We start from the raw sequence: 55,900 nt of genomic DNA, 5'->3' as shown, positions 1-55,900 counted from the left end.
ACGATGGAACGTTCAGTCCTGAAACCCATAAAAAAGCCCCGGCTCTCGCGAGACGGGGCTTTTGCGTGTTGCGCTGACGTCAGACCAATGGGTCGCCGACGTGCAGGATCTTCATGCCGTTGGTGCCACCGATGGTGTGGTAGCTGTCGCCCTTGGTCAGGATGACCCAGTCGCCTTGCTCGACCAGACCGCGCTTGAGCAGCTCGTCAACCGCTGCCTGGCTGACCTGACCTGGTGGCAGGGCTGCCGGGTCGAACGGTACGGTGTAGACGCCACGGAACATCGCCGCGCGGGCCTGAGTGCCACGGTGCGGGGAGAACGCGTAGATCGGCACCGAGGAGCGAATGCGCGACATGATCAGCGGGGTGTAGCCGCTTTCGGTCAGTGCGATGATCGCTTTCACGCCCGGGAAGTGGTTGGCGGTGTACATGGCCGCCAGCGCGATGCTTTCGTCACAACGGGTGAACGAATGACCGATGCGGTGGCTGGAGGTTTTGCCGGTCGGGTGCTTTTCAGCGCCGACGCAGATGCGCGCCATGGCCTGAACGGCTTCGATCGGGTACGAGCCAGCAGCACTTTCAGCTGACAGCATGACCGCGTCGGTGTAGTCCAGTACGGCGTTGGCCACGTCGGACACTTCGGCGCGGGTCGGCATAGGGCTGGAGATCATCGACTCCATCATCTGAGTCGCTACGATCACCGCCTTGTTGTGGCGACGTGCGTGCAGAATGATGCGTTTTTGCACGCCAACCAGTTCGGCATCGCCGATTTCCACACCCAGGTCACCACGGGCAACCATGACCGCGTCACTGGCGCGAATCAGTTCGTCGAGCACTTCGTCGTTGGCAACGGCTTCGGCGCGTTCGATCTTGGCAACCAGCCAGGCTGTACCACCGGATTCGTCACGCAACTGGCGAGCGTATTCCATGTCGGCAGCGTCGCGCGGGAAGGAAACGGCCAGGTAATCCAGGTCCATTTCGGCAGCGAGCTTGATGTCCTGCTTGTCTTTTTCAGTCAGCGCAGGTGCTGTCAGGCCGCCGCCACGGCGGTTGATGCCTTTATGGTCCGACAGCGGACCACCGATCAACACGGTGCAATGTAGTTCGTCAGCGGTCTGAGTGTCGACGCGCATGACCACGCGACCGTCGTCGAGCAACAGCTCGTCGCCTACGCCGCAATCCTTGACCAGATCCGGGTAGTCGATACCCACGATCTGCTGGTTGCCACTGGTCAGCGGGTGAGCGGTGGAGAAGGTGAACTTGTCACCGACTTTCAGCTCAATCCGCTTGTCTGTGAACTTGGCGATACGGATCTTGGGACCTTGCAGGTCGCCCAGTAGAGCGACGAAGCGCCCGTGTCTGGCGGCGATATCACGGATCAGTTTGGCGCGAGCCTTGTGCTCATCCGGGGTGCCGTGGGAGAAGTTCAGACGAGCAACATCCAGACCCGAAAGGATCAGTTGTTCGATGACTTCCGGCGAGTTGCTGGCAGGGCCAAGTGTGGCGACGATTTTGGTGCGGCGAACGGTCATGCACAAACTCCTTAATTGAAGCGCAGCGAGAGGCTACTCCTGTCTGGGTCGTTAGTCATTGTTCCTTTGCACTACCGCGCTGGCGGCACGCAGGGCAATCGGCTGACAACCGGTACTGGATCGGCCTGTAGAAATTGGATGTCGGGCCGATAAAAGGCAGAGAACAGGAGACTCCCATGCGTATTGTAACGATTGTTGTATTACTGGCTGCGGTCAGCGGTTGCACCCGTTGGGCCATGAACTCCAACCTGGATCATGCCTATCGCGCCTATCAGGAAGGTGACTGTGATCGGGTGATGCTCGATCTGTCCAAGGTCGAACGGCAGAGTCGTGCGCGTCGTTATGTGCAGCCGGAGGTTTCGATGCTGCGCGGGCAGTGCCTTGAACGGCAGAAACTTTACGTCGATGCGGCACAAACCTACCAGTTCCTCATGGCGCAGTATCCGGCCAGTGAATATGCTTATCGTGCGCGTGCTCGGCTCGACACACTGGCGCAGTTGGGTCACTACCCACCCGCTCAACCTGCCAGGCCGATTCCTGCTTCAAGATAATTACACCCGATTGGGTGATTGGTGTCGTGTTCGGGTGGATGTTGTAAGAATTTGCGCTAGGCTCACTGTCGAAGGAACGAAAGGGCTGCAAAAGCCCAACGACAAAGGAGTTTGCGCGCCACGCTGTCACGGGTTGCGGCGAGCTCAGGGTGTTTACGTGACCATGCTCAATGGTCTCTGAAGGCGACCTGCCATGTTGAAAGAGCGAAAAATCGAGCGACACCAGTTGCAGGAATATCTTCAGGTTTTCAATCGGCACACCGACAGGCCGCTCGGTTGCCTGGGTAATGTCTCCGAAGAGGGATTGATGCTGATCAGCAGTATTCCTCTGCTGGTCGGTGCCCGATTTGATCTGCGTGTAAAAGTGCATCGTAAGGATGGACTCCAGCTCCAGACCATTGATGTCAGCGCGACCTGTATGTGGTGCCATGAGGATGAAACCCCCGGTTGCTATGACTCAGGTTTTGAACTGGCGGAGGTGTGCGAGGACTACCTTGATCTGATCAAGGCCTTGCGGCGTTACTTCTGCTTCTATCCAACGCTGGAGGCGTCCGCCTGAGGCAATGGCCTGCCATCGATGCGGGCTACAGCGTTCCTGCCTTTTTCCAGCCAAGATATTGCGAGACCAATTGCGCGCCCAGTTCACCTGGGCGTGCATCCATAACGTGAATGCCATGCGCGACGAGGCGTTCGTGCAAGGCTGCGCGGGCGTTTAGAAAATTCAGGGTGCCGCAGTAGCTCAACGCCTGATCATAGGTCTGCACGGGTGAGTGGCGAAGGCTGTCCAGTACCTCTTCTCTCAGGCTTACCACCAGCACCCGGTGTTGACGGCTCATGTGCTTGACGGCTGCCAGCAGTTCCTCATCGTCTTCGTCTCTTAAATTGGTGACCAATACCACCAGTGACCGACGTTTCTGCCGCACCAGCAGTTCGCGGGCGGCGGCGCTGTAGTCGGCTGGACGCTGGGTGGTCTGCAGGTCGTAGACGGTATTGAGCAGCAGGCTGAGTTGTCCTGGCCCCTTGACTGGCGACAGGTAGCGGTTCTGCGCGCCGGCAAAGGTCGTCAACCCCACCGCGTCCCCTTGGCGCAAGGCGATGTAGCCGAGCAACAGGCACGCATTGAGTGCATGATCGAAGTGCGAGAGATCGCCATCCTGACTGCGCATGCGTCGCCCGCAGTCGAGCATGAAGACAATCTGCTGATCGCGTTCGTCCTGATACTCGCGTGCAATGGGCGAACGCTGGCGGGCTGTGGCTTTCCAGTCGATCTGCTTCAGGCTGTCGCCTTCACGAAACTCCCGCAACTGGTTGAATTCCAGACCAAGGCCGCGCCGTTGAAGCTGGCGTACGCCGATCTGATTCAGCCAGTTATCCACCGCCAGCAGTTGCCCGCCGTATACACGCGCAAAGTCGGGGTAAACGCGAGTGGACCCCGGCAAGGCAATACGCCGACGCGAAGACCAGAGTCCGAGGCGGCTGTACAGGTGGATTTCGCAGTGCTCGCAGGTGAAATGGCCGCGTTGCAGTGGGCGAATCCGGTAGCCAAGCTGCGCTTTTTCGCGCGCTGCAAGAGTGATGGATTGCGGCAGGTTTTCGGACTCCAGCCCATGCGGCAGGTGGTCGAAGATTTTCAAGCTCAGGGTGGCCGCCCCATCATGCTCGACGTCCAGTCGGGCTTCGTTCCAGCGGCTCAACGCCAGGCTGCCCGGCAGGTGCCGTTGCAAGCGAGGTGATGCGCGACGCGCAAGCCCCAGCGCATCGAACATGCTCAGCCCTGCCAGAGCCAGTAAAGCGCCCCAATAAAGGGTATCGACCTGCGCAGGGTAGGTGATGCCCAGCGCATGAATCACCCCTGGCACTACGGCAATGGCTGCCAGCGTGCCAAGCCAGCCGAGCAGACGTGTCGAGGGCTTCAATACCTGTTTCACAGACGCGGCGCCGGAACCTGATCAAGGATCTGCCGCAGGACCTGATCCACCGAAAGGCCTTCGATATCCAGCTCTGGAGACAGCCTCACACGATGGCGCAGCACGGCCAGGGCGCAGCCCTTGATGTCGTCCGGGACCACGAATTCACCCCCGCGCAGCAATGCCCGCGCCCGGCCGCCTCGCACCAGGGCAATGGACGCACGCGGGCCGGCACCCAGGCTCAGGCCTGGCCATGTACGAGTACCACGGGCCAACCGCACAGCATAGTCCAGCACCTGATCGTCCAGCGGCAGCTCGCTGGCAATGCGTTGCAGTACCTGGACCTCGCGGGCCTGCATGATGACCCTCAGCGGTCTGACATCGAGCATGTCCGCCCGGGTCGAGCGAGTGACCTGGCGAACCATGTCCAGTTCTTCCTGGGCCTGCGGGTAGTCCATGTGCAGCTTGAGCATGAACCGGTCCAGCTCGGCCTCCGGTAGCGGATAGGTGCCTTCCTGTTCGATGGGGTTCTGCGTGGCCAGCACCATGAATGGCTGAGTGATGGGCAGTGCCCTGCCTTCCAGCGTGACCTGCCGCTCCTGCATGGCCTCAAGCAACGCTGCCTGGGTCTTGGCCGGTGCCCGGTTGATTTCGTCAGCCAGCAGCAGGTTGGTGAAAATAGGCCCCTTGCGCAGCTTGAACTGCTCGGTCTGCAGGTCGTACACGGCGTGACCGGTCACGTCGCTGGGCATCAGGTCAGGGGTGAACTGGATGCGCGCAAACTCGCAGCCCAGACAACTGGCCAGCGCGCGTACCAGCAGCGTCTTGCCCAGCCCCGGAACCCCTTCGAGCAGAACGTGACCGCCGCCGATCAAGGCGGTCAGCACATCGTCGATGACAGCATTCTGGCCGATCACCGCTTTTTGCAACTCGTTGCGCAAGGCCTGGGCCAGTTGGCTGGCACGCTGGCGCTGCTGTGCCTGAGTGCTGGCAGGAGGTTCGGCGTTCGCCGTCGTAATCGGCTCTATGCTGCCTGACTGTTCTGGCGCTTGATCGCTCATAGGGCATTCCTGAGGGTTTGCAGGTGGGCCACCTGACGGGTGAAGTCGCTGTGGGAAAGGCGCTGCTGCGGTCTTGGTCGCAGCGCGTCGCTGATGGCGCTGGTGGGTTGGCGAGTCAAGCGCGCGAGAACTTGCCATTGCTCGGCAACAGGCAGTCGCTCGAAACCTGGATGAAGGCGTCTGGCGCGTCGCAGGATGTCCACTTGCAGGCCCTTGAGCAGCTGTTGTTGCCCGCTGCGTCTGCGCAGAAACTCGGCGCTGGCGCGCAGGTGTTCGGTCAATTGTCGTCTGGCCCGTGTCGCAGGGAGTTGAACCGGTCCTTCACGCAGCCCGATGTGCCACAGCCCCAGGCCGATCAGTAGCGTCAGGGCGACCAGCGCCATTGAGAAATGGCGCAGTAAAAGGCTCAGCAGGTTGTCATGTTCGGATTGCAGCATCAGGGTCACGTCGCTGTCCTGAGTCAGGTACCACAGCAACCATGCGTTGTCGTACTTGCCGATCGACCGGGTCTTCCAGAGGTTGGCATCTGTGAGCACGGTAATCAGCCCCTGGCCGTAGCTCATCTGCAGCATGTGGGTGGCATCGGCGCTGTTGGCCCATGACTGGGCAAGGTCCTCGGGGTCTTCCAGGTGGAAGGCCGGGTCGAAGCTCATGTAGGCCGGAGCCTCCTCGTTTTCCAGATAAAGGCGGGTCAGCTCGGGCCATTTCACCTTCTGCTTTTTGGCGGGCGGAGCCATCAGAGGGATAGGGAGAGGGGGGCGCACGTTATCTGTCGGTTCATCCTGCACATTGAGGTCAGTGGTCAGGTATTGGCGAACCTTGACCTTGTCGAGTAGCAGGTCACCGCTGCGGCCTTTTTGCTCGTCCCATAACTGCTCGGCCACGAACAGCAGGTGCCCGCCGGATCTGGCCCAGGTCAGCAGCCGCTCGGCCTGGGCGGGCGTCATGTTTTCGCGATTGTCGAGCAGCAGCAGGGTCTGGGTGCGTTGGCGGGTATCAGGCAGATCGACCAGGGTGCTGGTGATGTTCACCGGCAGGGCGCGCTGACGCAGAAATTGCGCCGCAGCCAGATAGGGATTGGACCGCGCCTCGGGTGATGGGCCTTGGTCCACAGTGGTTTCGTAGCGTTCAAGATGGCTGCCGATGTAGAGGGTGATCAATACCAGCAGTGTCAGGATTGCGCCTGTGATCAATAGTCCGCGTTTGCTCATGGCGTATGACCTGCCTGGAACAAACGACGCCAGGCGTTGCACAGCTCCTGCTGCGCAGAGGGCGGCGGCAGGCGATGGCCGTAGGCGAGATTTTGCCAGTGGGTGGTCAGTGTGCGGCTGAACTCGCTCAAGTGTGGCTGGTTCAATTGCGCGACACGCTCCAGCACCTGCCCTTCGGTGTCGGACTTTTTAAGCACCAGGCGATGGTCGATCAGCAGGCGGCTGAGCAGTGCCCGATACAACAAGCCCAGCGCTTCGCGTGGCGCATCAGCCCAGAGTTTCTCTGCGCTGCCGGCTACGTCGTCGGGCAGGCTCGCCGCACTGACCTGCAAGCCGAACAACTGCTCGGGTGCCTCGCGAACCTGCCGGACCGGCGCAGGCGTGCGACTGACGAATGTGCTGAACCACGTGCGATAACGCCACACCAGCATACCGACCACTATCAGGGCCGCCCCCCAGAGCGCCGCTTCCAGAAAACCTGCGATGGCGTTTGCTGCCCGCAGCAATCGATTAAGCCAGTCCATAATCATCGTCTGATGATCGCCACTGCCGGGTTTTGCTGCCTTTTTGTCCGGCTCCGGGAAGCGCCAGCCAGAGAGGGTTTTCGGATTCTTGAACGGCGGCTGCTGCAGGATGCCCTGAATCTCGCTGCGTGCGGCTTCGCTGGTCAGGGGCTGGTGCGTCAGGCGTGGCGAATCGGGCGCAGCGAGCACGGTGGGCAGCTCTGGTATCGCCGCCTCGGGCAGCGGGCAGCTGTAGTCCCGGGGCTCGGCCATTGCCGGTTCTGGCGCTGCCGCGATAACAAGTCCGACGCCGAGCAGCAAGGCATACGCCGTGCCGATCAGGCGTTGGCGCAGTCGCCTGAAGGTGAGCTCGATATCCCATGCCTCAAGGGCTGTGCGGCGATTGAGGTAGAGGGTGAAGCCGCAGGCCACATAAACAGGCTCCCAGATGATCAGCGCCAGTGCGTAAAACAGGTTGGTCAGGTGCTCGAGCCAGTTCCAGTCGGCCTGCGTGTCGACAAGGCTCATCCACTGCCAGTCGATTTCGATCTGCTGCGGAATCAATAAATAGAACAGCACCAGCAGGCCGATCCATAGTGAGTACTCCAGATGCACGCCCACGATCGTCAGCAATTGGGCGGCCCGCAGGTCTTTCTGGCTGAGCAGATTGATGCGAAGCGCGCGTGCGTCGCCGGACAGGTTTTCCAGTTGCTGCACGGGGAGCTGAAAGCTACGGGTCAGGCTCAGGCGTCGCCACAACAGGCTGGGCAGCAGCTGGTTCTTGAGGGTTGCAGGCCAGGCCCGCAGTGCCTGTTTGAGGGTCGGCGTTTCCGAGAACAGTGCCCGCGAAAGAATCAGCAGCGGCAGACGATCGAAGGCTGGCTTGAGCCACCAGAACAGGAACAGCGCGATGGTCGGGTAATCCCAGAGCAACAGGGTGAGCAGGGTGAAGACCGGAAGGGTGACGATGGCCCAACTGCCGAACAGCACCGCACGATGCTCGCGCGCCATCAGCACGCCCAGGTCCACGGCTTCCCACGGTGAGCGAGGGCGGATAGCGACGCTCGATTCAGTCAGGCGCATGAGCGGTCCGTCCGGCCAGTGTCAGATAAGCGCCGACCAGCACCCAGAGGGCGGCGCCCACCAGGTACTTGATCAAAACACCGGGCCAGGTCATGGAGGACCAGAACGCTTCGATGAACGCAGCGATCAGCAGGAACAGGATCACGCCGCCTATCAACTGCACACTGCTCCGTGCCGCAACCCGCAGGGCCTCGCCGCGTGTGAGCCTGCCCGGAGCCAGCAGTGCCCAACCCAGTTTCAGGCCGGCGGCTCCAGCGAGTGCGATGGCGGTCAGCTCGAAGGCACCATGACCGATGACGAAAGACCAGAAGGTCCGGCCGTAGCCGATCTCGGTCAGGTGGCCTGCAACCGCACCGATCATCAAGCCGTTGAAGAACAGAAAGAACAGACTGCCCAGTCCGAATAGCAATCCGCTGGCGTAGGTCTGAAAGGCGATGCCTATGTTGTTCATGATGTAGTAACCGAACATCATCCAGTCATCGTCGGATCCTCTTTCCAGAGATTGGCCGATGCGGCTGGCAGCCGGGTCATACATGCTTTGCATGTCGCTGACCTGTTCAGGGCTGACGATGCTGTAGATCAGGTCGGGGAAACCGTAAACCAGCAGACCCATGCCCATCAGGCTTCCGAAGAACAGAACACAGGCGACAAGCACGAAAGGCCATTCGGTACGTACCCGTCGTGGAAAGTCGGCAAGGATGAAGGCCAGAAACTGAGCGCCCAGCGCGCTGCGATGACGGTACAACTGCTGATGGCCGCGCATGGCCAACTGATGCAGCGGATCGACAAGGTGGCTGCTGTAGGCGCGCTCCTTGGCCAATGCCAACTGGTGGCAAATGCGTCGATACTCTGCTGGAAACAGGGCACTCACATCAGGCCCGGCCTTGCCGCGTTCCAGGGCGTCCAGGCATTCGCCAAAACGCTGCCATTCAGCTTGGTGGCGTGCTTCGAACTGGCTCTGCTTCATGTCGGCCCCATCAGGCTGCGTGCAATGCCATTGACCTGGCTGACCGGGTTGTCAGCAGGCAGTTGCAGCGGCTCGACCAGAATCTGCGCCAGTTCATGGACACGTGCCGCAGACAGTTCGCCTTGTCGCTCGGCCAGACTCAGTACCGCTCGTTGTTCCTCAAGTTGCAGGGCAAACGCCACGACGACTGGCTCGGCGTGCGGCACGACGGGGCGATGAACCGGCACGTCCATGTGGATGACCAGTGTTCCGGCAGCCAGATCGCCAAGGCGCTTGAACTGTGGATGGTTCAGGCAACTGACGGCTCCAACGCTGTAGGCCAGGGGCAGCATGTCGACAAAGCGCAGCAGATTGCGCACCAGCGACGACGCCCAGCCGACAGGCGTACCGTCATCATTGACCACTCGTAGCTTCATGGCCCGTTTTCCAGGTGTACGGCCCTGATTCAGCACCTCGAACAGCACCATGTACCACCAATTGACCAGAAAAACCGCGATGGCAGCCAGCCCCATGCCGAACTTGTCGAATAGCTGAAGGACGACGAACAGCGCGCCCAGGGCCGCCGCACGAATGCTCAGGTCGATGCCGAATGCCAGCGCACGTGGAACGAGACCGGCCGGGCGCAGGACCATGTCGATGCCTTCCGGGGTCTCGATAGCGATGCGGGTATCGAGCTGCACACTGTGCGCTGCAATCCCTTGCGAAGCGGGAGGAGGTGACATGATCGGGAGGCATTACCTGAAGGCGAAAACTGATGCTAGCTACCAAGGCGATGCTAAGCAACCGACCTGTCAAAACAGATCCTGTAAGAAAACGTATCGTGGGCCTGGCGCGTCTTCCGATTAGCCAACGTCCTGCTCCACGCCCTACACTTCAAGGGTCTTTTGTTCAGGATCAGCCCGTGACCTCCAGCATCTTCTGGTACGACTACGAAACCACCGGGATCAACCCGCGCAATGATCGAGCGCTGCAGATGGCCGGTATTCGCACCGATGCCCAGCTCAACGAAATCGCGCCACCGGTCAATCTTTACTGCCAGCCCAGCGACGATATTCTGCCGCACCCTGCCGCTTGCGTGATCACCGGAATCACCCCGGCCACACTGGCTGAGAAAGGATTGTGCGAAGCCGATTTCATGACGCGGGTGCATGCCGAACTCTCGGCTCCCGGCACCTGTGGCGCTGGCTACAACACGTTGCGGTTCGACGATGAAGTGACGCGTTACAGTCTTTATCGCAACTTTTTCGACCCTTACGCCCGCGAGTGGCAGGGCGGAAACAGTCGGTGGGACCTGATCGACGTCGTGCGCGCAGCCTATGCGTTGCGGCCTGACGGGATCGTCTGGCCCGAGGAAGGCGGGCGCGTCACATTGAAGCTCGAACGTCTCACGGCGGCCAATGGCATCGATCACGGCCAGGCCCACGATGCGTTGTCCGATGTGCGTGCAACTATTGCGCTGGCGCGGCTGGTTCGTGAAAAACAACCCAGGCTGTATGACTATTTGTTCACACTGCGCAGTAAACATAAGGTTCTGGATCAGATTCGTCTGATGCAGCCGCTGGTGCATATCTCGGGACGTTTTTCTGCTGCCCGTAATTACCTCGGGGTGGTGTTGCCTCTGGCCTGGCATCCGCATAATCGCAATGCACTGATCGTGTGCGATTTATATCAAGACCCTTCTCCGTTACTCGAGCATGACGCTGAAACGCTGAAGCAACGCTTATATACCCGCCATGACGCGCTGGCCGAGGGCGAGCTACCGGTCCCGCTCAAACTATTGCATATAAATCGCTGCCCGGTGGTTGCTCCACTGGGTGTGCTGCGCTCCGAAGATCAAGAGCGTTTGCAACTGGACATGGCGAGCTATCAGGACCGCGCGTTGCGATTGAGAGAAGGTCAGGAAGTTTGGCAGGAAAAACTACACGTGCTTTACGGCAAGGATGATTTCGCTGCCAGTGAAGATCCCGAGCAGCAATTGTATGACGGATTTATCGGCGATCGGGATCGCCGGCTTTGTGAACAAGTTCGCAGTGCAGAGCCCGAGCAACTGGCGCGTGGTGCATGGCCATTTGACGATGCGCGCTTGCCCGAGTTGTTGTTTCGCTATCGGGCCCGCAACTTTCCAGAGACCCTGAGCGCTGAAGAGCAACAGCGGTGGCGTGATTTTTGTCAGACACGATTGCACAGCCCTGAAGCGGGTGCGCCGAATACTTTGCAGGGCTTCACCAAAGCGCTTGTGGAGTTGTCGCTTAATGCCAAGCCAGAGCAGTTGGAGGTGCTCAGGCAGTGGCAGGACTATGTCCAGCTGCTGCGCACCCGACTGGGTACCTGATGCCCGAGGACCAAATGATGGGCAATAAAAAACGCCAGCAAGCTGGCGTTTTCAAGTCGCGAATAAACGACTTCGTGATGCTTAGCCCAGCAGAGTAGCCCAGCTTTCTACCTCGTCACCGCCCCACTTGGCTTTCCACTCTTTCAGTGTTTTGTGGTTGCCACCTTTGGTTTCGATGACTTCGCCATTGTGCGGGTTCTTGTATTGCTTGACCTTACGGGCGCGCTTGGTACCGGTAGTTTTCACGGCGCCGCCACGAGGGGCTTTGTTGACCTTGGAGTCCGGATCCAGCAGGGCAATGATGTCACGCAGCGATTTTTGATATTCGCCCATCAGCGTGCGCAGTTTACCTTCGAATTCCAGCTCGGTTTGCAATTTGCCGTCTTGCGACAGGTTCTTCAAACGGGCTTGCAGTTCTTTGATGGCATCTTCTGTGGCGCGGTATTCGTTGATCAGGGACATGAGGGGACCTTATGTTGTGAAGGGTGGCAGGGAGACAGTGACGCAATAATAGTCAGAGGCACCGGGCAAGTAAACATTAAATAAAAGTTTTATTTGAATTATTTAGAAATATACACACGTCCTACAGACTGCCGAACTAGATCGGCGCGGTTTTCACTACTAACAGCCTTGCGATAAAACCCTTCTTAAGTACGGGGATTGTTTTTAGCATTGCGTGCGCAAAAAAGCCGTACTGGCACCATGCAATCTTCTACCCTCGTCGTGCCCGCGTGACCGCGTGGATTCAGGCAACACAGATACTGCAGTTTTCCCGCGCAGTCGCTAGAATGGCGGCTTTGCGAAGTTCTGGAGTTTCCCCTAATGCGCACTTTTCGTCTGGTGATTGCTTGCCCGGACCGTGTCGGCATCGTTGCCAAAGTCAGTAACTTTCTGGCTTCCCATAACGGCTGGATCACCGAAGCGAGCCATCATTCGGATAATCTCAGCGGCTGGTTTTTCATGCGTCACGAGATCCGGGCCGACACGCTGCCGTTCGACCTGGACGGTTTTCGCGAGGCGTTCACCCCGATCGCCGAAGAGTTCTCGATGGACTGGCGCATCACCGATTCTGCTCAGAAGAAGCGCGTGGTGCTCATGGCCAGTCGCGAATCACACTGTCTGGCGGACTTGCTGCACCGCTGGCACAGCGATGAACTCGATTGCGACATTGCCTGCGTGATCTCCAACCACCAGGACCTGCGCAGCATGGTCGAGTGGCATGACATTCCTTATTACCACGTGCCTGTCGATCCCAAGGACAAGGAACCGGCGTTTGCCGAAGTGTCGCGTCTGGTCGGTCATCATCAGGCCGATGTGGTTGTACTGGCGCGTTACATGCAAATTCTGCCGCCTCAGCTGTGCCGCGAATACGCGCATCAGGTGATCAACATTCACCACAGCTTCCTGCCCTCGTTCGTGGGTGCCAAGCCTTATCACCAGGCTTCCCTGCGTGGGGTGAAACTGATTGGTGCAACCTGCCACTACGTCACGGAAGAGCTGGACGCAGGTCCGATCATCGAGCAGGACGTGGTGCGCGTCAGCCATCGCGACAGCATCGAGAACATGGTGCGTTTCGGCCGTGACGTCGAAAAGATGGTGCTGGCGCGTGGTTTGCGTGCGCACCTTGAAGACCGTGTGCTGGTGCATGACAACAAGACAGTCGTTTTCGACTGATGCGTTGTGGCAGGATCGCCTGTACGGCGCTCCTGCCAGTCTCCCAGGCGGACATCCCCATGACCGACCCTCTCGATAAAGCCACTTCCACCGCTCCCGCCACGCTCGGCGAAGGCTGCCTGAGCCGTTACGACCCCGATGCCCTGACGCCTGAAAACGGTACCGACTTCGAAGGTGCAGCCGAGTTGTGGCACCAGTTGCAGCAATTGGCTGAAGATCACCCCAAGGGCAGTTGATGCGTGCGCACCCCACTGCGGGCGTGCGCATAGAACATCGTCATGTCCGCCATATGCACGGCACATTCCTCCGAACCGGGATCATTTTTTCTTGATCCTCCCAAAGAATAGATGCTCGTGGCGGGATGGACCGCCCGGCGGGCAGGCGGCAGACGCGAGCGCCTGTTTGGGGGGATGATGCACGGTGCAGGCGTTCGCGCCTGAGCGGGTCGATACCGTAACCGCTGCGCCCAAGGCCAGCACGTCTCATGGTTTGGAGAAGGTGAAACATGCACGATTCTCAGGAAATGATTCCAGGTGCTACCGCAGACGGGCAGCCCGTCTCTCAGTCCTTGCGTCTGGCCAATCGCCACGGGCTGATCGCAGGCGCGACGGGTACGGGCAAGACGGTCACGCTGCAGCGTCTGGCTGAACTCTTCAGTGATGCCGGGGTTGCAGTGTTTGCGGCCGATATCAAAGGTGATCTGTGTGGTCTGGGGGCCGCAGGCAATCCGCAAGGCAAGATCGCCGAGCGGATCGCCGGGATGCCCTGGCTTAACCATCAACCTCAGGCTTATCCAGTCACTTTGTGGGACATTGATGGCAAGTCGGGTCATCCTCTGCGCACGACGTTGAGCGAAATGGGACCTCTGTTGCTGGGCAACCTGCTGGAACTGACGGACAGCCAGCAATCAGCGCTGTACGCCGCGTTCAAGGTGGCTGATCGTGAGGGCCTGTTGCTGCTGGACATCAAGGACCTCAAGGCGCTGCTCAATCACCTGCGTGATAACCCGCACTTGCTGGGCGAGGACAGCGCACTGATGACCACTGGCTCAAGTCAGGCACTGCAACGGCGTCTGGCCGTGCTTGAGCAGCAGGGTGCCGAGGCGTTGTTCGGCGAGCCTGCTCTGCAACTGGAGGACATTCTGCAGCCGGACAGTGATGGACGAGGGCGCATCCATCTGTTGGACGCCAGCCGGCTGGTGCATGAAGCACCGAAAGTCTACGCGACATTCCTGTTGTGGCTACTGGCTGAGTTGTTCGAGCAACTGCCTGAGCGAGGCGACGCCGACAAGCCCTTGCTGGCCTTGTTCTTCGATGAAGCCCACCTGTTGTTTGCCGATACGCCCAAGGCGTTGCAGGAAAGGCTCGAGCAGGTGGTGCGCCTGATCCGCTCCAAAGGCGTGGGTGTGTATTTCGTGACCCAGTCACCCAGTGATCTGCCCGATGAGGTGCTTGCCCAGTTGGGGTTGCGGATTCAGCATGGTTTGCGCGCGTTCACGGCCAAGGAACAGAAGTCACTGCGCGCTGTGGCCGACGGATTCAGACCCAACCCCGCGTTCGACACGCTGAGCGTATTGACTGAACTGGGCACCGGCGAAGCGCTGGTCGGTACGCTGCAGGACAAGGGTACGCCCGCCATGGTGCAGCGTGTGCTCATTGCCCCGCCACAGTCTCGCATCGGACCTTTGACGACAGACGAGCGTGCGCGGCTGATCGCCCGTTCATCCCTCGGCATGCGTTATGACAAGCCAGTGGATCGGGAGTCCGCGTACGAGATGCTGGCGGCGCGCAAGGTGTCCGGGTCTGATGCGGCGGATGGTGTTGAAGCGCATGGCAAGCCCGAAGAAAGCTTCAGTGACAAGGCGGGAGATTTTCTGGGCGGGCTGGCCGGTCAGGCGATGAAGAATGCCATGCGTCAGGCAGCGAGTCAGTTGGGGCGGGAGTTGGTGCGCGGTTTGATGGGGTCGTTGTTGGGCACGAAGAAGCGCAGGTAAGGCCGGTTCACTCGGGCGGTGCGAAGGTCGCACTGCCCGAGTGGGTTCAGGTCAGGACAATGCCTTGGACGCCAGCCAGAACAGGCAGGCCGACAACGTAACCGTGGCGGGCAGGGTCAGTACCCAGGCCAGCAGGATGGTCCGCACGGTGCCGCCTTGCAGGCCGCTCTTGTTCGCGACCATGGTGCCAGCAACGCCCGAAGACAGAATGTGCGTGGTCGAAACCGGCAGGCTGAACACGTTGGCCATGCCGATGGCGCAGGCGGTGGTGATCTGCGCTGACATGCCTTGTGCGTAGGTCATGCCCTGCTTGCCGATCTTCTCGCCAATGGTCAGTACCACACGCTTCCAGCCGACCATGGTGCCGATACCCAGAGCCAATGCCACCGCCAGAATCACCCAGAACGGTGCATATTCGGTGGTGCCGGTCAGGTCTTTACGCAGCTTTTCAAGGTCGGATTTTTCACGCGCTTCAAGGCCTGGCAGTTTGCCGACCTTGCGGGCCGTGTCGTCCAGGCACAGCAGGTAACGACGGACTTCGATGCGGCTTTCGGACGGCATCGAATGGTAATCGGAAACACCTTTCAAACGATCAAGCAGTGCGTCGATGGTCGGCTCGGTCTGTTCCGGGTTGCACGCGGAGCTGGAAGGCAGGTCGCCTTTTTCCGCCTTGCCCATCGCCAGGTATTCGCCCAGCGTGCTGCTGTTGCGCTGGTAGAACTGGCTCAAATGCTGAGTGGCGTCGCGTGTACGTTCGATCTGGTAGGTCGTGCTGTTGAGGTCCAGTACGAACTGGCTCGGCACGATGCCGATCAGCACCAGCATGATCAGGCCGATGCCTTTCTGACCATCGTTGGAGCCGTGCACGAAGCTGACGGCCATGGCGGAAATCACCAGCACCAGTCGGTTCCAGAATGGAGGGTGCTTCTTGTCGTCCAGCTTGCGACGCTGTTCCGGTGTCTTGTGCATCTTGGACAGCGGACGCCACCATTTCAGTGCGATCAGTACCAGGCCTGCCACCAGGAAACCTGCCAGTGGCGAGAACACCAGAGAAGCACCGATATCGATTGCCTTCTGCCAGTTGACGCCATCGGCCAGCGGGATGTCGTTGATCAGGGCGTTGGCCAGGCCGACGCCCAGGATCGAACCGATCAGCGTGTGGGAGCTGGAGGCCGGAATGCCGAAGTACCAGGTGCCCAGGTTCCAGGTGATCGCTGCTGCCAGCAGCGAGAACACCATGGCCAGGCCGTGACCGGTATTGACGTTGATCAGCAGTTCGACCGGCAGCAGGTGAACGATGGCGTATGCCACGCCCACGCCGCCCAGCAACACGCCGAGAAAGTTGAACACACCGGAAAGGATGACAGCCAGGTGCGGCGGCATGGCTTTCGTGTAAATGACAGTTGCCACCGCGTTCGCGGTGTCATGAAAGCCATTGATGAACTCGAAGGCAAGGACGAAGGCCAGGGCAAGCAACAGGCTCACAAGCACCCAAGCATCTAGCCCGCTGAATAATTCGATCATGTAGATTTTCTGACCCGGTCTGAAGGGGGCGCGATTATGACAGAAAAAATACGGATCGACTTGTCGGCCTCGATCGGTGTCGCCTGAAACCAAAAAAAAGACGCATGAGCGCCGCCTCTCTGAAGATGCAGCGAGGCAGTGACACGGTAATTCCGGGCGACGATGACGCAGTTCAGACTGAAAGCGCCTTCAAGAATTGTCAGTTACGACTCTTGCTTGAGGTCTTCTTCCATTTTTTGCAGTTCCTGCTTGAACGCCTGGTCCCGAAGGCTGGCTCGTTTACGCCAGGGTTTGCGTTCAGGTTCCGGTTGCGCGGCATAGGTGGTGATTTCGCCGCCGTAGACATCCTTGAAACGTTGCTCCTGGCGCTCAAGTTCGGCGCGCAGTTCTTCTTTAGTCACTGTATTACCTGATCAAGTCAAATGAGTCTGGTGATAACGCAATGCACCCTGCAAACAGGTTCCATTCAGTGTCAGGTTGCAGTATCCATAAAGCCAGGTGGCCTTGTCGGATTCTCCTGAAAAGGAATGAACTTATGGCGGTGTCAGCGGCTACGGTCACCAGAGATAACAACTGTCGTAGCAACATACGGTTTTCGGGTTCAAGCGCAAGGCCTGCATTGACCGGCCTTTGCAGCAGCGTCATTGCGGCTGCGCGAAGGAGAAAGGCAGATTCAGCGCACCTGACTTCTGTGGATTCGCAGGTGGCGCGATCATACACAGAGGTTAGCCGGTCAATTGACGGATACTATCTCCAAGATGTTCGGAGACGTCAACTACAGCAGTTGGAATAATTGAAAAGATATACGGGTTTTGTACGATTGTTCTGAAGTATGAGTGGGTGATGTAAATGACGGAACTTTCATGATCGAAAAGTTGACGGGGGGCAGACGGAAAACCGGCGTCGTCATTCAGTGGAGCTGAAGGCTTGATGACGCGCGAGAGAAATGCGTGCGAGCGAAGAGTGTCAGCGGATGATCGGGTTCGAGGGTGGCGCAGGAGACGCTGTAATAAAAACGGCCTTGCTTAAAGGGCAAGGCCGCTGCCATGGACTTCTCAGTGGGTACCTGACCAGTAATTTCCAAGAAGTCACTTCGTGGCAGTCGTAAAGGTATAAGTATATTTACCATGGGTCAATTGCGATTATCGGCCATTGGTTCGATAATCGCACAAGCCGAGGTGGATCAATGCGCTGCATGGGTCTGAAACCGCCGGTTCACAAGGCCTGAAAGGGTGTTTAGAGGTTGCGGCAATGAACGACGAACTGCGTAATTCTTTTTCCTCGCTGGCTCCGCCAATCGTGGCATCGCCTGCCAAGCGTATCCAGGCGCTGACAGGCGACCCTGATTTCATGACCTCGCTGGCGCGCGGGTTGGCAGTGATTCATGCCTTTCAGGAGCGCAAACGGCACCTGACCATCGCGCAGATCAGTCACCGCACGGAAATCCCGAGGGCGGCGGTGCGCCGTTGTTTGCACACGTTGATCAAGCTGGGCTATGCCACCACCGATGGACGCACCTATTCGCTGCTGCCCAAGGTGCTGACGCTGGGCCATGCCTATTTGTCGTCGACACCGCTGGCGATTTCCTCGCAGCCTTATCTGGACCGCATGAGCGATCAGTTGCATGAGGCCTGCAACATGGCCACGCTTGAAGGTGACGACATCCTTTATATAGCCAGGTCGGCGACGACCCAGCGTTTGATATCGGTCGATCTTTCAGTTGGCGGTCGCCTGCCGGCGTACTGCACGTCGATGGGGCGTATTCTGTTGGCGGCGCTGGATGACGTGTCGTTGCATGAATACCTTGATCACGTGGACCTGCAACCCAAGACCAGCCGAACCATTCGCACGCCCGAAGCGCTGCTCGAATGCCTGCAGCAGGTACGTCAACAAGGCTGGTGTATTGTCGACCAGGAACTGGAGCAGGGGCTTCGCTCGATTGCCGTGCCGGTCTATGATGCATCGGGTCAAGTACTCGCCGCGCTCAATGTCAGCACCAGTGCCGGTCGGGTGGCTCGCAGCGAACTGGAGCAGCGCTTTCTGCCGATCATGCTCGATGCCAGCCGTGATCTGAGCACCCAGTTGTTTACCTGAATTTGTTCGATTACCGAACAGTTAGTCGATTATCGGATTGTTTGCAGCGATGCTCAGGCATAACCTCATTTTCATTCCGGCGCAGGTCTTCGCGCTGATCATTGAACGTGATGTTGGGTTCGGAGCACCTCATGGCAGATATTCTTTCTCTACGCGATGCGGTGAAGCAACTGGTCAACGATGGCGACACCGTTGCGCTGGAAGGCTTCACGCATTTGATCCCCACGGCCGCTGGTCATGAAATCATTCGTCAGGGCAAAAAAGACCTGACACTGGTGCGCATGACACCCGACCTGATCTATGACCAATTGATCGGTGCCGGCTGTGCGAAACGTCTGATCTTCTCGTGGGGTGGCAACCCTGGTGTTGGTTCACTGCATCGCCTGCGTGACGCGGTCGAAAAGCAGTGGCCGCGTGCCATGGAAATCGAAGAGCACAGCCACGCTGACCTGGCCAACGCCTACGTCGCAGGCGCTTCAGGTCTGCCGTTCGCGGTGCTGCGCGCCTACGCCGGTTCCGACCTGCCCAAGGTCAACCCGCTGATCAAGACCGTGACCTGTCCGTTTACCGGTGAAGTGCTGGCGGCCGTGCCTTCGGTGCGCCCTGACGTCACGGTCATTCATGCCCAGAAAGCCGACCGCAAGGGCAACGTGCTGCTTTGGGGCATTCTTGGCGCGCAAAAGGAAGCGGCGCTGGCTGCCAAGCGCTGCATCGTTACCGTCGAGGAAATTGTCGATGACCTCAAGGCTCCGATGAACTCCTGCGTGCTGCCGACCTGGGCCTTGAGCGCAGTGTGCCTGGTGCCCGGTGGCGCTCATCCTTCCTACGCGCACGGTTACTACGAGCGCGACAATCCTTTCTATCAGGCCTGGGACCCGATTGCCCGAGACCGCGAAACCTTCAAGGCCTGGATTGACGAATACATCCACGGTACCGCGGATTTCAGCGAATTCCAGAGCAAGCTGGCTCGCGCTTCGGAGGCAAAATAATGACTTACACCACCAGTGAAATGATGACTGTCGCTGCAGCCCGTCGTCTGCGCAATGGCGCGGTCTGCTTTGTCGGTATCGGCCTGCCGTCCAAGGCGGCGAACCTTGCACGCCTGACGTCTGCGCCTGATGTGGTCCTGATTTACGAATCCGGCCCGATTGGTGCCAAACCGACCGTGCTGCCGCTGTCCATTGGTGATGGCGAACTGGCCGAAACGGCGGACACAGTCGTCGCCACCAGTGAGATTTTTCGCTACTGGTTGCAGGGCGGACGTGTGGATGTCGGTTTTCTCGGTGCCGCACAGGTTGATCGTTTCGGCAACATCAATACCACGGTCGTCGGCGACTACCACAATCCTAAAGTGCGTCTGCCGGGTGCCGGTGGCGCGCCGGAAATTGCAGGCTCGGCCAAGTCGGTGCTGATCATTCTCAAGCAGTCGGCGCGCTCGTTCGTCGATAAGCTGGACTTCATTACCTCGGTGGGCCATGGCGAAGGTGGTGATTCGCGCAAGCGTTTGGGCCTGCCAGGCGCCGGCCCGGTGGGCATCATCACCGACCTGTGCATCATGGAGCCCGAAGAGGGCAGCAACGAATTTGTGGTGACTACGCTGCACCCGGGTGTCACCCGTGAGCAAGTCATTGCTGCGACCGGTTGGGCAGTGCGCTTTGCCGACAACGTGGTCTACTCAGAAGATCCTACCGATGTCGAACTGACTGCCCTGCGCGATCTGGAAGCCCGGACCGCTGCTGCCCACGGTCAGGTCGCAGGAGAAGCATGATGCGTGACGTATTTATCTGCGATGCGATTCGCACGCCCATCGGTCGCTTTGGTGGCGGTCTGTCCTCGGTACGTGCCGACGATCTGGCCGCGATCCCGATCAAGGCGCTGATGGAGCGCAACCCGACAGTTAACTGGAACGAAGTCGACGAGGTGTTTCTCGGCTGCGCCAACCAGGCCGGCGAAGACAATCGCAACGTAGCGCGCATGGCCGCGCTGCTGGCCGGTCTGCCAACGACTGTTCCGGGTGTGACCCTCAATCGTCTGTGCGCTTCGGGCATGGATGCGATCGGTACGGCGTTCCGCGCCATCGCCGCTGGCGAGATGGAGCTGGCGATTGCAGGCGGTGTGGAGTCGATGTCGCGCGCGCCCTTCGTCATGGGCAAGGCTGACGCGGCGTTCTCGCGCAACATGAAACTGGAAGACACCACCATCGGCTGGCGTTTCATCAACCCGGCAATGAAGGCGTCCTATGGCGTGGACTCCATGCCCGAAACGGGCGACAACGTGGCCACCGACTTCTCTATTTCTCGAGCCGATCAGGACGCTTTCGCCCTGCGCAGCCAGCAACGCACTGCCGTTGCCCAGGCTGCGGGCTTTTTCGAGGAAGAAATCGTGCCGGTCCGTGTGGCGCACAAGAAAGGCGAAACCATCGTCGACAAGGACGAGCACCCACGTGCCGACACCAGTCTGGAAACCCTGAGCAAGCTCAAGCCGGTCAACGGAGCGGACAAGACGGTCACTGCGGGCAACGCTTCCGGTGTCAACGACGGTGCTGCCGCGTTGATTCTCGCGTCCGCCGAGGCCGTGAAGAAACACGGTCTGACGCCTCGTGCCCGGATTCTCGGCATGGCCAGCGCCGCCGTCGAGCCTCGTGTGATGGGCATCGGCCCGGTGCCTGCCGTGCGCAAACTGGTCGAGCGTCTGGGGCTTGCGGTCTCCGACTTCGATGTCATCGAACTGAATGAGGCTTTTGCCAGCCAGGGCATTGCTGTGCTGCGCGAGCTGGGCCTTGCCGATGATGCCCCACAGGTCAATCCCAATGGCGGCGCAATTGCGCTGGGTCATCCGCTGGGCATGAGCGGCGCGCGTCTGGTGCTCACTGCATTGCACCAGCTGGAAAAGACCAATGGTCACAAAGGTCTGGCGACCATGTGTGTCGGCGTAGGACAGGGTCTGGCGCTGGCCATTGAGCGCTGATCGCAACCCATATCCTTGAGTTGTTCAGCAACCCGTGTCTCTGTTTTGCCTCCACGAAAAGGCAAGTCAGGGGCGCGGGTTGTTGTGCTTGGAGCAGCAGAGTGTTACAGGTTGTGTCTTATGGATAGTTCTGCTTGGGGATAACAATGACCACAACATCGAAAGCACCGCACTACACCGGCGAGGAGCGAAGCAAAAGAATCTTCGCGATTGTCGGCGCTTCTTCCGGGAACCTGGTCGAATGGTTCGACTTTTATATCTATGCCTTCTGTGCGATCTATTTCGCGCCCGCTTTCTTTCCTTCCGATGATCCGACCGTTCAGTTGCTCAACACCGCAGGCGTGTTCGCTGCAGGTTTCCTGATGCGGCCGATAGGTGGCTGGCTGTTCGGGCGGGTGGCCGACAAGCACGGTCGCAAGAATTCCATGCTGATCTCGGTGACCATGATGTGCGCCGGCTCGCTGATCATCGCCTGTCTGCCGACCTATGCTTCGATTGGTGCCTGGGCACCGGCGTTGCTGCTGATGGCGCGCCTGCTCCAGGGTTTGTCGGTGGGCGGGGAGTACGGCACCACGGCCACCTACATGAGCGAAGTAGCGTTGCATGGGCAGCGCGGTTTCTACGCCTCGTTCCAGTACGTGACCCTGATCGGCGGCCAATTGCTGGCGGTACTGACCGTGGTCATCCTTCAGCAGTTTCTCACCACTGAAGAACTGCGCGCCTACGGCTGGCGAATCCCGTTTGTCATTGGTGCAGCGGCTGCGGTCATCGCCTTGCTGCTGCGTCGCACGCTGAACGAAACCACCACAGCTGAAAGCCGTCAGGACAAGGACGCAGGCAGCGTCACGGCGCTGTTCAAGCACCACAAGGGCGCGTTCATTACCGTGCTGGGCTACACCGCCGGTGGTTCGTTGATTTTCTACACCTTTACCACGTACATGCAGAAATACCTGGTCAATACCGGCGGCATGGAAGCCAAGACCGCCAGTTACATCATGACCGGCGCGCTGTTCCTGTACATGTGCATGCAGCCGTTGTTCGGCATGCTGGCTGACCGTATCGGCCGACGTAACTCCATGCTGTGGTTCGGCGCGCTGGGTACGTTGTGCACGGTGCCGATTCTGATGACCCTGAAAACCACCACCAACCCGTTCATGGCGTTCGTGCTGATCACGCTGGCGTTGGCTATCGTCAGTTTCTACACCTCGATCAGCGGACTGGTGAAGGCCGAGATGTTCCCGCCTCAGGTGCGTGCTCTGGGCGTCGGTCTGGCTTATGCCGTGGCCAACGCGGCCTTTGGTGGCTCGGCTGAGTTCGTTGCCTTGAAGCTGAAAAGCGCGGGCATGGAAAACAGCTTCTACTGGTACGTGACGGTGATGATGGCGGTGGCGTTCCTGTTCAGCTTGCGTTTGCCCAAGCAGCCTGCCTACCTGCACCACGATCATTGATCGCAGCTATCCGGCACGCATAAAAAAACCCACCGGATCCGGTGGGTTTTTTATTGGGCGTCTGTCTGAGCTGTAACGTCAGAACAACTGGATCGACGGTTTTTCCTTGTCGATGGTTGCGGTCTGCCCGGTCTTCTCATACCAGCCGCCGCCGAGGGCCTTGTACAGGTTGACCTCGCTGGTCAGCTGCGCAAGGCGGTCGGTAATCAGCGTTTGTTGCGCACTGAACAACGAACGCTGGGCGTCGAGGAAGGTCAGGTTGCTGTCGATCCCGATGCGATAACGACGCTCGGCCAGACGGTAGTAGTCCTGGTTGGCGGTGACGAAGTCACGCTGGGCCTGGAGCTGCTCGTCGTAGGTCTTGCGCGAAGCCAGGCCGTCGGACACTTCCTGGAAGGCGGTCTGAATCGCCTTCTCGTAGTTGGCGACGCTGATTTCTTTCTGGATCTTGGAGTAATCCAGGCTGGCGCGCAGGCTGCCGGCGTTGAAGATCGGAATGTTGATGCTTGGCTGGAACAGCCAGGTACCCGAGCCGCCTTTGAACAGGCCGGACAGTTCGGTGCTGCTGGTGCCTGCGCTTGCGGTCAGGCTGATGCTTGGGAAGAACGCAGCACGTGCGGCGCCGATGTTGGCGTTGGCGGCCTTGAGCGTGTGTTCCGCTTGCAGAATGTCAGGGCGACGCTGCAGCAAGTCCGAGGGCAGACCTGCTGGCATTTCGGTCAGCACGTCGGAGGCGAGCAACTGGCTGGCAGGCAGGTTGTCAGGCAGCCCGGTGCCGAGCAGCAGCACCAGGTTGTTCTGATCCTGGGCGACCAGACGCTGGTACTGCGCCAGTCGGGCGCGCGCGCTTTCGACGGCGGTGCGCGACTGGCTCAGGTCCAGTGCCGAAGAAACACCGACTTCATTACTGCGCGAGGTCAGGCGATAGCTTTCTTCGTAGGTCTTGAGGGTGTCCTGCGTCAGCGTGAGCAGTTCCTTGTCGGCCTGCCAGGTCAGGTAGGCGTTGGCCACGCTGGCAACCAGACTGATCTGGGTGCTGCGACGCGCTTCCTCACTGGCGAAGTAGGTTTCCAGTGCCTGTTCGCTCAGGCTACGCACGCGGCCGAACAGATCCAGCTCATAGGCGCTGACGCCCAAAGTGGCCGAATAGCTGCTGTTGATACCCGATTGCCCGGTCTGCGACTGGTCGGCAGGAACACGCTGTCGGCTGCCGCTGCCGGTGGCAGAGACCGCCGGCAGCAGGTCTGCACGCTGGATGCGGTACTGCGCACGGTAGGCGTCGATGTTCAGGGCCGCAACACGCAGGTCGCGGTTATTGAGCAGCGCGGTCTGGATCAGGCGTTGCAACGCCGGATCCTTGAAGAACTCGCGCCAGCCCTGTTCGGCGGCGGCCATATTGGCCGCCTCGGCCGGCGAGTAGGCCGGACCTTGCGGGTACTGGGCGGCGACCGGAGCCTGTGGCTGCTTGTATTCGGGGATCAGAGAGCAGCCGCCGAGAATGAACGCGGTGACTGCCAGAGAGATCAGGGACTTGCTCATTGGCCAGCCTCGGTAGGTTTGACTTGTTGCTTGCTTGATTTGTCTTTGCCTTTGAACACCGACGACACTGCGACGTAGAACATTGGCACCCAGAAGATCGCCAGGACCGTTGCGGTAATCATACCGCCGATTACACCGGTACCGATGGCGTGTTGACTACCCGAACCTGCACCGCTGGAAATGGCCAGCGGAACCACACCCAGGATGAACGCCATCGAGGTCATGATGATCGGACGCAAGCGCATCCGGCAAGCTTCCATCGCCGAGTCGACGAGGGACTTGCCCTGCTCATGCAGTTCCTTGGCAAATTCGACGATCAGAATGGCGTTTTTCGCCGCCAGACCCACCGTCACCAGCAGGCCCACCTGGAAGAACACGTCGTTGGACAATCCGCGCAGGCTGGTTGCCATCAACGCACCAATGACGCCGAGCGGTACCACCAGCATGACCGCGATCGGAATCGACCAGCTCTCGTAAAGCGCCGCCAGACAGAGGAACACCACCAGCATGGACAGTGCGTACAACGCCGGAGCCTGAGAGCCGGAGAGGCGTTCTTCGAACGACAGACCGGTAAACGAGTAGCCGATGCCGGCAGGCAGTTTCTTGGCGATGGCTTCAACCTCAGCCATGGCCTGGCCGGAGCTGTAGCCCGGAGCCGGCGTACCCAGTACTTCCATGGCCGCTACGCCGTTATAGCGCGACAGTTTGGGCGAGCCGTATATCCACTCGCCGCTGGCGATGGCCGACAGAGGCACCATCGTGCCGCTGTCATTACGCACGTACCACTTTTGCAGGTCTTCAGGCGTCATTCGGCTGAAGGCCTCACCTTGCACGTACACTTTCTTCACTCGACCACGGTCGATGAAGTCGTTGACGTAACTGCCACCCAACGCGATGGACAGGGTCTGGTTGATGTTGGACAGGGTAATGCCCAGGGCGCTGGCTTTCTCGTCGTCCACGGTGAGCTGGTATTGCGGCTCGTCGTTCAGACCGTTAGGGCGCACGCCCGCGAGAATCTTGCTTTGCGCGGCCATGCCCAGGAACTGGTTACGTGCATCCAGCAGTTTCTGGTGGCCGACGCCGCCCTGATCCTGCAAGTAGACGTCGAAACCGGTGGCGTTACCCAGTTCCAGTACCGAAGGCGGTACTACAGCAAAGACCATGGCGTCACGGAAGCTGGCGAAATGCGCCTGAGCCCGTGCTGCGATCTTGAACACGGTGTTTTCATCATCACGTTCGTCCCATGGCTTGAGCATGACGAATGCCAGACCCGAGCTTTGGCCACGACCCGCGAAGTTAAAGCCGTTGACGCTGAACACCGAGTTCACGCCTTTGCCTTCACCTTTTTCCTTGTCGAGCAGGAAGTCGCGCATCTCGTCGATGACTTTCTGGGTGCGTTCCGCGGACGAGCCAGCCGGAGTCTGCACCTGGGCGAAAATGACGCCCTGGTCTTCTTCTGGCAGGAATGCCGCCGGAATGCGGGTGAACAGCCAGATCATGCCCGCGACGATGATCAGGTAGACAACGAAGGCGGGCAACTTGTGGGTCACCATGCGCTTCACGCCGTTTTCGTAGCTGACTACGCTGCGGTCGAAGGTCCGGTTGAACCAGCCGAAGAAGCCACGCTTGGGTTGGCCGTGCTTTTCCGGGTCGATGGGTTTGAGCATGGTGGCGCACAGCGCCGGGGTGAAGATCAGAGCCACCAGAACCGACAGGCCCATGGCCGAGACGATGGTGATCGAGAACTGCTTGTAGATCACCCCCGTGGAGCCGCCGAAGAACGCCATAGGAAGCAGAACCGCCGACAGCACCATGGCGATACCGACCAGTGCGCCCTGGATCTGGTCCATGGACTTCTGCGTGGCTTCCTTGGGCGACAGATGCTCCTCGGCCATCACCCGCTCGACGTTTTCCACCACCACAATGGCATCGTCCACCAGAAGCCCGATGGCCAGAATCATGCCGAACATGGTCAGTGTGTTGATGGTGAAACCGAAGGCGGCCAGAATGCCGAACGTACCCAGCAGTACCACCGGCACGGTCATCGTGGTGATGATCGTGGCGCGCAGGTTTTGCAGGAACAGGTACATCACCAGGAACACCAGCACGATGGCTTCGATCAGGGTGTGAACTACGCCGCTGATCGACTCGGTGACGGTCGGGGTGGTGTCATACGGGTAAACGACCTTCATGCCCGGCGGGAAGAAAGGCTCCAGCTCGCTGATGGTGGCGCGAATGGCTTTGGCAGTGTCCAGAGCGTTGGCACCGGAGGCCAGTTTGATCGCCATCCCGGAGGCCGGTTTGCCGTTGAACTGTGCGTCGATGCTGTAGTTCTGGCCGCCCAGCGCGATGCGCGCGACATCCTTGAGACGAACCTGCGAACCGTCGGTATTGACCTTGAGCAGAATGTTGCCGAACTGTTCAGCGGTCTGCAGGCGGGTCTTGCCGATGATGGTTGCGTTCAACTGAGTGCCGGGAAGCGCTGGCAGGCCGCCCAGTTGGCCGGTCGCAATCTGCACGTTCTGCGCGCTGACGGCTGTGGTCACGTCTACAGGGGTCAACTGGAAGTTGTTGAGCTTGGCCGGATCCAGCCAGATGCGCATTGCATACTGCGAACCGAACACCTGGAAGTCACCCACGCCGGAAGTACGCGAGATCGGGTCCTGAATGTTGGAAACGATGTAGTTCGACAAGTCCTCGCGGGTCAGGCTGCCGTCTTCGGCCACGAGACCGATCACCAGCAGGAAGTTCTTCACCGACTTGGTCACGCGCAGACCCTGTTGCTGCACTTCTTGCGGCAGCAGCGGGGTGGCCAGGTTCAGCTTGTTCTGCACCTGTACCTGAGCGGTGTCGGGGTTGGTGCCCTGATTGAAGGTTACGGTGATGGTCATGCTGCCGTCGGAGTTACTGTCCGAAGAAACATAACGCAGGTTGTCGATACCGTTGAGCTGTTGCTCAATGATCTGGACCACGGTGTCCTGCACAGTCTGTGCGGAAGCACCCGGGTAGCTGACCTGGATATCGATGGCCGTTGGCGCGATGGCCGGGTATTGGTTGATCGGCAGCTTCATGATCGAGAGCGTGCCTACCAACATGATCACCAGGGCTAATACCCAGGCGAAGATGGGGCGGTCAATAAAGAATCTGGACATCTATCACTCACCTTTGCCAGTGGCAGCAGGGGCAGCAGGGGCAGCATTGGCAGACTGGTCAGCGGTGAGGTTGGTTGCTTCCTTGACCTTCACTTCAGCGCCTGGTTTGACGTATTGCAGGCCTTCGGTAATCACGCGATCACCCTCGACCAGACCTTTCTCGATCAGCCAGTAGGCACCGGCAGTGCGACTGGTGACCAGCTCACGCTGCTCAACCTTGTTGTCCTTGTTGACCACCAAAGCGGTCGGCGTGCCTTTGAGGTCGCGGGTCACACCTTGCTGCGGCGCGAGGATCGCTTTGCTGTTCATACCCGCCTTCAACTGTGCGTGAACGAACATGCCGGGCAAAAGGATGTGATCCGGGTTAGGGAACACCGCACGCAGCGTCACCGAACCGGTTGCCTGGTCGACCGACACTTCGGAGAACTCCAGCTTGCCTTCCTTCGCGTACTCGCTGCCATCTTCCAGGGTCAGCTTGACCGACGCTGCGTTGTCACCGGACTTCTGTAGTCTGCCGCTGGCCAGGTCAGCACGCAGTTTGAGCATGTCTGCCGAGGACTGGTTGACGTCAACGTAGATCGGGTCCAGTTGCTGAATGGTTGCCATGGCAGTGGTCTGCGCACTGTTGACCAGAGCACCTTCGGTGACCGCGGAGCGACCGATGCGACCGGCAATCGGCGCCAGCACCTTGGTATAGCGTACGTTGATCTGCGCGGTTTGCAGTGCTGCCTGAGCTTCCTGCGTGCTCGCCAGAGCGGTGTCGTATTCCTGACGGCTCACCGCCTGCTCGTTGACCAGTTGCTTGTAGCGGTCGGACATCGATTTGGCAGATTGCAGGGTGGCCTTGGCGCTGTTGGCGTTGGCTTCGTAGATGGCCGGATCGATCTGATACAGCTGCTGCCCGGCCTTCACGTCGCCACCTTCGGTGAACAGGCGCTTGAGGATGATACCGTCCACCTGGGGACGAACCTCGGCCACACGGAAAGCAGTGGTGCGGCCCGGAAGCTCGGTCGTCAGCGTGTAGGGCTGAGCTTTGAGGGTGACAACACCCACCTCAGGTTTCTGCGGAGGCGGTGCCTCCTGCTCCTTCTTGCTACAACCGCTTAGCAGGGTTGCCAGGGCGACGGCAGTGACCAGAACGGTAACAGCTGGCTTGAAATGCATGAAGATCCTCGGGGGCAGGAGCCTGTTCGTTCAACAGAAAGTTGAAATGTTAAAAAATATTTCGGCTAGATAAGTAGCATGCTAAGGAATATACTTACATTCACGGTTGTTTGTAAACACCTTCTATGTGCGATTAGCCACTGCGAAGGGCACCATCAGCAGGTTCGGGACAAGGCGACACAAATGCCGCCCGGTTATGTCGTAAGGCTTGCAGCGCCGCAGCAGCCTGACGCGAAATTTTTGAGGTTTTATTGCCATGGTTCGTCGCACCAAAGAGGAAGCCCAAGTCACTCGCAGCCAGATTCTGGAGGCGGCCGAGCAGGCTTTTTATGAGCGTGGCGTTGCTCGCACAACGCTGGCCGACATCGCGACCCTTGCTGGCGTGACGAGGGGGGCAATCTACTGGCACTTCAACAATAAGGCTGATTTGGTCCAGGCGATGCTGGACAGCCTGCAGGAGCCGCTTGACGAGATGGCTGAGGCAAGCCAGAGCGAAGACGAGGAAGACCCGCTGGGGTGCATGAAAAATCTGCTGGTTCACTTGTTTCATGAGCTTGCACTTGACCCGAAAACCCGTCGCATCAATGAAATCCTTTTTCATAAGTGCGAGTTTACCGATGAGATGTGTGATTTCCGTCGTCAACGCCAGGAAAACGCTATCCAGTGCCACGTTCGAATTCGCTTGGCTTTATGCAACGCCGTGCGTCGAGGGCAGTTGCCTGTCGATCTGGACACGGCCCGCGCTGCAGTCGCGTTGTTCTCGTACATCAACGGCATCATTTATCAGTGGCTGCTGGTGCCCGACAGTTATTCGCTGCCCTCTGAGTCCGAGCAACTGGTCGAGGTCTGCATGGACATGCTGCGTTTTAGCCCGACGTTGCGAATCGCTCGGCAGGGCGAACTCAAGGATGACCGACTATAACGCCCGACGGTTCCCCGTGGGCACTGCCTGACTTTAATTTAATGCGCGATAGACAAAAAGTTTAGCGCTCGCTCTCTTGTCAGGACGTTAACAGTCCGTCCGATGGGCTGTTTATGCTGTGGGATGACAAAAGTTTGTAGGAAGTCGGTAGGACATTTCCTGATACATGTAGCTGATTTCCCAAACTAAATTCCGTGTATTGCTCCGCTTGAAAACTCCCTTCACTCTTCGCGCCTTAATCGACAAGGTGGGAGGAGGTTGCATGTTCTTGCGGAATCCCGCGCCCTTATGGCCTGAAAGCAATCACAGCTGCCCGGATACACGCAAGTCGCGACGCTGCAGTCGGATTGCCTGTATACCCGGATCGGTGGCGGCTGTCCCCGCGGGCGTTACTCATGGAACAGGCACCACCTCAACCTTAAGGTATGAAAGGGAGGCAGGTGATGTCAGAAGCGGTATCTGACGACGTAAGTTTACTGGACAGGATCGAGCAACAATCTGAACGTATCGCCGTGGACTCGCCACTCGGTACGCCGGTTGTCCGGTTGGGGCTGATCACTACGCTGTATTTCAAACAAGGCCATACACAGGAAGTGAAACGCCGGATAGCGGCGTGCTTTTCGCGCTTCTACCAAACGTTCAAACCCGTGCTCAAGTGGCAGCTCTACGCGCGTATGCGCCGATTGTCGGCCTCGGGCTTTGCGTCGTGCAAGCGTCATGTGTTGTCAGGATCGCCCGATGATCAGTTTGTCTGGTCGCTAGCCAGTGCAACCCAGGCAGAGGTGTCGTCTTACAGTTTGTTCGTCATGAACACGCCGCAAGGCCAGGCTGACAATGATCTGTCCTGCCTGAAAATGGTACTGCCATGGTCCTACCTCGCCGAGCCTGACGGTCTGAAAAATTACGAAACCTGGATTCGCTACCTCAGTAGCGAAGTGCAAGCCGAGCACGGTTTTGGAGGGTTAGCGTGCATTCTGCCCTGCGACGGGCATCATTTCCTGCCATGGGAGTATCGGCTGGCCCGGGAATATGTCGGCCTGATGGTCGATCCCGGCCCGCACATTGAAAGTCTGCGGCTGCTGGACCGTATCAAGGGTGTTGGCTGGTACACCGTGCTGGGGGAGGCGTTCGTCAGGCGTCTGGGTGGCAGTGACAAGCTGCGCGGCCAGCTCAGTCCGTACAGCGAGGTGGTGTTCCACAGCTACAGCAACGGATTGATGATTCGTGCCGGCGCAGTGCCTGAGCTGGGTGGCAGGGACAGGTCAGTGCCCAAGGCCTACATGGCGGTCAATAAGGTGATCAAGCCGATCCGCCTCCAGGACACCGGTAATCTTCATCCCTACATCGTGCCGGGCACGGGCTTCAATGAAGACACCACCGCACAATGGTTTGCCCGCTTCGATGAAAAGGTCCTGCCGCCGGTCGATGCCGGTAACGCCTGCCCGCAGTCGGGTTACTGGTTCAGCAACGCTCAGGCTGGCTCCCGACGGCTATTCAACGAGGGTGACATCATGCCCGCCTTCGAGCACATCAAGGGCAAGCGCACCCAGTGGTTCTGGGCGGCCCAGGCGGACTGACGGGGATGCGCAGGCCACCCGGTCAGGTCTGATCCCGGCCGCGCAGCAGGTTGTTGGGCATTGCCCATGCGGCAGCCAGTCCGAGCAGCGATACAGCAGCGCTGATCATCAGCAAATGCCTGAATGTCAGGGCAAGCTCTGCGCGCAAGGTTTCCAGCGCCGGGCCTGTTGCGGCATTCAGGCTGTCGAGCAGTACATTTCCAGACCCTCCTTCGTGGGCCAGCACTGCGCTACCCAGCTGGCCCACACCCGTGTGCTGCAACATGGCCAGCAGCAGCGCCGACATCATGGCCACGCCTACCGCGCCACCCAGAGAGCGGAAAAGGTTGGTGGTGCTGGTGGCCACGCCCATGTCCTTCACCTCGACCGAGTTCTGGGTTCCTACCAGAGACGTCGGGAACTGCATGCCGGTGGCGATCCCGGTCAGGATCATGAACAGACTCATCAGCACGATCGATTGAGGGGGCGTGAAGGCCATGCCCAGAATCGCGATGGGCATAAGTACAGCGCCCGTTGTGATCAACGGTTTGTAACGGCCAGTCAGTGCCGTACGTCGTCCCGCAAAGTACGCGCCCATGGGCATGCCGATTGCCAGCGGCAGCAAATGCAGCGCAGCGCTGTCGGCCCCGCCTCCCGTGACTGTCTGGTAACGCAGCGGCATTAACACGATCAGTGAAATGGCCTGAAAGCTGGTAAAAAATACGGTACACCAGCACAGCACGGCACTGCGGTTAGCGAACAGGTGCATGGGCAGCAGGGGTTCGGGCGTGCGACGTTCGTACCAGACGAAAACAGCCAGTGCCAGCAACGCGACACCCAGAAGCAGTTGAACCTGCAGGTTTCTCAGATCATGGCCTTGGCCGATTTCGGTGATGCCCAGCAGCAAGGCGGTCAGGCCAATGATCATGAGCACGGTGCCTAAATAATCAATGATCGGTTTACGCTGCGGAACCGGCAGCCCGACCAGCGTGCGCCACGCCACGACCCACGCGATGATGCCCAGAGGCAGGTTGATCAGAAAGACCCATCGCCAGGACAGGTATTCGGTCATCAGGCCACCCAGCACGGGACCGGCCACGCTGGCGACCGCGTACATGCTGCTGAAATAACCTTGATAACGGCCCCGCTCGCGCGGCGGGACGATGTCGGCAACGATTGCCTGACTCACTGACACCATGCCGCCCGCGCCGATGCCTTGCAGCACGCGCGCCAGTACCAATTGCTCCATGCTCTGGGCAAACCCGCAAAAGAGCGAGGCGAGGGTGAACAGGCCCAGGCCGAACAGCATCAATTTGCGTCGTCCGTACAGATCACCCAGCTTGCCGTAGATCGGCACGGCCACAGTCAGCGAAACCATGTAGGCGGAGATTACCCACGCCAACAGGTCGATGTCCTTGAATTGAGCGGAAATGGCCGGCATCGAAACGGCGACGATGGTCTGGTCCAGCGCGCTGAGCAGCACGGCCATCATCAACGCGAACAAAATGCTGCGAATAGCAGGAGGGGTTTGAGTAAGACTGGTCAAGGCAGAACCTGATGGCAGTGTTGACCCGCCCGAAGCGTGGCGGGAGAAGTCTGGCCAGTCTAATCCGATAGGTTGCTAATCGATAGCACCCTTTGTTCAATCTGCGATGGAGCAGGCGAAGCCGTACCGGTCATCGAAGCGCGCTGAAGGTGGATTCTTTCGGCACGCAATGGCCGAACGAACAACTGACGACGGTCGTTGCCTGACGCGCCAGTTCGACTCGATAGGCACCTGCGGCGTAAACAGCGATTACCGCGATAACACCCACAACAGCCATGCATTTTCTTGTTTTCACTTTCATGACGCACGCCTCACTTCGGTGGCAGAGCAATGTGAAAGAGCTGACTGGAGTGTAGGACAGAATTGGACGATTAACAGGAAATCGCAGCCGACACAGCCCCGCGCGGACAGGCTAAAATCCGCGCTTTTATCAATCGCACAGGATCAAGACGGATGGCGCGCACGGAATACGAAGAGTTCGAGGCAGTATCGGCAGTGATACCTGGCGAAGAAGGTTATCGGGCGGCAATCGCGGTGAAAGCGCGGGCCGGTGGTGCTCCGCGCTTTCACGCGGTGTTGCCGGGGCAGACCTTCAAGACCGCCCACGACGCCGATCTTGCCGCAGTCCAGAAGCTGGAGCGGCTGGTCAATGTCGACGCTGAGGGCGAGCTGGTATGGGACAAGCCCTGATCAGGCGCCCGGTCTGAACATCTTGAACAAGGCTTCGGGGCCGAGCTGGAAATAGTCCGCCGGGCCTCCGCCACGCAGGATCGGCTCGGCCGCCGCGGTGTCGTAGATCCCGTCCTTGAGCAGCGACTTGGCGATATGCACCGCAACCACTTCGCCCAGGATCAGCCAGCTGGGCACCAGCTCATGGTCTGCACGCTGTAGCTGGACGATCTGCGTCACCTTGCATTCGAACGACACCGGCGTTTCGAGCACGCGTGGCACGGCCACGATCTGTGACGCCAGCGGCGTCAGGTTGGCCAGTTCGAACTCACTCACCTCTGCGCCGACCGGCGCACACGTCTGATTCATGGCCTCTGCCAAGGGGCGTGTGGCCAGATTCCAGACGAACTCGCCGGTCTGCTCGATGTTATTGAGGCTGTCTTTGCGACCAACACTGCAAAACCCAATGATTGGCGGTATGTAATTGAACGCGTTGAAAAAGCTGTAGGGCGCCAGATTCAATTTGCCATTGGCATCCTGGGATGAAATCCAGCCGATGGGGCGCGGTCCGACAATCGCGTTGAAGGGGTCGTGAGGCAGGCCGTGACCTTTGGAGGGTTCGTAGGAGTGAATAGCGTCTGACATGCTCGATTCCTGATCAGATCAATGACGGGTGTGGCAGCGAAGTGCTGCGCTTCGACAGGGTGCAGAGTGTCGCGCATTCCTTCAGACACTGAAAAGCCCGGCATGTGCCGGGCTTTGGAGTGTTGTGAAGCGGCCGATCAGCCCAGGCGGTTCGCACCTACACGGTCAGCACCGTCAGCGGCCAGACGATTGGCACCCACGTGGTCAGCGCCATCGGCGGCCTGGCGATTCGGGCCAACGTTATCCGCACCATCGGCAGCCAGGCGGTTTGCACCGACGTGGTCAGCGCCATCGGCGGCTTGACGGTTCGGGCCAACGCGTTCAGCGCCATCAGCCGCTACGCGGATCGAACCTACGTTGGTGTGCTTGGTGCCGCCCTCGGCAACGATAGTTGCGCTGGACAGGTCGCTGGTGGTGACAGCAGGCAGCGCGAAAGCGCTCGAAGCCAGAACAGAGATAGCGAGGCCGAAGATCAATTGAGTGGTTTTCATGAGGGTGTCTCCAATTTGGGTTCGGGTGAGTTGTCATCCCGGTATGGAGGCAATGCTACGCGCTGGCGGATTATTAAGAAGTTAATCGGATTGCTAGCGACCATCGTTGAAAATGATAGTGGGCCGCAGCGCACGTGTTTCGGGCGTTTCAGGCGGTAACGCCTCGAAGTGGTGCAAATTCTGAAATCTCTTGCAATAAAGCCTCTTGACAAATGTAAATGTCATTTTATTCATGGGTTTGCGAGCGAAACGGTTCAAAAAGCCGCACCAGATTGAAACGTTCTGATACGGGTAAGCGCATAAGTGAATACGTGTATCAAGGCTGCTCAGCGTTCTTGTATTGATCGTGTCGATCATGTGAGCGCTCACAAAAAAGGCAGCCCCGACCACGGGCTGCCCTTTCACCACTGCAAGACGTGATCAGTCGGTTTCGATCCGTGAATGCTTGCGCGTGTCTTTCATGAACACATAGACCAGCAGCGAGCACGCAATGCAGGCCGTGACGTACCAGTAATAGCCCGTCTCCATGCCGATACTCTTGAACCACAGCGCAATGTATTCAGCCGTGCCGCCGAAGATCGAGACGGTCAATGCGTAAGGCAGACCAACACCCAGTGCACGAATTTCAGTCGGGAACAGTTCGGCTTTCACCACCGCATTGATCGAGGTGTAGCCACTGACGATGATCAGCGCCGCCATGATCAGGAAGAACGCGCCCCACCAGGTCTGGATGGTGTGCAGGGTGGTGAGGATCGGCACGGTGCACAAGGTGCCCAATACGCCGAAGGCGATCAGGATCGGACGTCTGCCGACCTTGTCGGACAGCGCACCGATCACCGGTTGTAGCACCATGAACAGGAACAGCGTTGCGGCGGAAATGGTGGTCGAGTCGGTGATGCTCATGCCGACCGTGTTCACCAGATACTTCTGCATGTAGGTGGTGTAGGTGTAGAAGGCCAGCGTACCGCCCATGGTCAGGCCCACCACGGTCATCAGTTCCTTGGGATGGCGCATCAGGGTGCGCATCAGGCTTTCCTTAGCCTTTTCCTTCTTCTTGCGGGTGAACGACTCGGTTTCTTCCATGCCGCGACGCAGGAACAGGGCCACCACGGCACACAGTGCGCCGATGACGAACGGGATACGCCAGCCCCATGCGTACAGCTGTTCAGTGGTCAGCGTCTGTTGCAGCACGATCAACACGCCCAGCGCGATGAGCTGGCCGGAAATCAGCGTCACGTACTGAAAGCTGGAGAAGAAGCCGCGGCGCTCTTTGGTCGCCATCTCGCTGAGGTAGGTGGCCGAGGTGCCGTATTCGCCACCGACCGACAGGCCCTGCAGCAGACGAGCGAACACCAGCAGGATAGGCGCGCCGACGCCAATGCTCTCGTAACCCGGGGTCAGGGCGATGATCAGGGAGCCGAAGCACATCAACAGCACCGAGGCCATCAGTGCAGCCTTGCGGCCTTTATAGTCGGCGTACAGGCCCATCAGCCAGCCGCCGATAGGACGCATCAGAAAGCCGACTGCGAAGATCGCAGCGGTGTTCAGCAGTTGGGCGGTCGTGTCGCCTTTGGGGAAGAAGGCTTTGGCGAAATACAGCGAGAAGGCAGCGTAGACGTACCAGTCATACCACTCGACCATGTTGCCGACCGAGCCGCTGAAAATGGATTTGAGACGACTGGATGTGGTCTTCGGGGCAGCCGAAGCACCGGCCGACCCTGCGGTCGCGGAGTTGGAAATTTCCATGATGTACCTTTATGTCATTATTTTTAGAAGTAGGCGCTCAAGGCCTTGAACCTATACATAGCAGGAGCTGTGCCATACCTGAACAGGCTGTTCTAGAGGGTTTTCTGGTTTTTTATAAGCAAGAATCCGCTCATTTGCGGGTTTTGAATGAGCGGATTCTTGCCGATGCGCAGGGTCGCGCAGGGATTTTCAGTGCCGAGGATCGGGGCTGGAGAGGATGACGGCGATCACGAAGATAAGCATGATGCTCAACGTGATCATGACCCACCGCCCTGTGTTTCTCGCCCAGTAATGCTTGAATCCTGCCCAGCCACCTGTTTTCAAGGTCGGCGGATCGAGGAGCGAATGCGCAGCGTGGGCAGGAGAGCTGTCCATAGGGCCCTCAAGCAGTTGCTGCGGGCGTATGACGAACGCTTTTTTCTCGCAACGCTCGATCAGGTGCATCCAGAGCGACGGCGTGCCTGAGTGCACGTCATGTTTCTGATCCCAGTCGAAGAGGTCGCAAATGCGCTCAAAAAGCGGCGCGCTCCATTCATCGCAGCCCTGGTCCCTTGCCCTCTGACGTTGTGATACCAGATTCTGCGGCGTGAAGCGTCCAAACATGCCCGCAGCCAGTTTACGAATCTACATTCCTCCTTGCGTACGGCAGTCCAGAAGCATGCAAATAACGAGGTGTGTGGCGGGTGTTCCTTTCGAAAACAACACCCTCTGGCTACCGCAGGTTTTCAACGTACTCATCGCGAGCCTTTCATGACGCCGGGTTCACTCCTCCTGCCGGGTGCTGCGCGAGGCGGCCTTGTGCAGAAGGGCTGCGAGGTCTTCCAGCGCGTAAGGCTTTTGCAACAGGTCGAAGCGATGTGATTCATCCTGAGCGAACTGGGCGAATTCGGTGCTGTAGCCGGTTGTCAGCACCACCGGCATCCACGGATATCGCGCTTCGATCTCGGCGTACAGCTCCAGACCGCTCATGCCCGGCATGGCAATGTCCGAGAACACCACGTGAAAGCTTTCGGGATTGCCGCGCAGCTCATTCAGTGCCTCGCTTGCACTCGTTACCCAGACCACCTGAAAGCCCAATTGTTCGAGCATGGGCAAGGTATAGGTGCCGATATCCTGATTGTCTTCCACCATCAGGACGCACAAACCGGGCAGAGCACTCAGTGCAGGGTTTTCGTTTTCGGGATCGGCTTCGTGCGCCTGAGCGCTGGGCAGGCACAGGGTGAAGCGGCTGCCGCTGCCCAGTTCACTTTCGACCAACACTTCTCCACCGGACTGCTTGGCGAAACCGAATACCTGCGACAGGCCCAGGCCCGTGCCCTGGCCCACGCTTTTGGTGGTGTAGAACGGCTCGAAGATCAACCCGAGTTTTTCGCGGGCGATGCCTGAGCCCGTGTCGGTCAGCGACACCGTCACGTAGTCGCCCTCGCTCAGCGAAGACGTCAGTTCACTGGACGGGCAGGCGCATCGTTCAACCTTGATCGTCAGACGGCCAGAGCCTGCCATCGCATCGCGTGCGTTGACCACCATGTTGACCAGCGCCGTGTCGAACTGGCTGCCATCGGCGAAAATGAAACACGGCTCGTCAGGCACCTCAATGTCGACCTGGATGCGCGACCCGGTCAGGGTGTCCATCATTTCCCCGATACGCGACACGCTTTTACCCACGTCGAACACTTCCGGCTGCAAGGCCTGGCGGCGGGCGAACGCCAGCAACTGTCCAGTCAGGCGCGCGGCGCGGTCCACGGTGGTTGAAATGGCTTCGACATACTTTATGCGGCGGGCTTCATCCAGGTCGGCAGGCCTCAACAGGTCGCTGCAGGACCGGATCACGGTCAACAGGTTATTGAAATCGTGCGCCACGCCGCCGGTGAGCTGACCAATGGCTTCCAGTTTCTGCGCCTGGTGAAGCGCATCCTGTGAAAGTCTCAGCGCCTCGTTTGCCTCTTCTTCGGCCTGAATATCACGCCCCACGGCATGGATGAAATGCGTGTCCGGCACCGCCGTCCAGGCAATCGTGCGATACGACCCGTCGAGATGGCGGTATCGATTCTTGAAGTGCGGAATGTTCTGGCCGCTCTCCAGCCCGCTCATGGCCCCCAGTGTGCTCTCCACGTCATCGGGGTGCACCAGTGTCAGGAACTGGCTGTTCAGCAGTTCCTGCTCCGACCAGCCCAAAGCCTCTGTCCAGGCCGGGTTGACGGCCGTGATGATGCCGTCGAATTGCGCCACCAGCATCAGGTCCGTCGACAGTCGCCAGATCCGGTCGCGATCCCGGGTACGTTCTACCACGCGTTGTTCGAGCGACTCGTTGAGCGATTTCAGCGCTTCTTCAGCGTCTCGCAATTGCGTCATGTCGCGGGAGACGCAAAGGATTTTTTCCGGCTTGCCGTCTTTGCCGAATATTGGGCTGACCTGCACGTGCCACCATTTGAGGGTGCCGGACATGGTTTGCGCCGAACCCATGAAGTTGGCGCTATTGCCTGCTCGCGCGGCCTCGACGGCAGCGATGGCATCGAGGTTGCCCTGGTTTTGCCAGAAGTCCGGCCACGGGCAGCCGCGAATGGCGTTGAAGTCGCTGACTTCCATGATGCGCTGACCCCCTTCGCTCATGAACGTCAGGCGTGAGTCGAGATCGAGGACCTTGATGCAGTCATTGATGCTCGACAGCACGCGCTCGGTAAAGGCTTCACTCTCGCTCTGGCGGGCCAGCTCCAGCACCTGCAATGTGGTTTCGTTGACGCGGCAGAACACGCCTTCGATCAGGCCGGTGTCGCCATACAGCGGCGAGTAGGAGAGCGACCACCAGGTCTGGACGGACTTGCCGTCGCGGGTCACGGTGCGCTGGATGTTGTCGGATCGACAGCTTCGGCCTGCCAGTGCCTGCTCGGCAAGATGCCGCACATCCAGCCAGGCGTCGCCCCAGACGACCGCGATCGGTTTGCCCTGAGCCTGCTCGGCGGCCATCGGCAGGACTGAGCGATACGCGTCATTGAAGAACAGTGTGAACTCAGGCCCCCACAGCAGGTACATGCTGTCCGGGCAACTGAGCATCAGGTTCATCGACGACATCAGCGCCGAGGGCCATGTGTCCCTGGTTCCCATGGCAGACGTCGACCAGTCTGTCTCTCGGATCAGCCGGCCCATTTCGCCGCCACCCAGTGGGAGGTCGAGGGGAGTATTCACGGTAGAAAATGCCCCATCTTTCGGACTGCTGAGATTGGCTGGAAGAATAAGGTTGGCATGATGTCATTTTGCCTTGCCCGTATCCAGCCATCACGACCGAAGGCGGCGTGACAGTATGCAGACCCGGCGTATTTGAAAATGTTCGCTTCGTTCCGAGCAAGTTGTTCAGGTATTTCCATGCGTTAGCGCGTTAGCCGAGAAACATTTCCCGCATCAGGCCATGTCGCTGCATTTTCTCGTTAAGCGTACGGCGCGGCAACTGAAGTTCATTGAGCACGGCCTTGATATCCCCTTTGTGGCGAGTCAGCGACGCGCGCAGGCACTGAGCTTCGAAGGCTTCCTGCTGTGTGGCCAGGGACTGGCCAGTGAGCTCGAAGGGAGTGTCCGAATCCGGCTGTGTCAGACCGAGTGTCTGGCGCTCGGCCGCGTTGGCCAGCTCGCGCACATTGCCTGGCCAGTCGTGGCTGAGCAACTGGCTCAGGCGTGCTGCGCTGACCTGCGCTGCCTCACGGCCCATGCGCGCGGCGGCGGCACGTGCGAAGTGGTTGAACAACAGGGGAATGTCTTCACGTCGTTCGCGCAGCGGCGGCAGGCGCAGTTCGGCCACATTGAGCCGGTAGGCGAGGTCTTCGCGGAAGCGTCCGGCGCGTGCTTCTTCCAGCAGGTCGGGCTTGGTGGCGGCAATGATCCGCAGATCGACCTCGATACTCTGGTTGGAGCCCAGCCGTTCAAGACGCTTGTCTTGCAGCACCCGCAGCAGCTTGACCTGCTGCGCCATCGGCATGCTTTCTATTTCGTCGAGAAACACGGTGCCGCCGTCGGCATATTCCAGCCGACCGATGCGCTTGCCCTGAGCGCCTGTGAACGCGCCGCTCTCATGGCCGAATAACTCGGCTTCAAACAGGTGCTCGGGGATGGCGGCGCAATTGAGCGCAACGAACGGCTTGCTGGCGCGTGGGCCGAAGTCGTGCAGGCAGCGAGCGACCAGCTCTTTGCCGCTGCCGGTTTCGCCGCGAATGATGACGTTGACCGACAGCTGTGACAGCTCCAGCACATGGCGTCGCAAGGTCTGCAGGCTCGGCGACATGCCCAGCAGTGTGGCGTCCAGCCGAGTGCGGGCGTCGACCTGTTCGTGCAGGCGGCGGTTCTCCAGAACGAGCTGTCGTTTTTCCAGCGCACGGCGCAGATTGCTGATCAGTGTTTCCGGGCTGAACGGCTTTTCCAGGAAATCATAGGCACCTTCGCGCATGGCTTCGACAGCCATGGGGACATCGCCATGGCCAGTCAGCAGGATGACGGGCAAGTCTTTATCCAGGTCTTGCAGACGCGCAAGCAGGTCAAGGCCGCTGATGCCCGGCATGCGCACGTCAGTGAGCACCACGCCCGGAAAGTGCTCGGGCAGCCGGGCCAGGCATTCTTCGGCGCGGGCAAAAACTTGCACGGTAAAGCCCGACAACGTCAGCCACTGCTCGACGGCCTGCCTGATGGGCGCTTCGTCGTCTACTACGATGACCGAGTTCAACATGCCGGGTCAGGTCTCCAGAAAGTCGTTTGGCAGGCTGAATGAAAACACGGCGCCGTGGGCGTGGTTGTGTCCAGTCAGTTGACCGCCCAGTTCGTGAATGATCGCAGACGACACCGCCAGCCCTAGCCCCAGCCCGTCACCGACCGGTTTGGTGGTAAAGAAGGGGTCAAAGATATGGGACAGGTTTTCCGGCGCAATGCCTGTGCCCGTGTCGCTGACGCTCAGGCACCATTGGTCCGCGATAGATTCAATGCGCACCTCCAGGCGGGCAGGTGTCCGGTTGCGCATGGCATCCAGCGCATTGCGCAACAGGTTGATCAACACCTGCTCCAGGCGGATGGCATCCCCTCGCACCCAAGCGGGGCGGGACAACTGCAGCACGCACTCGATGTGTTCTTCACGCAGACGCGGGTCCAGCAACAGCAGCGCCTGATCGACCACGGTGGCCATGTCCAGCCGTTCGCGCAGGCCGCTGGGGCTTTTGCGCGCAAAGGTCTTCAGGTGGCCGGTCAGTGCCGCCATGCGCGTCAATTGCTGATCGACGGGAACGAGTGCGTTGCAGGCTTCTTCGACGCGTCCCTGATCCAGCAACAGGCGTACCGTTGCCAGTTGCATGCGCTGGGCTGTCAGCGGCTGATTGATTTCATGGGCCAAAGCGGCCGACATCTGGCCCAGCGCGGCCAGCTTGGCCGATTGCACCAGGCCGTCCTGAGCGGTTTGCAGGTCGCGGGTGCGCTCTTGAACAAGGCGTTCGAGTTCGTCCCGACTGCGTTCGCGAAGGCGGGCCAGGCGCCAGCGCTGGTAGAGAAACAGGCCCAGAAACACAATGGCCAGCCAGATACCGGCAGCGGCGATTGCGGCGTTGCGGATGTCTTCATTGGCCGTCGGCGGCTTGCGCAGCAGGTGCAACGTCCAGTTTTCGTCGGGCAGCGGCAGGGACTGCCACAAGTAGTCAGCCGTACCCTGCGGTGCATCGACCCTGCGCAACTGGCTGTGCTCTCCCAGCCGGTCAAGCACCTTGCTGCGCAACGGCGAGAGGGGTTTTTTATCGTATTGGCGGGTACGCAGCAGCTCGGTGCGGTTCTCGACCGAGATTGGCTCCAGTTCGCGATAACGCCAGCCGGGCTGGTTGGCGATGAACACGATGCCTTTGTCGTCACTGACCAGCAACAGGTCATTGCCCTGACCCCACTCCTGCTCCAGGTTGGGGAATTCCAGTTTGACCACCATGGCCCCGATGAAGCTGCCAGCATCGTCCAGCACTGCGCTGGACAGGAAATAGCCGGGGATGCCTGTGGTCACGCCGACCGCATAAAAGCGCCCGACGCCTTGAGCGCGGGTTTGCAGAAAATAGGGGCGAAAGCCGTAGTTGTGGCCCACGTAACTGTTAGGCGATTGCCAGTTGCTGGCACCTATGGCAAGGCCATGACGGTCCAGCAGTTCCAGCGTCGAGGAATGCGCCGTGGTATTGATTTTTTCCAGCTTCAGATTGAGCGCGTTCTGAACACTGTCGGTCACTGGAGCGCTCAACGACGCACGAATCTCCGGGTCCAGCGCCAATACAGAGGGCAGGGCGCGGTAGCGTTCGATAAGGGTGTGCAGCGTGTTGGCGTAAAGAGCGAGCTGCCCGCTGGCGCGAGAAACATCCTCCAGCAGCGCATGACGTTGTGCCTGACGCATCGCCAGTCCGGCCGACACAGCGGCACCGGCCAGAATCAACAGGACATACAGGGAGAGCCGCCAGTAGCGATGCTTGAACGTCATGTCACGTGCACTGCCTGAACAGACCGTGGCGGTGCATTAATGGGGCAATGCCCATGAATGCACCCGCCGCGGTCATTACAACAGATTGAAGGTCGCTTCTTTGACTGCCCGGGAGTCCAGACCGATCATGACCTTGAACTCGCCCGGCTCGGCGGCGTACTTGAGCTGAGGGTTGTAGAACTTCAGGTCATTCTCGCTGAGGGTGAACGTAACGACTTTTTCTTCACCCGGCTCCAGCGTGATCTTTTCGAAGTTTTTAAGCTCTTTCACCGGGCGGCTGATCGAGGCAGCGACATCACGCAGGTACAGCTGAACGACCGTCGCGCCCGCTACTTTGCCGGTGTTCTTGACCGTCACGCTGGCGGTCAGTTTGCCTTTGCGCTGCATGTTGGCGTCCGACAGCTTGATGTCCGAGACGTCGAACTGCGTGTAGCTCAGGCCATAACCGAAGGGGAACAGCGGGCCGTTGGGCTCCTCGTAATAGTGCGAGGTGTAGTTGCCAGGCTTGCCTTCGTGGTACGGACGACCGGTGTTCAGGTGCGCGTAGTAGACCGGCAGTTGCCCGGTCGAGCGCGGGAACGACATGGCCAGCTTGCCCGATGGGTTGTAGTCGCCGAACAGCACGTCAGCCACGGCGTTGCCGCCTTCAGTACCCGGGAACCAGGTTTCGAGCATGGCGTCAGCCTGTTCCTGTTCGTCGACCAGCACCAGCGGACGGCCGTTCATCAGCACCAGCACCAGTGGCTTGCCGGTGGCCTTGAGTGCCTTGATCAGGTCGCGCTGCTTGCCCGGAATGGTCAGGCTGCTGCGGCTTGCCGATTCATGGGACATGCCGCGCGATTCACCCACCACTGCCACGATCACGTCCGACTGCTCCGCCACCTTGACCGCTTCGTCGATCATTTCCTGAGCCGGACGCGGATCAATCTCTACTTCCTTCTCGATGAAGTTCAGGTAGTTGAGAATGTGCTCGTTGTCGCTGACGTTCGCGCCGCGGGCATACACCAGTTTTGCCTTGTCACCGACCGCGTTTTGCAGACCTTCATACACGGTTACCGACTGGTTCGGGCGACCCGCTGCCGACCAGCTGCCGAGCATGTCGAGGTGGCTCTGCGCCAGGCCACCGATCACAGCGATGGTGCCTTGCTTCTTCAGCGGCAGGGTGTAGTTCTGGTTTTTCAGCAGCACCAGCGTCTTGCGTGCTACATCGCGGGCTTCGGCACGATGCAGTCGGTCGTCGGAGTAGGTGTCGGCAGGGTCATCTGCAGCCACGCCGATGCGCCCGTATGGCGACGCGAACAGGCCCATGTCGTACTTGGCACCCAGCACTTCACGCACGGCGTTGTCGATTTCCTTTATGGAAACCTCGCCGTCCTTGACCAGCCCCGGCAATTGCTCGCCGTAGGCCACGTCGTTCATGCTCAGGTCCACGCCCGCCTTGATGGCCAGCTTGGCTGCTTCGCGGTAATCCTTGGCCACGCCGTGCTCGATCAGCTCCTTGATCGCGCCGTGGTCACTGATCGTGACGCCCTTGAAGCCCCAATCCTTGCGCAGCAGGTCTTGCATCAGCCACGTGTTGGAGGTGGCCGGAACGCCGTTGATCGAGTTCAGGGCAACCATGATGCCGCCTGCGCCCGCGTCGATACCGGCGCGATATGGCGGCAGGTAGTCCTGGTACATGCGGGTCATGCTCATGTCCACGGTGTTGTAATCGCGTCCGCCTTCGACCGCGCCGTACAGGGCGAAGTGTTTGACGGCCGCCATGATGCTGTCGTTCGCGGCAACGTTCTTGCCCTGAAACGACCTGACCATGACGTCCGAGATGCGTGACACCAGATAGGTGTCCTCGCCGAAGCCTTCTGAGCTGCGGCCCCAGCGTGGATCGCGGGAAATGTCGACCATGGGGGCGAAAGTCATGTCCAGACCGTCAGCACTGGCTTCTTTGGCCGATACGCGGCCGGTCAGGGCGATGGCGTCCATGTCCCAACTGGCGGCCATCGCCAGGCTGATCGGGAAAATCGTGCGATGACCGTGAACCACGTCATAGGCGAAGAACATCGGAATTTTCAGACGGCTCTTGGCGACTGCCGCTTCCTGCAAGGGGCGGTTTTCTGAACGTGTAATCGAATTGAACGTACCGCCGATGCGTCCGGCGGCAATTTCCTTGAGAATCATCGGCTGTGGCATTTCTGCGCTAATGCTGATGAGGCGCAATTGACCGATCTTTTCGTCAAGGGTCATTTGTTTCATCAGGTTGCTGATGAACGCATTCTTGGCCTGCAAGGTGGCCTTGTCCGAAGCGACAGATTGAGCCGGAGCGGCAACGGTGGCGGCGCTTTGGGCCATCACCGAATGACTGGCCAACCCCACCAGCAATCCTAATAAACACAGCTTATTCATGAATAATTTCTCAAGGCTTTTGGCTACAACTCGCGTGTAATATCCGACAGCCAGTTTTTGGGTTATGGACCTTTGGCGTTATTGTTCAAGCACGGCGCAAGGGTAGTGGCTGCCCGGTCTCTCTCCAGGGTGTGTACGAAAATCTTCGGTTTGATTGATTTTGGTACACATCCTGACTCGCTCAACGAGCGGCCGATGCATGGCGTCGGCGGGGGGATTATGCCGGGGAACGCGGGTTTTGGGTAAGGCGTGTCGTTTCAATGGATTCAAAATGTACCGGAGGTCTGATTTGAAGTGTGTGTCACAGATGATGTTCTACGCATTAATGATGTGGGGTACGGCATTTCGCGCCTATGCCGAGCAGCCGGTGCTGGTGTTTCCGCCCATGACCGGCAGCGTTGTGGATGCCGGTCAGATGCTCGACAGTCAAACCTCGGTGCGGCTGTCCAAATTGCTGCGCGCTTACGAGCAGGCCTCCGGTGAGCGAATAGTCGTCGTCACGCTGGGCGATCTGCAGGGCGCCAGCATCGAAGAATTTGGTTCACAACTCGGCGATGCCTGGGATCTGGGGCGCGGCGGCAAGGCCAACAGCGCCTTGCTGGTGGTCGACCGTGACAAACGCAAAGTGCTCATGGAGGTGGGTTCTGGCCTGCAGGGGCGTCTGAGCGATGCCCAATCGTCGCTTATCATTAATATGTTGATCACTCCCGAGTTCAATGACAGCCGTTTTGCAAGCGGCATCGAGCGCGGTACGCAGGCGGTGATCACGGCGCTGGGCGGTCAGGTCCCTGACTACCCTGAGCCGACAGTGAGGCTGGCGGGCTATGAAGATCCGATCAGTGATGTCAGGATCTGGCTATTGGCTATTGTGTTGACCCTGGTCGTGATGTTGATTGTGGCGGTCAGCATTCGGCGCTCTATCTGCCGCCTTCGTCCGGGCGAGCAGGCCGGTGAGCGTGACGGCGGCCGGTTCGGCGGTGGTGGTGCTTCTGGCAACTGGTAACCGGTGGATTCGAGAAAAGAGAACTTCATGGCGTTATTGAGTAAAGATGAACAACGGCAAGTGGCGCAAGCGATAGATCGCGTCGAGCAACGCACCGACGCCGAACTGGTGACGGTGCTGGCTGCGCGCGCCGATGACTATGCGTACATGCCTTTAATCTGGGCAGGCCTGATCGGTCTCCTGTTGCCTGGCACTGTCAATTATTGCCTGCAGTGGTTGAGTGCCGACGAGTTGATGCTGGCCCAGATGTCGACTTTCATTGTCGTCGCGCTGGTGTGCCGGCTTCCGAGGGTCACTGCACACCTCGTTCCGGCGTCGGTGCGTCGCTGGCGCGCGGGGAATCTGGCGCGGCGCCAGTTTCTGGAGCAGAACCTGCACAAGACCCATGACGGGACCGGTATTCTGGTGTTTGTCAGCGAAGCCGAACGCTATGTTGAGATCCTGGTTGATCACGGCATTGCGAGCCGTCTTCACGATGACACCTGGAAGGCGATGGTCGATGTCTTCACCCAGCAGGTCAGAAACGGCCAGACCCTGCAAGGTTTTCTGGGGTGTATTCATGCTTGCGGCGAGCTGTTGGCCGATCATGTGCCGGTCACCCATGGCCGCAATGAGCTACCCAATCGGCTGGTGGTGCTGGGTTGAAAACAGGCAGGTAAAGGTGAACACGTTTACCTGCCTGTAGGCGTTCAGCAAGACTCAAACGTTGCGTGTGATGCTGTAAATCGACTTCATGTATGCGCTGAACTGATCCACATGCTGATTGACGACGGTCGGGTCTTCGACCGTCGACAAGTCGTTTTCCAGAAAGCGGTAGAGCGAATCACTGAGCTTTCTGGACTGCTGAACCCAAATGATCCTGCTATTGTCCAGCGCTGCCAGTGTCGCCAGTTCTTCCAGTTTTCGGGTAATCGCCTTCGCCTCTTTTTGCGCGGTTTGGGATTCTGCCAGCAGGTTGTTGTAGCGATCGCGTATCTGGTCACGCTTGGCGATCAGGTCGGAATATTTCAGTGCGCCGCTGAGTTTGCCAAGCAGCGTCTGCAATCGCCCAATGCCGAGTTGCAATGCCATGAGGTGAGGCGAGGGAATGGCGATTACCGACAGCTCTTCAGTCGTCGGCAGCGTTTCTTTGAATAGATCTGCCAGATTGTACTGTTCAAACGTCTTGACTGTTTCATCCAGCAGACGACGATCTTCTGCCGCCGTATCCATTTTGGTTTTCTGTCCGTCAGACTGCTGAGTGAGACTGTCAAGTTGCTGTTGCAGTGTCTCTGTGAGGCTGCTGTCCGCGAGTTGCAAATTGATCTGCTGAAGCTCGTCGGTGGTGCGTGAAATGGCCTGAGCGGCGTTGGCTAAAACATTATTAAGTTCCAGTACCTGGCGCGCTCTTTGGGCGTTCAGCAGCTTGAGGGCCTGATTTTTCTGCTCGTCGCTCAGGCTATGGTCCGCTTCTATCTGCTGCTGTTTCTGGTCGATAGTCGCATGGCTGAACGTCTTTAACTGTGCCGTTATTGTGGCCAGGTTATCCGCAAATTGCGAATCAGCCGCGTTGAAGGTCGCTTTCAAAGGCTGCAATTTATCTTTCATGGCAGGCAGAAAGTCGAGCGTCAAAGACGTTATCTGCGTATGTATGTGTTGACGAGCCGCTTCCATGATTGCTTTGTCGGGTGCTGCAAAGGGGTCAGATTGGGAGACGCCTGTATTCATCATGATGTCCATATCCTTATGGTTATTTGCTTTGTTGGTTTGAAAATTCATCCAGCGCCTGTTCAAAGGTCAGCAGCAGATGGGTTGTAATACCCTTCATCTCTTCCCACGGCGTAATGACGCTCTTGAACTCCAATACAAAGTCCAGGAGCGTCTGATCGTCGCTGATATCCGCCAGGCGCCGGGCCGCGTTATCGACATAAGTGGCCAGCATGGTCCAGAGATCCCTCAGGTTTACTGCACTCTGATGAGCATCCAGCATACGAATCTTGATGTCTTCGAACAGGACTTCCAGGTTGCGTATGGCGGCAGCGAGTGGGCGCTTCTGTCCGAACGTTTCCAGCTTGGTCTTTTTTTCTGTGATCAACTGGTTCTTCTTCCGGCGGATCGTTTCCGCCTGGGCGCCGAATATGCTGTCCGTCACAATAAGCCCGACAATCCCGCCCAGAAGTCCCAAGGCAATGTGGGTTTTTGTGGTCTCGTATTCCTTGTGCTTCTGATCGATGTCGACGGTGAGACGATCAATCTCTTTTTCAAGTGCGATCAGGTCCTCGTCCAGATCCGATCGGCTGGCCAGCCGCACTTTGTCGTTGATGCCTGGGACCAGGTCGACGGTAAGAACGTGAGCAAACTGCTTGATATCGTCGGCAAGTTTCTTTGACGCTTCTCTGTGCGCTTCCATCTGAATCGCCATTTTTTTCAGCATCTCAGCCAATGACAGACAGACCGTCTTATCTGTTTTTGCCAGTTGAGCAGGCTTGAGGCTTTTCACTGTCTCGATGGTCAGGTCGGCAACGCTAAGCTGGAGTTGTTTGACGAGTTCCATCTTGTCGACGTAGTTCAGAATCTGCTTGCCCTGACTGGAAAATTCTCCGGCAAAAAGATCAAGATCGAAACCGTTGGCTTTTATATCAATTTCAATGGGTGACCAGCTTTTGGCATGTTGGTTGATTGCACTGTAGGTCAGCAGCAGGTCCTGAGGCTCAAGACCGGAAATGCCACTGTTCGTGAAACCAAGTTGTTGTTCCACCCGCTCAAGCGTGTTGGGCAGGTTCAAACTGTGTCTTTCGTAACGTTTGATGCTGAGTATGTCTTCTTTTGTCAGAATAAGGGCGGTCGCCCGGCCATTGTTTTTTTCATCTTCCGCCAGGGTTCTCAGAAATTCGGTGGGCGTTATCGTGACCTTGGGTTTTTCGGGGGCTTCAGATTTACGAATCGATTCATGCATGGTGCACGTTCCTTGTGCAAGTTCAGTAAAAGCGCTCTCGACAGTGTTGCGGCACTTCGTGAGTGAGTACGTTTCACTGTAACGGCGTTTTTCGGCTATTTAATATATTTGTATAGTGACAGGCGATAAATTCGTTTTTACGGGCATTGCACAGTCGTCGTCCCTCGATCGTTCATCGTCAGAATGGAAAATAGTCATGCCTGACAGGCGTCGGCACGCTTAAAATGTATGCCTGTTTTTTACGAGTCCCTGCCGGGACGCTTGAGGCACCTTTCGATGTCCGTGACACCCATCGCTCCATCCTCTGCCGCGCAGGATCATCGTGCGCAATTTCTTGGCCTGCTGGACACCAGCCTGTCCCAGAACTCGTTGATCAAGCTGGTGCTGGCCAAATACGTGGGCAGTGAGGCCGAGTTGCAGCGGGTGATCATCAAGCCGCTGACGGTCCGTGAGCAGCCTTGCCTGTCGTTCGTGTACCGCTACAAGACCCGTGACATCACCAAGAACTTCCCGCTTGCCGAGGCCATGGAGGTCATTGCGGGCCTGATTCCCGAGTCGTTCAAGAACGCGCACCTGCTGTCGCTGACCGATGAAGTTCAACTGGAGTTCAGCAAGAAAGGCAAAAGCACGCTGTTCAAGAGCAAGGCCCAACAGGAACGCGAGGCGCCCACCGCCGGACATGATCGCGAGAAGAAGCGCTACCTGGAGTTGACCCGTCCGTTCCTGACCGATCTTGGGGTGACCAACCGTCAACATGAGTTGATCCCGGCCATGTCGCGCAAGTGGAAGCAGATCAACAAGTTCATTGAGGTGTTCTCCCACGCGCTGACCTCTTCGCCGCTCAAGCTGGATCAGCCGATCAGGGTGGCAGACTTCGGTTCGGGCAAAGGCTATCTGACGTTCGCCATTCACGATTACCTGCGCAACACCATGCAGGCGCAAGGCGAGGTGACCGGTGTCGAGTTGCGCGAGGACATGGTGACACTGTGCAACAACGCCGCTGCGCGTCTTGAGCATCCAGGACTGGTTTTCCAGCATGGCGATGTACGCACCGTTGCGCCGAGCGCGCTGGATGTGATGATTGCGCTGCACGCCTGCGACATCGCCACCGACTATGCCATTCACATGGGCATCCGTTCCGGCGCATCGATCATCATGTGCTCACCGTGCTGCCACAAACAGATTCGTCTGCAGATCCAGAGTCCGACGCTGCTAAAACCCATGCTGCAGTATGGCTTGCACATGGGCCAGCAGGCCGAGATGGTCACTGACAGTCTGCGTGCCTTGCTGCTTGAGGCCTGCGGTTACGAGACCAAGGTGTTCGAGTTCATTTCGCTGGAGCACACCAACAAGAACAAGATGATTCTGGCGGTCAAGCGTGCCGAGCCTGCCGACCCCGCTCACTTGCTGGCGCGCATTCAGGAACTCAAGGTGTTTTACGGGATTACCGAGCAGTGTCTGGAAACGCTGCTTGTGGCAGACGGTTTTCTTAACGGATGACAGCGGCAGGTCTGGGCGCGATGACGACTGTCCTGCGCCCAAGCACGACGGTCGCGATCACGGCGGCTGCGAACACCCAGGTCATCGGCTCGATATGTTCACCGAAGAACAGCGCGGACAACGCCATGGTGAAGAAAATCTGCAGCAGCTGGACCTGGCTGACCCGCGAGATGCCTCCCATCGCCAAGCCTGAGTACCAGGCAAAGAAGCCGATGAATTGCGAGAAGAACGCAACGTAACCGAACGCCCACCAGGTGCTCATCGAGATGGGACCTTGATGCTGTGCTGCCATGTACAGGAAAGGTCCGAGCAGGATCGGACTCGACAGCACCAGCGCCCAGCAGATCACCTGCCAGCCGCCCATTTCCTTCGCCAGTCTACCGCCCTCGGCGTAGCCCAGGCCGCCGACCGCAATGGCACCGAGCATCCACAGATCGCCCACCTGAATGCTGCCGGCCCCGCTCATCAGCGCGTAACCCAGCACCAGCGCACTGCCCAGCGCGGCGCAGGCCCAGAAGGCTTTGGAGGGGCGTTCATGGGACAGCCATGCGGCATAGATCGCCACGAACAACGGTTGTATGCCATTGACCAGCGCGCCGTGCGAGGCGGGCAGGGTTTGCATGGCCCATGCGGAAAGAATCGGAAAACCGATGATCACCCCGGCAATCACCAGCGACAGGCCTTTGAGTTGTTGCAGCGTGGGCCACTTTTCCCGACGCCAGTACAGCAAGGCTGCCGCTGGGATGGCTGCCAGCAAGGCGCGGCCAATGCCGTTGAGCAACGGGTGCATTTCCTGCACCACCACGCGGGTCATCGGCAGCGTCAGGCTGAAGATAATGACGCCCAGCAGGCCCAGAGCCATACCCATGTTTTCGCGAGACGTCATGATTGAATCCGGTCTTTGTTGTTCTGTATTCAAGGACCGGCATTGAGCCATAGAACGGGCCCGCTTTTCCTTTACAGCTACGGTCTGATTCGGCCGTACAGTTGGAAAAGCGAGCCTGTTCAGCCTTCTTCAAGTGCCCGATTTGATTTTCGTCCAGGCCCGTGTGCGCGCCCGTTCGGCCGCAGCAGGCAGTGGCTGAAGCGTGTACAGGGTTTTCATCGCCTCTTCGGTCGGGTACAGATTGGGGTTGTTGCGGATCGCCGGATCAACGCGGTCGGTGGCGTTCATGTTCGGGTTGGGATAACCGACAAAATCGCTGATCGGTGCGATGACCTTCGGTTGCAGGAGGTAGTCAATGAAGGTCAGAGCGTCCTGAGTGTTCTTCGCGCCTTTGGGAATCGCCAGCATGTCGAACCAGATCGGCGCGCCTTCCTTGGGCAGGCGCATGTCGACGACCACACCGTTTTTGGCATCCCTGGCGCGGTTGGCCGCTTGGGAGAAGCTGCCGGAATAGCCGACCGCCACGCAGATATCACCGTTGGCGATGTCGGCCATGTATTTGGAAGAATGGAAGTACGTGATGTAGGGACGGATCTTGAGCATCAATGCTTCGGCTTTCTTATAGTCGTCGGCCTTGACGCTATTGGGCGGCAGGCCCAGGTATTGAAGCGCCAATGGCAGGATTTCCGAAGGCGAGTCGAGCAGGGCGACGCCACACTGCTTGAGCTTGCTGATGTTCTCTTCCTTGAAGATCAGATCCCAGCTGTCGACGGGGGCATCATCGCCCAGCACGGCCTTGACCTTGGCCGGATTGAAACCGATCAGAATCGTGCCGTACATGTAGGGTACTGCGTATTTGTTGCCGGGGTCGTTGGCCTCCAGCAGCTTCATCAACTTGGGGTCAAGGTTTGCGTAGTGGGGCAGCTTGCTGCGATCCAGCGGCTGGAAAACCCCGGCCTCGATCTGCTTGGCCAGAAACACGTTGGAAGGTACCACCACGTCGTAACCCGAATTGCCGGTCAGCAGTTTGGCTTCCAGCGCCTCGTTGGTGTCGAAGATGTCGTAGATCAGGTTGACCTTGGTCTGGTCCTTGAAGTCGGTCAGCGTCTGCGGGGTGATGTAGTCGAACCAGTTGTAGACACGCAAGGTGCGTGGTTCGTCGGCCAGTGCGCTGGCGCACAGCAGGGACGCGCACAACAGCGGGATAACACGTGCCGGGATAAAGCGCTTGAGTCGGTTCATGGTGGTCTCCAGAGGGCGAGGGGATAAGCTCAGACGCGTTCAAAACCTTCCAGCACATTCACGGCATTGACGCCGATTTCTTCGACGGCATAACCGCCTTCCATGACGAACAGGGTGGGCTTGCCAAGGCGCGCGATGCGCTCACCCATGCGCAGGTAGTCGTCGCTGTCGAGCTTGAACTGGGAAATGGGGTCGTCCTTGAACGTATCGACACCGAGTGAAATCAACACCACCTGCGGGTCGTAACGGTCGATTTCCTGACAGGCCTTTTCCAGCGCCTCGCTCCAGCACGCCCAGCCGCTGCCCGCTGCGAGGGGATAATTGAAGTTATAGCCTGCACCCGCGCCTTCGCCCGACTCGTCGGCATAGCCCAGAAAAAACGGAAACTCCGCCTCCGGGTGCCCGTGGATGGAGGTGAACAGCACGTCGCTGCGTGAGTAAAAGATCGACTGCGTGCCGTTACCGTGGTGATAGTCCACATCCAGGATCGCGACCTTGGCGCAACCCTGATCGAGAAACGCCTGCGCAGCGATCGCGACGTTGTTCAGGTAGCAGTAACCGCCCATCAGATCGCTGGCTGCATGGTGTCCGGGCGGACGACATAGCGCGAAGGCACTGTGGGCGCCCTGGCTGATTGCGCGCTGCGCAGTCAGCGCCACCTGGGCTGCGCTGTACGCGGCTTGCCAGGTTCCGGCGGTGATCGGCGCGCCGGCGTCAAAGCTGTAGTAACCCAGTTCGCCATGCAGGCTGCGAGGGATGACGCCGCGCAGGGTGCGCGCAGGCCAGGTGTACGGCAGCAGATCGCCGTCACGGCCCATTTCGCTCCAGCGCTGCCAGGCATTCTGGAAGAAGGTCAGGTAGTCGGCGCTGTGAATACGCTGCACCGGTTCAAGGCCGAAATCTTCCGGCGGCAGGACCTGGCCTATTGCCCGTGTACGAATGCGCTCAAGCACATGGTCGGCCCGCGATGGCATCTCGAAACAGGGCATCAGTTGCCCGTCGATCAGCTCGCAGCGTCCATGATGAAGGTGGTGATCATCCGAATAGATCGTCAGCATTTTTGTTCTCCTCTTGGCTGGCGGGTGTGCTCATTCTTGGCGAGAGGTGCTTCAGAGGTGAACGATCAGAACGGCCAAAAAGGGATAAATACGGACATTAAGATTGACCGTATATCGCCCCTTATTGAGGCGCGATGCCCCGTTTCGAGGCAGTGTTCAGGCGCGGTAGTGGCTGGGCGCAACGCCGCTCCAGCGCGTGAACGCGTGACGAAAGCTCGCGGTTTCACTGAACCCCAGCTCTTCAGCAATGCGATGGATAGGCAGGCGGTCTTCCTGCAGCAGTTGCTTGGCCTTTTCGAAACGCAGTTCATCAAGCAGCGTTTGATAAGTGCTGCCGTTGGCGTGCAGATGCCGACGCAAGGTGCGCTCGGAGCAGTTCATGTGCTGTGCAACGGCGCTCAGGCTCGGCGTGTTGCGTAACTGGCGGGTGATGACTTCACGGATACGCGCCAGCCAGGCCTGGCGGCCTGTGAATTCGGTGTTCTGACGCCGGCAACGCTCGTGCATGTCGCGGTGGGTGATGCGGTCGGCCAGCGGCAGGGGCTGCTCAAGCCAGGCACGTGAAAAAGCGAACGCGTTCTGTCTGTGCTCGAACTGCACGGGGCACGCAAAGCTCTCGTCATAACGGTACTGATACTCAGGCGCCGGGTACGAGAAGCAGGCCCCCAGCAGCGGCAATGAAAAGCCCAGCATGTCGTCACAAATGACCTTGAGCGATGCCAGGCACAACTCGGTATTGAACACGTGCAGTTGCACCTCGTCGCCGTAGTTGCTGGCGCTGAGCCAGACTGCGTCCTCATCCACGGTCAACTGCAATTCGAACAGCGTACCCAGCAGAGCCGGGTACGCCAGCGCCAGGCGCAGGGCGTCACCCAGCGTGGCGCTGGTCAGCAGGGCGTAACCCAGAATTCCATAGGATGACACATGCATGCGTCGGCCCAGTTGAAGGCCAATGTCCGGGCGCAAGCTGACCGCATTGGCGCAGACGCGCATTTCCTGGTGCGTGGTGATGCGGATGTCTGCCCGTGCCATCTCCGCTACGCTTATTCCGCTGCCTTGCAGCAAGGTTTCACGGGCGTAGCCTTCATCTGCAAAGGTATCGAGGATCAGCGAAACAGCGTTGAGTGTGGTGAGATGGGCGTGCAGCATGAGCGTCGTCCGTTTCAGGCAAGGGCCGTGAAAACGATGCACTGTCCGTACCGAGGTGTACAGCAGGCGCACTGTCTCAAAATTCATCGGTAAGTGTTGCACTCGTTGGCTACGCTTGCGCGCAGCATGGAATAGAACAAGGTTGGCCAATGGATACGCTTCGCCCCTATGCGCTCATGGACCGTGATGCCTGTCTGCGTATTTTTGACAGCAACGTTCCGCGCTACTTCGATCTTTTGGAACGCGACAAATTTGCCCGCTTTTTGCTGGAGCCCGTCGGGTCGTACTTCGTGGTCGAACGTCACACACATGTTTTGGCCTGCGGCGGCTACCTCGTGCTGTCGCCACCCTCGGTGGCTGAACTGACCTGGGGCATGGTGGACTGCGCTCATCAAGGCAGTGGCCTTGGCAAATATCTGACCGTTGCCCGGCTGGATGCCATGAAGACGATTCCCGAAGTTTCACAGGCTTACATCAACACCAGCCAGCGCGTGCAGGGCTTTTATGAAGGGCTTGGCTTCAGCCTCACCCGTGTTAAACGAGATGGACACGGCAAGGGGCTCGACAGCGTTGAAATGCACCTGAAGTTGTAACTAAAAAAGACATGTTTATTGAGCAGGCAATATAAAAAAGCGCTGTTTCAGGTTAAGAATATTGAGCTTAATCGATACAGCTTTTAAGGCCTTGTACAAGAATAGACGCGGCATTAAAAAAGCGGTGCTCTGATAAATATTTATGTGGAACGCTGGCGGACACCCATCCTCTGAATACCGTCGATACATCATTGTATTTATGCAAAGCAGGCAATCATGAACGCATACAGACTTTCAACGCTTGAAATCAAACACATGGTCGAGCAGGCTTTATTGCCCCATCGCTGCACATGGGAAGCCGCTCAAGGCGGTACCCTGGCATTGACCCTGACCAATCCCGGCAACCCGGATCACGCCATCTGCGTGACGGGCATCAAGCTGGAGCG

At 58.8% G+C, this 55,900-nt stretch carries 47 protein-coding genes and 1 pseudogene (1 of these 48 cut by a window edge); 19 read left to right on the top strand and 29 right to left on the bottom strand.

Going from position 1 to position 55,900, the window contains the following annotated elements; all coding sequences use genetic code 11:
- Positions 1-79: 79 nt before the first annotated feature.
- Entirely contained in the window at positions 80-1,531 is a 1,452-nt protein-coding gene (gene pyk / locus H8S56_RS08885) for a pyruvate kinase (RefSeq protein WP_024688721.1), read from the bottom strand.
- 176 nt (positions 1,532-1,707) lie between these two features.
- Here pyk and H8S56_RS08880 point away from each other — a divergent pair, with 176 nt between their 5' ends.
- Both H8S56_RS08880 and H8S56_RS08875 read left to right on the top strand, forming a co-directional pair.
- Complete coding sequence (locus tag H8S56_RS08880; RefSeq protein WP_024688720.1) at positions 1,708-2,082, top strand: tetratricopeptide repeat protein; 375 nt, start codon at positions 1,708-1,710, stop codon at positions 2,080-2,082.
- 193 nt (positions 2,083-2,275) lie between these two features.
- A complete protein-coding gene (locus H8S56_RS08875) occupies positions 2,276-2,641 on the top strand; it encodes a PilZ domain-containing protein (RefSeq protein WP_187518419.1) in 366 nt (121 codons plus the stop codon).
- Between the two features lie 25 nt (positions 2,642-2,666).
- Here H8S56_RS08875 and H8S56_RS08870 read toward each other — a convergent pair whose 3' ends face one another.
- Genes H8S56_RS08870 through H8S56_RS08845 form a run of 6 tightly spaced genes read right to left on the bottom strand, consistent with a single transcriptional unit; the run spans position 2,667 to position 9,536 of the window.
- Positions 2,667-4,010 carry a DUF58 domain-containing protein gene (locus H8S56_RS08870; protein ID WP_187518418.1) on the bottom strand — a complete coding sequence of 448 codons (1,344 nt, stop codon included), beginning with the start codon at positions 4,008-4,010 and terminating at the stop codon, positions 2,667-2,669.
- Positions 4,007-5,050 (bottom strand): AAA family ATPase, encoded by a 1,044-nt coding sequence (locus H8S56_RS08865; protein WP_024695781.1) that lies wholly within the window; start codon positions 5,048-5,050, stop codon positions 4,007-4,009. The genes H8S56_RS08870 and H8S56_RS08865 overlap by 4 nt, the downstream gene beginning before the upstream one ends.
- Positions 5,047-6,261 (bottom strand): DUF4350 domain-containing protein, encoded by a 1,215-nt coding sequence (locus H8S56_RS08860; RefSeq protein ID WP_187518417.1) that lies wholly within the window; start codon positions 6,259-6,261, stop codon positions 5,047-5,049. Before H8S56_RS08860 ends, H8S56_RS08865 begins: the two co-directional genes overlap by 4 nt.
- Complete coding sequence (locus H8S56_RS08855; RefSeq protein WP_187518416.1) at positions 6,258-7,847, bottom strand: DUF4129 domain-containing protein; 1,590 nt, start codon at positions 7,845-7,847, stop codon at positions 6,258-6,260. The genes H8S56_RS08860 and H8S56_RS08855 overlap by 4 nt, the downstream gene beginning before the upstream one ends.
- A complete protein-coding gene (locus H8S56_RS08850) occupies positions 7,834-8,814 on the bottom strand; it encodes a stage II sporulation protein M (RefSeq protein ID WP_187518415.1) in 981 nt (326 codons plus the stop codon). The genes H8S56_RS08855 and H8S56_RS08850 overlap by 14 nt, the downstream gene beginning before the upstream one ends.
- A complete protein-coding gene (locus tag H8S56_RS08845) occupies positions 8,811-9,536 on the bottom strand; it encodes an RDD family protein (protein WP_024695785.1) in 726 nt (241 codons plus the stop codon). The genes H8S56_RS08850 and H8S56_RS08845 overlap by 4 nt, the downstream gene beginning before the upstream one ends.
- 179 nt (positions 9,537-9,715) lie before the next feature.
- Between H8S56_RS08845 and sbcB the strand changes: the two genes are divergently transcribed.
- A complete protein-coding gene (gene sbcB / locus H8S56_RS08840) occupies positions 9,716-11,146 on the top strand; it encodes an exodeoxyribonuclease I (RefSeq protein WP_187518414.1) in 1,431 nt (476 codons plus the stop codon).
- Positions 11,147-11,227: 81 nt separating this feature from the next.
- Here sbcB and mvaT read toward each other — a convergent pair whose 3' ends face one another.
- Complete coding sequence (gene mvaT, locus H8S56_RS08835; protein WP_024688708.1) at positions 11,228-11,608, bottom strand: histone-like nucleoid-structuring protein MvaT; 381 nt, start codon at positions 11,606-11,608, stop codon at positions 11,228-11,230.
- A 360-nt stretch (positions 11,609-11,968) separates the two neighbouring features.
- Between mvaT and purU the strand changes: the two genes are divergently transcribed.
- The 3 genes from purU (at position 11,969) to H8S56_RS08820 (ending at position 14,813) form a co-directional block, all read left to right on the top strand.
- The gene (gene purU, locus H8S56_RS08830) at positions 11,969-12,820 is read left to right on the top strand and encodes a formyltetrahydrofolate deformylase (RefSeq protein WP_003363851.1); all 852 of its coding nucleotides are present in this window, start codon (positions 11,969-11,971) and stop codon (positions 12,818-12,820) included.
- A 59-nt stretch (positions 12,821-12,879) separates the two neighbouring features.
- A complete protein-coding gene (locus H8S56_RS08825) occupies positions 12,880-13,056 on the top strand; it encodes a hypothetical protein (RefSeq protein WP_152534886.1) in 177 nt (58 codons plus the stop codon).
- 269 nt (positions 13,057-13,325) lie between these two features.
- Entirely contained in the window at positions 13,326-14,813 is a 1,488-nt protein-coding gene (locus tag H8S56_RS08820; RefSeq protein ID WP_187518413.1) for a helicase HerA-like domain-containing protein, read from the top strand.
- Between the two features lie 51 nt (positions 14,814-14,864).
- Here the strand turns inward: H8S56_RS08820 and H8S56_RS08815 are convergent, their stop codons facing one another.
- Complete coding sequence (locus H8S56_RS08815) at positions 14,865-16,337, bottom strand: inorganic phosphate transporter (protein ID WP_024688706.1); 1,473 nt, start codon at positions 16,335-16,337, stop codon at positions 14,865-14,867.
- A gap of 203 nt (positions 16,338-16,540) precedes the next feature.
- A complete protein-coding gene (locus H8S56_RS08810; RefSeq protein WP_024688705.1) occupies positions 16,541-16,738 on the bottom strand; it encodes a hypothetical protein in 198 nt (65 codons plus the stop codon).
- 850 nt (positions 16,739-17,588) lie between these two features.
- Here H8S56_RS08810 and pcaR point away from each other — a divergent pair.
- The 5 genes from pcaR (at position 17,589) to H8S56_RS08785 (ending at position 22,846) form a co-directional block, all read left to right on the top strand.
- Positions 17,589-18,431, top strand: a complete 843-nt coding sequence (gene pcaR / locus H8S56_RS08805) for a pca regulon transcriptional regulator PcaR (protein ID WP_024688704.1) — start codon at positions 17,589-17,591, stop codon at positions 18,429-18,431.
- 131 nt (positions 18,432-18,562) lie between these two features.
- On the top strand, positions 18,563-19,420 hold the full coding sequence (locus tag H8S56_RS08800; protein ID WP_024688703.1) for a CoA transferase subunit A: 858 nt from the start codon (positions 18,563-18,565) through the stop codon (positions 19,418-19,420).
- On the top strand, positions 19,420-20,199 hold the full coding sequence (locus H8S56_RS08795; protein ID WP_024688702.1) for a CoA-transferase subunit beta: 780 nt from the start codon (positions 19,420-19,422) through the stop codon (positions 20,197-20,199). Before H8S56_RS08800 ends, H8S56_RS08795 begins: the two co-directional genes overlap by 1 nt.
- Entirely contained in the window at positions 20,196-21,398 is a 1,203-nt protein-coding gene (pcaF, locus tag H8S56_RS08790; protein ID WP_187518412.1) for a 3-oxoadipyl-CoA thiolase, read from the top strand. The genes H8S56_RS08795 and pcaF overlap by 4 nt, the downstream gene beginning before the upstream one ends.
- A 146-nt stretch (positions 21,399-21,544) precedes the next feature.
- The gene (locus H8S56_RS08785; protein WP_187518411.1) at positions 21,545-22,846 is read left to right on the top strand and encodes an MFS family transporter; all 1,302 of its coding nucleotides are present in this window, start codon (positions 21,545-21,547) and stop codon (positions 22,844-22,846) included.
- 78 nt (positions 22,847-22,924) lie between these two features.
- On the opposite strand, the gene H8S56_RS08780 is transcribed toward H8S56_RS08785, so the two are convergent.
- Genes H8S56_RS08780 through H8S56_RS08770 form a run of 3 tightly spaced genes read right to left on the bottom strand, consistent with a single transcriptional unit; the run spans position 22,925 to position 28,701 of the window.
- A complete protein-coding gene (locus H8S56_RS08780) occupies positions 22,925-24,385 on the bottom strand; it encodes an AdeC/AdeK/OprM family multidrug efflux complex outer membrane factor (protein WP_187518410.1) in 1,461 nt (486 codons plus the stop codon).
- Complete coding sequence (locus H8S56_RS08775; protein WP_024688698.1) at positions 24,382-27,537, bottom strand: efflux RND transporter permease subunit; 3,156 nt, start codon at positions 27,535-27,537, stop codon at positions 24,382-24,384. Before H8S56_RS08775 ends, H8S56_RS08780 begins: the two co-directional genes overlap by 4 nt.
- A gap of 3 nt (positions 27,538-27,540) precedes the next feature.
- Positions 27,541-28,701, bottom strand: coding sequence for an efflux RND transporter periplasmic adaptor subunit (locus tag H8S56_RS08770; protein WP_187518409.1), 1,161 nt, complete (start codon positions 28,699-28,701; stop codon positions 27,541-27,543).
- A 256-nt stretch (positions 28,702-28,957) separates the two neighbouring features.
- On the opposite strand from H8S56_RS08770, the gene pmeR reads away from it, so the two are divergent.
- Both pmeR and H8S56_RS08760 read left to right on the top strand, forming a co-directional pair.
- A complete protein-coding gene (gene pmeR / locus H8S56_RS08765; protein WP_187518408.1) occupies positions 28,958-29,623 on the top strand; it encodes an auxin-lysine conjugate-binding transcriptional regulator PmeR in 666 nt (221 codons plus the stop codon).
- Positions 29,624-30,066: 443 nt separating this feature from the next.
- Positions 30,067-31,200 carry a DUF3396 domain-containing protein gene (locus H8S56_RS08760; RefSeq protein WP_024688695.1) on the top strand — a complete coding sequence of 378 codons (1,134 nt, stop codon included), beginning with the start codon at positions 30,067-30,069 and terminating at the stop codon, positions 31,198-31,200.
- Positions 31,201-31,222: 22 nt separating this feature from the next.
- On the opposite strand, the gene H8S56_RS08755 is transcribed toward H8S56_RS08760, so the two are convergent.
- Positions 31,223-32,725 (bottom strand): MDR family MFS transporter, encoded by a 1,503-nt coding sequence (locus H8S56_RS08755; protein WP_187518407.1) that lies wholly within the window; start codon positions 32,723-32,725, stop codon positions 31,223-31,225.
- A 130-nt stretch (positions 32,726-32,855) separates the two neighbouring features.
- Positions 32,856-33,002, bottom strand: coding sequence for a hypothetical protein (locus H8S56_RS08750; RefSeq protein ID WP_187518433.1), 147 nt, complete (start codon positions 33,000-33,002; stop codon positions 32,856-32,858).
- A gap of 176 nt (positions 33,003-33,178) precedes the next feature.
- Between H8S56_RS08750 and H8S56_RS08745 the strand changes: the two genes are divergently transcribed.
- A complete protein-coding gene (locus H8S56_RS08745) occupies positions 33,179-33,415 on the top strand; it encodes a hypothetical protein (protein WP_187518406.1) in 237 nt (78 codons plus the stop codon).
- Here the strand turns inward: H8S56_RS08745 and H8S56_RS08740 are convergent, their stop codons facing one another.
- The 8 genes and pseudogenes from H8S56_RS08740 to bglX form a co-directional block, all read right to left on the bottom strand.
- Positions 33,416-34,039, bottom strand: a complete 624-nt coding sequence (locus H8S56_RS08740; RefSeq protein WP_024688692.1) for a flavin reductase family protein — start codon at positions 34,037-34,039, stop codon at positions 33,416-33,418.
- A 137-nt stretch (positions 34,040-34,176) separates the two neighbouring features.
- A complete protein-coding gene (locus H8S56_RS08735) occupies positions 34,177-34,530 on the bottom strand; it encodes a hypothetical protein (RefSeq protein WP_024688691.1) in 354 nt (117 codons plus the stop codon).
- A gap of 420 nt (positions 34,531-34,950) precedes the next feature.
- Positions 34,951-36,276 carry an MFS transporter gene (locus tag H8S56_RS08730; RefSeq protein ID WP_024695789.1) on the bottom strand — a complete coding sequence of 442 codons (1,326 nt, stop codon included), beginning with the start codon at positions 36,274-36,276 and terminating at the stop codon, positions 34,951-34,953.
- Positions 36,277-36,597: 321 nt separating this feature from the next.
- Positions 36,598-36,810 (bottom strand): annotated as a pseudogene (locus tag H8S56_RS24480) (molecular chaperone DnaJ); the annotation flags it as partial.
- A gap of 228 nt (positions 36,811-37,038) precedes the next feature.
- A complete protein-coding gene (locus H8S56_RS08720) occupies positions 37,039-39,420 on the bottom strand; it encodes a PAS domain S-box protein (protein ID WP_187518430.1) in 2,382 nt (793 codons plus the stop codon).
- A gap of 229 nt (positions 39,421-39,649) precedes the next feature.
- Entirely contained in the window at positions 39,650-40,984 is a 1,335-nt protein-coding gene (locus tag H8S56_RS08715; RefSeq protein ID WP_187518404.1) for a sigma-54-dependent transcriptional regulator, read from the bottom strand.
- 6 nt (positions 40,985-40,990) lie between these two features.
- A complete protein-coding gene (locus tag H8S56_RS08710; protein WP_187518403.1) occupies positions 40,991-42,748 on the bottom strand; it encodes a sensor histidine kinase in 1,758 nt (585 codons plus the stop codon).
- 75 nt (positions 42,749-42,823) lie between these two features.
- On the bottom strand, positions 42,824-45,148 hold the full coding sequence (bglX, locus tag H8S56_RS08705; protein WP_187518402.1) for a beta-glucosidase BglX: 2,325 nt from the start codon (positions 45,146-45,148) through the stop codon (positions 42,824-42,826).
- 310 nt (positions 45,149-45,458) lie between these two features.
- On the opposite strand from bglX, the gene H8S56_RS08700 reads away from it, so the two are divergent.
- The gene (locus tag H8S56_RS08700) at positions 45,459-46,151 is read left to right on the top strand and encodes a TPM domain-containing protein (RefSeq protein WP_187518429.1); all 693 of its coding nucleotides are present in this window, start codon (positions 45,459-45,461) and stop codon (positions 46,149-46,151) included.
- Positions 46,152-46,178: 27 nt separating this feature from the next.
- Positions 46,179-46,796 carry a TPM domain-containing protein gene (locus tag H8S56_RS08695; protein WP_024688682.1) on the top strand — a complete coding sequence of 206 codons (618 nt, stop codon included), beginning with the start codon at positions 46,179-46,181 and terminating at the stop codon, positions 46,794-46,796.
- Between the two features lie 54 nt (positions 46,797-46,850).
- Here the strand turns inward: H8S56_RS08695 and H8S56_RS08690 are convergent, their stop codons facing one another.
- Entirely contained in the window at positions 46,851-47,909 is a 1,059-nt protein-coding gene (locus tag H8S56_RS08690; RefSeq protein WP_235986763.1) for an alpha-xenorhabdolysin family binary toxin subunit B, read from the bottom strand.
- Entirely contained in the window at positions 47,881-49,086 is a 1,206-nt protein-coding gene (locus tag H8S56_RS08685; protein ID WP_050586094.1) for an alpha-xenorhabdolysin family binary toxin subunit A, read from the bottom strand. The genes H8S56_RS08690 and H8S56_RS08685 overlap by 29 nt, the downstream gene beginning before the upstream one ends.
- A gap of 276 nt (positions 49,087-49,362) precedes the next feature.
- Here H8S56_RS08685 and H8S56_RS08680 point away from each other — a divergent pair, with 276 nt between their 5' ends.
- Complete coding sequence (locus H8S56_RS08680; protein ID WP_187518401.1) at positions 49,363-50,586, top strand: class I SAM-dependent methyltransferase; 1,224 nt, start codon at positions 49,363-49,365, stop codon at positions 50,584-50,586.
- On the opposite strand, the gene H8S56_RS08675 is transcribed toward H8S56_RS08680, so the two are convergent.
- The 4 genes from H8S56_RS08675 to H8S56_RS08660 all read right to left on the bottom strand — a co-directional run bounded on the left by H8S56_RS08675 (position 50,576) and on the right by H8S56_RS08660 (position 54,921).
- A complete protein-coding gene (locus tag H8S56_RS08675; protein ID WP_024688678.1) occupies positions 50,576-51,472 on the bottom strand; it encodes a DMT family transporter in 897 nt (298 codons plus the stop codon). The two genes, H8S56_RS08680 and H8S56_RS08675, sit on opposite strands and share 11 nt — an antisense overlap.
- Before the next feature lie 129 nt (positions 51,473-51,601).
- The gene (locus H8S56_RS08670; protein WP_187518400.1) at positions 51,602-52,714 is read right to left on the bottom strand and encodes a polyamine ABC transporter substrate-binding protein; all 1,113 of its coding nucleotides are present in this window, start codon (positions 52,712-52,714) and stop codon (positions 51,602-51,604) included.
- A 29-nt stretch (positions 52,715-52,743) separates the two neighbouring features.
- Entirely contained in the window at positions 52,744-53,772 is a 1,029-nt protein-coding gene (locus tag H8S56_RS08665; protein ID WP_024688676.1) for a histone deacetylase family protein, read from the bottom strand.
- 156 nt (positions 53,773-53,928) lie between these two features.
- Positions 53,929-54,921 (bottom strand): AraC family transcriptional regulator, encoded by a 993-nt coding sequence (locus H8S56_RS08660; RefSeq protein WP_024688675.1) that lies wholly within the window; start codon positions 54,919-54,921, stop codon positions 53,929-53,931.
- Between the two features lie 149 nt (positions 54,922-55,070).
- On the opposite strand from H8S56_RS08660, the gene H8S56_RS08655 reads away from it, so the two are divergent.
- Both H8S56_RS08655 and H8S56_RS08650 read left to right on the top strand, forming a co-directional pair.
- Positions 55,071-55,514, top strand: coding sequence for a GNAT family N-acetyltransferase (locus H8S56_RS08655; protein WP_187518399.1), 444 nt, complete (start codon positions 55,071-55,073; stop codon positions 55,512-55,514).
- Positions 55,515-55,730: 216 nt separating this feature from the next.
- Positions 55,731-55,900, top strand: partial view of a DUF1652 domain-containing protein gene (locus tag H8S56_RS08650; protein ID WP_032622901.1) — the 5' portion only. 118 nt of this gene lie beyond the right edge of the window; only the first 170 of its 288 coding nucleotides appear in the window; its start codon is at positions 55,731-55,733; the stop codon falls past the right edge of the window.

Origin of the sequence: Pseudomonas triticifolii (assembly GCF_014358015.1) — a bacterium.
Taxonomy (GTDB): Bacteria; Pseudomonadota; Gammaproteobacteria; order Pseudomonadales; family Pseudomonadaceae; genus Aquipseudomonas; species Aquipseudomonas triticifolii.
This window is presented reverse-complemented; position numbering and strand designations above follow the sequence as displayed.

Coding starts and splice junctions, on each gene's coding strand:
- pyk (WP_024688721.1), bottom strand. CDS start 1,531: ATGACCGTTCGCCGCACCAAAATCGTCGCCACACTTGGCCCTGCCAGC.
- H8S56_RS08880 (WP_024688720.1), top strand. CDS start 1,708: ATGCGTATTGTAACGATTGTTGTATTACTGGCTGCGGTCAGCGGTTGC.
- H8S56_RS08875 (WP_187518419.1), top strand. CDS start 2,276: ATGTTGAAAGAGCGAAAAATCGAGCGACACCAGTTGCAGGAATATCTT.
- H8S56_RS08865 (WP_024695781.1), bottom strand. CDS start 5,050: ATGAGCGATCAAGCGCCAGAACAGTCAGGCAGCATAGAGCCGATTACG.
- H8S56_RS08860 (WP_187518417.1), bottom strand. CDS start 6,261: ATGAGCAAACGCGGACTATTGATCACAGGCGCAATCCTGACACTGCTG.
- H8S56_RS08855 (WP_187518416.1), bottom strand. CDS start 7,847: ATGCGCCTGACTGAATCGAGCGTCGCTATCCGCCCTCGCTCACCGTGG.
- H8S56_RS08850 (WP_187518415.1), bottom strand. CDS start 8,814: ATGAAGCAGAGCCAGTTCGAAGCACGCCACCAAGCTGAATGGCAGCGT.
- H8S56_RS08845 (WP_024695785.1), bottom strand. CDS start 9,536: ATGTCACCTCCTCCCGCTTCGCAAGGGATTGCAGCGCACAGTGTGCAG.
- mvaT (WP_024688708.1), bottom strand. CDS start 11,608: ATGTCCCTGATCAACGAATACCGCGCCACAGAAGATGCCATCAAAGAA.
- purU (WP_003363851.1), top strand. CDS start 11,969: ATGCGCACTTTTCGTCTGGTGATTGCTTGCCCGGACCGTGTCGGCATC.
- H8S56_RS08825 (WP_152534886.1), top strand. CDS start 12,880: ATGACCGACCCTCTCGATAAAGCCACTTCCACCGCTCCCGCCACGCTC.
- H8S56_RS08820 (WP_187518413.1), top strand. CDS start 13,326: ATGCACGATTCTCAGGAAATGATTCCAGGTGCTACCGCAGACGGGCAG.
- H8S56_RS08815 (WP_024688706.1), bottom strand. CDS start 16,337: ATGATCGAATTATTCAGCGGGCTAGATGCTTGGGTGCTTGTGAGCCTG.
- pcaR (WP_024688704.1), top strand. CDS start 17,589: ATGAACGACGAACTGCGTAATTCTTTTTCCTCGCTGGCTCCGCCAATC.
- H8S56_RS08800 (WP_024688703.1), top strand. CDS start 18,563: ATGGCAGATATTCTTTCTCTACGCGATGCGGTGAAGCAACTGGTCAAC.
- H8S56_RS08795 (WP_024688702.1), top strand. CDS start 19,420: ATGACTTACACCACCAGTGAAATGATGACTGTCGCTGCAGCCCGTCGT.
- pcaF (WP_187518412.1), top strand. CDS start 20,196: ATGATGCGTGACGTATTTATCTGCGATGCGATTCGCACGCCCATCGGT.
- H8S56_RS08785 (WP_187518411.1), top strand. CDS start 21,545: ATGACCACAACATCGAAAGCACCGCACTACACCGGCGAGGAGCGAAGC.
- H8S56_RS08780 (WP_187518410.1), bottom strand. CDS start 24,385: ATGAGCAAGTCCCTGATCTCTCTGGCAGTCACCGCGTTCATTCTCGGC.
- H8S56_RS08775 (WP_024688698.1), bottom strand. CDS start 27,537: ATGTCCAGATTCTTTATTGACCGCCCCATCTTCGCCTGGGTATTAGCC.
- H8S56_RS08770 (WP_187518409.1), bottom strand. CDS start 28,701: ATGCATTTCAAGCCAGCTGTTACCGTTCTGGTCACTGCCGTCGCCCTG.
- pmeR (WP_187518408.1), top strand. CDS start 28,958: ATGGTTCGTCGCACCAAAGAGGAAGCCCAAGTCACTCGCAGCCAGATT.
- H8S56_RS08760 (WP_024688695.1), top strand. CDS start 30,067: ATGTCAGAAGCGGTATCTGACGACGTAAGTTTACTGGACAGGATCGAG.
- H8S56_RS08750 (WP_187518433.1), bottom strand. CDS start 33,002: ATGGCTGTTGTGGGTGTTATCGCGGTAATCGCTGTTTACGCCGCAGGT.
- H8S56_RS08745 (WP_187518406.1), top strand. CDS start 33,179: ATGGCGCGCACGGAATACGAAGAGTTCGAGGCAGTATCGGCAGTGATA.
- H8S56_RS08740 (WP_024688692.1), bottom strand. CDS start 34,039: ATGTCAGACGCTATTCACTCCTACGAACCCTCCAAAGGTCACGGCCTG.
- H8S56_RS08735 (WP_024688691.1), bottom strand. CDS start 34,530: ATGAAAACCACTCAATTGATCTTCGGCCTCGCTATCTCTGTTCTGGCT.
- H8S56_RS08730 (WP_024695789.1), bottom strand. CDS start 36,276: ATGGAAATTTCCAACTCCGCGACCGCAGGGTCGGCCGGTGCTTCGGCT.
- H8S56_RS08720 (WP_187518430.1), bottom strand. CDS start 39,420: ATGGGCCGGCTGATCCGAGAGACAGACTGGTCGACGTCTGCCATGGGA.
- H8S56_RS08715 (WP_187518404.1), bottom strand. CDS start 40,984: ATGTTGAACTCGGTCATCGTAGTAGACGACGAAGCGCCCATCAGGCAG.
- H8S56_RS08710 (WP_187518403.1), bottom strand. CDS start 42,748: ATGACGTTCAAGCATCGCTACTGGCGGCTCTCCCTGTATGTCCTGTTG.
- bglX (WP_187518402.1), bottom strand. CDS start 45,148: ATGAATAAGCTGTGTTTATTAGGATTGCTGGTGGGGTTGGCCAGTCAT.
- H8S56_RS08700 (WP_187518429.1), top strand. CDS start 45,459: ATGTTCTACGCATTAATGATGTGGGGTACGGCATTTCGCGCCTATGCC.
- H8S56_RS08695 (WP_024688682.1), top strand. CDS start 46,179: ATGGCGTTATTGAGTAAAGATGAACAACGGCAAGTGGCGCAAGCGATA.
- H8S56_RS08690 (WP_235986763.1), bottom strand. CDS start 47,909: ATGAATTTTCAAACCAACAAAGCAAATAACCATAAGGATATGGACATC.
- H8S56_RS08685 (WP_050586094.1), bottom strand. CDS start 49,086: ATGCATGAATCGATTCGTAAATCTGAAGCCCCCGAAAAACCCAAGGTC.
- H8S56_RS08680 (WP_187518401.1), top strand. CDS start 49,363: ATGTCCGTGACACCCATCGCTCCATCCTCTGCCGCGCAGGATCATCGT.
- H8S56_RS08675 (WP_024688678.1), bottom strand. CDS start 51,472: ATGACGTCTCGCGAAAACATGGGTATGGCTCTGGGCCTGCTGGGCGTC.
- H8S56_RS08670 (WP_187518400.1), bottom strand. CDS start 52,714: ATGAACCGACTCAAGCGCTTTATCCCGGCACGTGTTATCCCGCTGTTG.
- H8S56_RS08665 (WP_024688676.1), bottom strand. CDS start 53,772: ATGCTGACGATCTATTCGGATGATCACCACCTTCATCATGGACGCTGC.
- H8S56_RS08660 (WP_024688675.1), bottom strand. CDS start 54,921: ATGCTGCACGCCCATCTCACCACACTCAACGCTGTTTCGCTGATCCTC.
- H8S56_RS08655 (WP_187518399.1), top strand. CDS start 55,071: ATGGATACGCTTCGCCCCTATGCGCTCATGGACCGTGATGCCTGTCTG.